This is a genomic window from Nocardioides sp. Z40_12, assembly GCF_058215795.1.
Map to the genome: position 1 here is coordinate 221,653 of NZ_JBZAJA010000005.1, position 55,899 is coordinate 277,551.

The 55,899-nt window shown below is 68.9% G+C and carries 54 protein-coding genes and 1 pseudogene (2 of these 55 cut by a window edge); 23 read left to right on the plus strand and 32 right to left on the minus strand.

What is annotated here, in order from left to right; all coding sequences use genetic code 11:
- On the plus strand, positions 1-276 hold the 3' portion of the coding sequence (locus AC4BG9_RS11715; protein WP_490571275.1) for a sulfite exporter TauE/SafE family protein. 753 nt of this gene lie to the left of the window's left edge; only the last 276 of its 1,029 coding nucleotides appear in the window; the start codon falls outside the window, past its left edge; it ends in the stop codon at positions 274-276.
- 36 nt (positions 277-312) lie between these two features.
- On the plus strand, positions 313-1,725 hold the full coding sequence (locus AC4BG9_RS11720) for a tyrosine-protein kinase domain-containing protein (RefSeq protein ID WP_490571276.1): 1,413 nt from the start codon (positions 313-315) through the stop codon (positions 1,723-1,725).
- 19 nt (positions 1,726-1,744) lie between these two features.
- Here the strand turns inward: AC4BG9_RS11720 and AC4BG9_RS11725 are convergent, their stop codons facing one another.
- Both AC4BG9_RS11725 and AC4BG9_RS11730 read right to left on the minus strand, forming a co-directional pair.
- Entirely contained in the window at positions 1,745-3,478 is a 1,734-nt protein-coding gene (locus AC4BG9_RS11725) for a DUF4012 domain-containing protein (protein WP_490571277.1), read from the minus strand.
- A gap of 106 nt (positions 3,479-3,584) precedes the next feature.
- Complete coding sequence (locus AC4BG9_RS11730; protein ID WP_490571278.1) at positions 3,585-3,989, minus strand: hypothetical protein; 405 nt, start codon at positions 3,987-3,989, stop codon at positions 3,585-3,587.
- Positions 3,990-4,209: 220 nt separating this feature from the next.
- On the opposite strand from AC4BG9_RS11730, the gene cysD reads away from it, so the two are divergent.
- Together cysD and AC4BG9_RS11740 are read left to right on the plus strand one after the other, a co-directional pair.
- On the plus strand, positions 4,210-5,124 hold the full coding sequence (cysD, locus tag AC4BG9_RS11735) for a sulfate adenylyltransferase subunit CysD (protein ID WP_490571279.1): 915 nt from the start codon (positions 4,210-4,212) through the stop codon (positions 5,122-5,124).
- Positions 5,124-6,425: a sulfate adenylyltransferase subunit 1 gene (locus tag AC4BG9_RS11740; protein ID WP_490571280.1), complete on the plus strand. Its 1,302-nt coding sequence runs from the start codon at positions 5,124-5,126 to the stop codon at positions 6,423-6,425. Before cysD ends, AC4BG9_RS11740 begins: the two co-directional genes overlap by 1 nt.
- Positions 6,426-6,495: 70 nt before the next feature.
- Here the strand turns inward: AC4BG9_RS11740 and AC4BG9_RS11745 are convergent, their stop codons facing one another.
- The 3 genes from AC4BG9_RS11745 to AC4BG9_RS11755 are packed head-to-tail and all read right to left on the minus strand — an operon-like array spanning position 6,496 to position 10,047.
- Entirely contained in the window at positions 6,496-7,488 is a 993-nt protein-coding gene (locus tag AC4BG9_RS11745) for a GDP-L-fucose synthase family protein (protein WP_490571281.1), read from the minus strand.
- Positions 7,473-8,507 (minus strand): GDP-mannose 4,6-dehydratase, encoded by a 1,035-nt coding sequence (gene gmd, locus AC4BG9_RS11750; RefSeq protein ID WP_490571371.1) that lies wholly within the window; start codon positions 8,505-8,507, stop codon positions 7,473-7,475. Before gmd ends, AC4BG9_RS11745 begins: the two co-directional genes overlap by 16 nt.
- Before the next feature lie 4 nt (positions 8,508-8,511).
- Complete coding sequence (locus AC4BG9_RS11755; RefSeq protein WP_490571282.1) at positions 8,512-10,047, minus strand: glycosyltransferase family 4 protein; 1,536 nt, start codon at positions 10,045-10,047, stop codon at positions 8,512-8,514.
- On the opposite strand from AC4BG9_RS11755, the gene AC4BG9_RS11760 reads away from it, so the two are divergent.
- The 3 genes from AC4BG9_RS11760 (at position 10,048) to AC4BG9_RS11770 (ending at position 12,805) form a co-directional block, all read left to right on the plus strand.
- Positions 10,048-10,593: an LbetaH domain-containing protein gene (locus AC4BG9_RS11760; protein WP_490571283.1), complete on the plus strand. Its 546-nt coding sequence runs from the start codon at positions 10,048-10,050 to the stop codon at positions 10,591-10,593.
- Positions 10,593-11,705 (plus strand): glycosyltransferase, encoded by a 1,113-nt coding sequence (locus tag AC4BG9_RS11765; RefSeq protein WP_490571284.1) that lies wholly within the window; start codon positions 10,593-10,595, stop codon positions 11,703-11,705. Before AC4BG9_RS11760 ends, AC4BG9_RS11765 begins: the two co-directional genes overlap by 1 nt.
- A 464-nt stretch (positions 11,706-12,169) precedes the next feature.
- Entirely contained in the window at positions 12,170-12,805 is a 636-nt protein-coding gene (locus AC4BG9_RS11770; RefSeq protein WP_490571285.1) for a glycosyltransferase, read from the plus strand.
- A 25-nt stretch (positions 12,806-12,830) separates the two neighbouring features.
- On the opposite strand, the gene AC4BG9_RS11775 is transcribed toward AC4BG9_RS11770, so the two are convergent.
- Positions 12,831-13,415, minus strand: coding sequence for a glycosyltransferase (locus tag AC4BG9_RS11775; RefSeq protein ID WP_490571286.1), 585 nt, complete (start codon positions 13,413-13,415; stop codon positions 12,831-12,833).
- Between the two features lie 1,054 nt (positions 13,416-14,469).
- Here AC4BG9_RS11775 and AC4BG9_RS11780 point away from each other — a divergent pair.
- Together AC4BG9_RS11780 and AC4BG9_RS11785 are read left to right on the plus strand one after the other, a co-directional pair.
- Positions 14,470-14,592 (plus strand): annotated as a pseudogene (locus tag AC4BG9_RS11780) (hypothetical protein); the annotation flags it as partial.
- 194 nt (positions 14,593-14,786) lie between these two features.
- Positions 14,787-15,536, plus strand: coding sequence for an IS30 family transposase (locus AC4BG9_RS11785; RefSeq protein ID WP_490571287.1), 750 nt, complete (start codon positions 14,787-14,789; stop codon positions 15,534-15,536).
- A gap of 656 nt (positions 15,537-16,192) precedes the next feature.
- Here AC4BG9_RS11785 and AC4BG9_RS11790 read toward each other — a convergent pair.
- Entirely contained in the window at positions 16,193-17,746 is a 1,554-nt protein-coding gene (locus AC4BG9_RS11790) for a hypothetical protein (RefSeq protein WP_490571288.1), read from the minus strand.
- Between the two features lie 572 nt (positions 17,747-18,318).
- Here AC4BG9_RS11790 and AC4BG9_RS11795 point away from each other — a divergent pair.
- From AC4BG9_RS11795 to AC4BG9_RS11810, 4 genes are all read left to right on the plus strand, one after another.
- A complete protein-coding gene (locus AC4BG9_RS11795; protein ID WP_490571372.1) occupies positions 18,319-18,879 on the plus strand; it encodes an alpha-1,2-fucosyltransferase in 561 nt (186 codons plus the stop codon).
- A 627-nt stretch (positions 18,880-19,506) separates the two neighbouring features.
- Entirely contained in the window at positions 19,507-20,223 is a 717-nt protein-coding gene (locus AC4BG9_RS11800) for a polysaccharide biosynthesis protein (RefSeq protein WP_490571289.1), read from the plus strand.
- A gap of 447 nt (positions 20,224-20,670) precedes the next feature.
- Positions 20,671-21,231, plus strand: coding sequence for a Dps family protein (locus tag AC4BG9_RS11805; RefSeq protein ID WP_490571290.1), 561 nt, complete (start codon positions 20,671-20,673; stop codon positions 21,229-21,231).
- 155 nt (positions 21,232-21,386) lie between these two features.
- Complete coding sequence (locus AC4BG9_RS11810; RefSeq protein ID WP_490571291.1) at positions 21,387-21,905, plus strand: hypothetical protein; 519 nt, start codon at positions 21,387-21,389, stop codon at positions 21,903-21,905.
- A 3-nt stretch (positions 21,906-21,908) separates the two neighbouring features.
- Here AC4BG9_RS11810 and AC4BG9_RS11815 read toward each other — a convergent pair whose 3' ends face one another.
- Genes AC4BG9_RS11815 through AC4BG9_RS11835 form a run of 5 tightly spaced genes read right to left on the minus strand, consistent with a single transcriptional unit; the run spans position 21,909 to position 26,565 of the window.
- Positions 21,909-22,424, minus strand: coding sequence for a hypothetical protein (locus AC4BG9_RS11815; protein WP_490571292.1), 516 nt, complete (start codon positions 22,422-22,424; stop codon positions 21,909-21,911).
- On the minus strand, positions 22,424-24,211 hold the full coding sequence (locus tag AC4BG9_RS11820) for an alpha/beta hydrolase (protein ID WP_490571293.1): 1,788 nt from the start codon (positions 24,209-24,211) through the stop codon (positions 22,424-22,426). Before AC4BG9_RS11820 ends, AC4BG9_RS11815 begins: the two co-directional genes overlap by 1 nt.
- Positions 24,208-24,516 (minus strand): hypothetical protein, encoded by a 309-nt coding sequence (locus AC4BG9_RS11825; RefSeq protein WP_490571294.1) that lies wholly within the window; start codon positions 24,514-24,516, stop codon positions 24,208-24,210. The genes AC4BG9_RS11820 and AC4BG9_RS11825 overlap by 4 nt, the downstream gene beginning before the upstream one ends.
- Positions 24,513-25,094, minus strand: coding sequence for a hypothetical protein (locus AC4BG9_RS11830; RefSeq protein WP_490571295.1), 582 nt, complete (start codon positions 25,092-25,094; stop codon positions 24,513-24,515). The genes AC4BG9_RS11825 and AC4BG9_RS11830 overlap by 4 nt, the downstream gene beginning before the upstream one ends.
- A 1-nt stretch (position 25,095) precedes the next feature.
- Positions 25,096-26,565: a hypothetical protein gene (locus AC4BG9_RS11835; protein ID WP_490571296.1), complete on the minus strand. Its 1,470-nt coding sequence runs from the start codon at positions 26,563-26,565 to the stop codon at positions 25,096-25,098.
- A gap of 105 nt (positions 26,566-26,670) precedes the next feature.
- Here AC4BG9_RS11835 and AC4BG9_RS11840 point away from each other — a divergent pair, with 105 nt between their 5' ends.
- Positions 26,671-28,236 carry a sulfatase family protein gene (locus tag AC4BG9_RS11840; RefSeq protein ID WP_490571297.1) on the plus strand — a complete coding sequence of 522 codons (1,566 nt, stop codon included), beginning with the start codon at positions 26,671-26,673 and terminating at the stop codon, positions 28,234-28,236.
- Between the two features lie 68 nt (positions 28,237-28,304).
- Here the strand turns inward: AC4BG9_RS11840 and AC4BG9_RS11845 are convergent, their stop codons facing one another.
- From AC4BG9_RS11845 to AC4BG9_RS11900, 12 genes are all read right to left on the minus strand, one after another.
- Positions 28,305-29,252 carry a hypothetical protein gene (locus AC4BG9_RS11845; RefSeq protein ID WP_490571298.1) on the minus strand — a complete coding sequence of 316 codons (948 nt, stop codon included), beginning with the start codon at positions 29,250-29,252 and terminating at the stop codon, positions 28,305-28,307.
- 111 nt (positions 29,253-29,363) lie between these two features.
- Positions 29,364-30,275, minus strand: a complete 912-nt coding sequence (locus AC4BG9_RS11850; protein WP_490571299.1) for a hypothetical protein — start codon at positions 30,273-30,275, stop codon at positions 29,364-29,366.
- Positions 30,272-30,649, minus strand: a complete 378-nt coding sequence (locus tag AC4BG9_RS11855; RefSeq protein WP_490571300.1) for a hypothetical protein — start codon at positions 30,647-30,649, stop codon at positions 30,272-30,274. The genes AC4BG9_RS11850 and AC4BG9_RS11855 overlap by 4 nt, the downstream gene beginning before the upstream one ends.
- 134 nt (positions 30,650-30,783) lie before the next feature.
- Positions 30,784-31,893, minus strand: coding sequence for a homoserine O-acetyltransferase MetX (gene metX, locus AC4BG9_RS11860; RefSeq protein WP_490571301.1), 1,110 nt, complete (start codon positions 31,891-31,893; stop codon positions 30,784-30,786).
- A 167-nt stretch (positions 31,894-32,060) separates the two neighbouring features.
- The gene (locus AC4BG9_RS11865; protein ID WP_490571302.1) at positions 32,061-33,512 is read right to left on the minus strand and encodes a hypothetical protein; all 1,452 of its coding nucleotides are present in this window, start codon (positions 33,510-33,512) and stop codon (positions 32,061-32,063) included.
- 241 nt (positions 33,513-33,753) lie between these two features.
- The gene (locus AC4BG9_RS11870; RefSeq protein WP_490571303.1) at positions 33,754-35,040 is read right to left on the minus strand and encodes an O-acetylhomoserine aminocarboxypropyltransferase/cysteine synthase family protein; all 1,287 of its coding nucleotides are present in this window, start codon (positions 35,038-35,040) and stop codon (positions 33,754-33,756) included.
- 198 nt (positions 35,041-35,238) lie between these two features.
- Complete coding sequence (locus tag AC4BG9_RS11875; RefSeq protein ID WP_490571304.1) at positions 35,239-35,535, minus strand: DUF1416 domain-containing protein; 297 nt, start codon at positions 35,533-35,535, stop codon at positions 35,239-35,241.
- 1 nt (position 35,536) lies between these two features.
- The gene (locus AC4BG9_RS11880) at positions 35,537-36,385 is read right to left on the minus strand and encodes a sulfurtransferase (RefSeq protein ID WP_490571305.1); all 849 of its coding nucleotides are present in this window, start codon (positions 36,383-36,385) and stop codon (positions 35,537-35,539) included.
- Between the two features lie 64 nt (positions 36,386-36,449).
- Positions 36,450-36,899, minus strand: a complete 450-nt coding sequence (locus AC4BG9_RS11885; protein WP_490571306.1) for a DUF4395 domain-containing protein — start codon at positions 36,897-36,899, stop codon at positions 36,450-36,452.
- A 330-nt stretch (positions 36,900-37,229) separates the two neighbouring features.
- Complete coding sequence (locus AC4BG9_RS11890; RefSeq protein WP_490571307.1) at positions 37,230-37,745, minus strand: TlpA family protein disulfide reductase; 516 nt, start codon at positions 37,743-37,745, stop codon at positions 37,230-37,232.
- 122 nt (positions 37,746-37,867) lie between these two features.
- Complete coding sequence (locus AC4BG9_RS11895; RefSeq protein ID WP_490571308.1) at positions 37,868-40,129, minus strand: carboxypeptidase-like regulatory domain-containing protein; 2,262 nt, start codon at positions 40,127-40,129, stop codon at positions 37,868-37,870.
- A gap of 163 nt (positions 40,130-40,292) precedes the next feature.
- Positions 40,293-40,607 (minus strand): MoaD/ThiS family protein, encoded by a 315-nt coding sequence (locus tag AC4BG9_RS11900; protein ID WP_490571309.1) that lies wholly within the window; start codon positions 40,605-40,607, stop codon positions 40,293-40,295.
- Positions 40,608-40,649: 42 nt separating this feature from the next.
- Between AC4BG9_RS11900 and AC4BG9_RS11905 the strand changes: the two genes are divergently transcribed.
- Together AC4BG9_RS11905 and mshD are read left to right on the plus strand one after the other, a co-directional pair.
- The gene (locus AC4BG9_RS11905; RefSeq protein WP_490571310.1) at positions 40,650-41,378 is read left to right on the plus strand and encodes a response regulator transcription factor; all 729 of its coding nucleotides are present in this window, start codon (positions 40,650-40,652) and stop codon (positions 41,376-41,378) included.
- Positions 41,379-41,401: 23 nt separating this feature from the next.
- Positions 41,402-42,205 (plus strand): mycothiol synthase, encoded by an 804-nt coding sequence (mshD, locus tag AC4BG9_RS11910; protein ID WP_490571311.1) that lies wholly within the window; start codon positions 41,402-41,404, stop codon positions 42,203-42,205.
- A 49-nt stretch (positions 42,206-42,254) separates the two neighbouring features.
- Here the strand turns inward: mshD and ygfZ are convergent, their stop codons facing one another.
- From ygfZ to AC4BG9_RS11925, 3 genes are read right to left on the minus strand one after another with little or no spacing between them, the layout of a single operon-like run.
- Positions 42,255-43,202, minus strand: coding sequence for a CAF17-like 4Fe-4S cluster assembly/insertion protein YgfZ (ygfZ, locus tag AC4BG9_RS11915; RefSeq protein WP_490571312.1), 948 nt, complete (start codon positions 43,200-43,202; stop codon positions 42,255-42,257).
- On the minus strand, positions 43,171-43,608 hold the full coding sequence (locus AC4BG9_RS11920; protein ID WP_490571313.1) for a Fur family transcriptional regulator: 438 nt from the start codon (positions 43,606-43,608) through the stop codon (positions 43,171-43,173). The genes ygfZ and AC4BG9_RS11920 overlap by 32 nt, the downstream gene beginning before the upstream one ends.
- 7 nt (positions 43,609-43,615) lie before the next feature.
- Entirely contained in the window at positions 43,616-44,110 is a 495-nt protein-coding gene (locus tag AC4BG9_RS11925; RefSeq protein ID WP_490571314.1) for a heme-binding beta-barrel domain-containing protein, read from the minus strand.
- A gap of 68 nt (positions 44,111-44,178) precedes the next feature.
- Between AC4BG9_RS11925 and AC4BG9_RS11930 the strand changes: the two genes are divergently transcribed.
- A complete protein-coding gene (locus tag AC4BG9_RS11930) occupies positions 44,179-44,814 on the plus strand; it encodes a hypothetical protein (RefSeq protein WP_490571315.1) in 636 nt (211 codons plus the stop codon).
- A 43-nt stretch (positions 44,815-44,857) separates the two neighbouring features.
- Positions 44,858-45,220, plus strand: a complete 363-nt coding sequence (locus tag AC4BG9_RS11935; RefSeq protein WP_490571316.1) for a DsrE family protein — start codon at positions 44,858-44,860, stop codon at positions 45,218-45,220.
- A 225-nt stretch (positions 45,221-45,445) separates the two neighbouring features.
- On the opposite strand, the gene AC4BG9_RS11940 is transcribed toward AC4BG9_RS11935, so the two are convergent.
- Complete coding sequence (locus AC4BG9_RS11940) at positions 45,446-46,276, minus strand: beta-keto acid cleavage family enzyme (protein WP_490571317.1); 831 nt, start codon at positions 46,274-46,276, stop codon at positions 45,446-45,448.
- 60 nt (positions 46,277-46,336) lie between these two features.
- On the opposite strand from AC4BG9_RS11940, the gene dtd reads away from it, so the two are divergent.
- A complete protein-coding gene (dtd, locus tag AC4BG9_RS11945) occupies positions 46,337-46,762 on the plus strand; it encodes a D-aminoacyl-tRNA deacylase (RefSeq protein WP_490571318.1) in 426 nt (141 codons plus the stop codon).
- Between the two features lie 52 nt (positions 46,763-46,814).
- Here dtd and AC4BG9_RS11950 read toward each other — a convergent pair whose 3' ends face one another.
- The gene (locus AC4BG9_RS11950; RefSeq protein WP_490571319.1) at positions 46,815-48,014 is read right to left on the minus strand and encodes an oxygenase MpaB family protein; all 1,200 of its coding nucleotides are present in this window, start codon (positions 48,012-48,014) and stop codon (positions 46,815-46,817) included.
- Between the two features lie 70 nt (positions 48,015-48,084).
- Here AC4BG9_RS11950 and AC4BG9_RS11955 point away from each other — a divergent pair, with 70 nt between their 5' ends.
- The 4 genes from AC4BG9_RS11955 (at position 48,085) to AC4BG9_RS11970 (ending at position 52,765) form a co-directional block, all read left to right on the plus strand.
- Complete coding sequence (locus tag AC4BG9_RS11955) at positions 48,085-50,259, plus strand: RNA degradosome polyphosphate kinase (RefSeq protein ID WP_490571320.1); 2,175 nt, start codon at positions 48,085-48,087, stop codon at positions 50,257-50,259.
- Positions 50,260-50,345: 86 nt separating this feature from the next.
- Entirely contained in the window at positions 50,346-50,963 is a 618-nt protein-coding gene (locus AC4BG9_RS11960) for a DUF47 domain-containing protein (protein ID WP_490571321.1), read from the plus strand.
- A gap of 4 nt (positions 50,964-50,967) precedes the next feature.
- Positions 50,968-51,963, plus strand: coding sequence for an inorganic phosphate transporter (locus tag AC4BG9_RS11965; protein ID WP_490571322.1), 996 nt, complete (start codon positions 50,968-50,970; stop codon positions 51,961-51,963).
- 34 nt (positions 51,964-51,997) lie between these two features.
- Positions 51,998-52,765: a CDP-alcohol phosphatidyltransferase family protein gene (locus tag AC4BG9_RS11970; protein WP_490571323.1), complete on the plus strand. Its 768-nt coding sequence runs from the start codon at positions 51,998-52,000 to the stop codon at positions 52,763-52,765.
- 60 nt (positions 52,766-52,825) lie between these two features.
- Here AC4BG9_RS11970 and AC4BG9_RS11975 read toward each other — a convergent pair whose 3' ends face one another.
- The 3 genes from AC4BG9_RS11975 to pstA form a co-directional block, all read right to left on the minus strand.
- Positions 52,826-53,815 (minus strand): hypothetical protein, encoded by a 990-nt coding sequence (locus tag AC4BG9_RS11975; protein ID WP_490571324.1) that lies wholly within the window; start codon positions 53,813-53,815, stop codon positions 52,826-52,828.
- Between the two features lie 272 nt (positions 53,816-54,087).
- On the minus strand, positions 54,088-54,867 hold the full coding sequence (pstB, locus tag AC4BG9_RS11980) for a phosphate ABC transporter ATP-binding protein PstB (protein WP_490571325.1): 780 nt from the start codon (positions 54,865-54,867) through the stop codon (positions 54,088-54,090).
- Between the two features lie 42 nt (positions 54,868-54,909).
- Positions 54,910-55,899, minus strand: the 3' portion of a protein-coding gene (gene pstA / locus AC4BG9_RS11985; protein ID WP_490571326.1) for a phosphate ABC transporter permease PstA. It continues 144 nt past the right edge of the window; the window shows 990 of its 1,134 coding nt (coding positions 145-1,134); its start codon lies beyond the right edge, outside the window — the gene reads right to left on this strand; its stop codon occupies positions 54,910-54,912.

Genomic DNA, 55,899 nt, shown 5'->3' on the forward strand with positions numbered 1-55,899 from the left:
CTGATCCGCCGCGCCATCGTGGTGGTGCTGACCATGTCGGGCGTCGCGCTGCTCGACAAGGCCGGGTGGGCGCCACTGGGGGCCGGGGAGGACGAGACCTCACCGATGCTGGTCGCCGCGGCCGGGCTGGTCATGGTGGTGCTGGTGCCGCTGGTGTGGGGTCTCATCCGCAGGACCACGGGGTTGCCGATGTTCGGCTCGCCGACGGTGGCCCAGCTGGAGGACCCGTCGTACCGTCCCGGGCTGGTTGGCATGAAAAAGGACCCCGGCAGTTAGGCTGTCCCCTCCGGTCGGCTGACACTAAGGGGAAGTGTGGAACTCCGCGACTACTGGCGCATCGTCCAACGCCGCTGGATGTTCATCCTCGGAACCGTGGCCGTCTGTCTGGGAGTCGCCGCCCTCCTGACGCTCAACGCGACCCCGCAGTATTCGTCAAGTGCCCGACTCTTCGTCTCCACCAGCCAGTCGGACACCTCCCAGGCCTACCAGGGCAACCTCTTCGCCACCCAGCGGGTCGCCTCCTACGCCGACCTGGTCGGCGGTCGCGAGCTCGCCGAGGTCGTCGGCCAGCGCCTCGACCTGGACGAGGACGAGATCAGTGGGCTTCCCGAGCGGGTGAGCGCCAGCGTGGTGCCGGAGACGGTGATCCTGTCGATCACCGCCACGGATCCTGATCCTCGCGCAGCGCAGAACCTGGCTCAGGCCTATGTGGAAGAGCTCCAAGACCTCATCCGGGAGCTGGAGACACCCTCCGGCGAGGACATGGCGGCGCCGATCAAGGCCACCGTGGTCGACGACGCGTCGTTCGACGACACCCCCGTCTCTCCGCAGCCGCTCCGCAACTACGGCCTCGCCGGCGTCCTCGGCCTCCTCCTCGGGCTCGGGATCGCCGTGCTCCGCGAGGTGCTCGACAACACCGTGAAGACGAGCGAGCAGGCCACCGCCGCGGGCAACGCGCCGGTCCTCGGCTCCATCACCTTCGACAGTGCCGCCCCCAAGCGGCCCTTGATCACCTCGCTCGAGCCGCACGCGCCTCGGGTGGAGGCCTTCCGGGTGCTGCGCACCAACATGCAGTTCGTCGACGTCGACCAGGACGGCGGCCGCGTCTACGTGGTCTCCAGCTCCGTCCCCGGCGAAGGAAAGACCACTACCTCGGCCAACCTCGCCCTGGCCATGGGCCAGACCGGCTCCAAGGTCGTGGTGGTCGAGGCGGATCTCCGCCGCCCGCGTCTCGCGTTGGCGCTCGGCCTCGACAACACGATCGGGCTGACCACCGCCCTGGTCGGCAAGGTCTCACTCGACGACGCCCTCCAGGAGCACGAGTCGGGCATCACCGTCCTCCCCAGCGGCGCGATCCCCCCGAACCCGTCGGAGCTCCTCCAGTCGCACGCGATGGCGGAGCTGCTGGCCTCCCTGCGCTCCCGCTTCGATCTGGTGATCCTGGACGCGCCGCCCCTGCTGCCCGTCACCGACGCGGCGCTGATCGCCGCTCAGGCGGACGGCGCCCTGCTCGTCGCCCGGCACGGCAAGACCACCAAGGATCAGCTGGCCCATGCCGTCGAGCGCCTGGACGCTGTCGGTGCCCGGACCGTGGGCCTAGTGCTCAACATGGTCCCGCGCCGAAAGGGACTGGGCAGCTACGGCTACGGGTATGGCTACGGCTACGCACCCGACGTCGAAGTGCAGCCCAAGCAGGGACGGAAGACCGCCAAGGCTTCCGCCTGACGAAGGCGTCCGCCCCGGCTCAGCAGGCCGAGTCGAAGGCGGTGTCGGCGTCTCCGGAGACGATGCTCGGCGTCACTCCCACGACCCCGCCTCGCGTCTGTCCGTCACCCGTGGACATCCGCCAGGTGACGTCGACGTTGTCGGTCGGGGTGAGGAGGGCGACCAACGACGCCACCGGACGCCCGTTGAGCTCGACCGTCTCCACGTCGACCGGCTCCCCATCGAACTTGACGTCCGAGATCTCGCCACCGACGGGCCCATAGATCCGCGTCAGCACAAGCTGGGACCCGGGGTCGGTGCCGTAGATCCCCCCGCCCGAGATGTAGGCGGGAAGGTCCTCCACCTCGGCCCGCGAGATCGTGGACCCGAGTCGCAGCGACCCGGCGAGCCGCTGGCGGCCCGCAGCACAGGACTCCGCGCGGACCTTCACACCGTGGCGCAGGTAGTAGGACATCTTGGAGCCGGTGGCGTCGTCCAGGGTCACGTCGACGAACGGGGTCTCCGACTGCTCGGACTCCAGCTCGCCAGCCACGGCAGTCCCGGCCAGCTTCTCCTGATCGGCTGCCACGAACGAGTGCATGAGGAAACGCCCCTCGCGGCCGGCCCGACCGAACCCGGCCGCCAGGTCCATCGGCGACTCGGGCTCCCCCGTGACCGCGTCGAAGATCGCGACCGCCATCGCCTGGAACCGTGCGTCCTGGGCGGCTGGGTCCTCCAGGTCGCGGTAGGTCTGGTGGAGCAGCTCGTCGACCGCGTTGTCCGCGTCGATGGTCACTCCACCAGCGGAGACCGGACCCGTCCCCTTGAGCAGGTAGGAGAGCGCGACGGTGTCGAGGCTGAGGACGCCGTCGAGCTCGATGTCGCGGCCATCCTCGAAGTGCGCGCGCCACAGGTCGGCAGCGCGCGGGAAGTGCGGGGTGAAGTTGGCGTCGTGCCAGTAGGTGCCGAGCTGCACCTCGTAGATCTCCCGCTCCCCCGGGGTGAGCGGCAGCACGGGAGCGGCCCGTTCGGGGAAGTCGGAGGTGGAGCCCTGCTCGACCATCGCGATGCGACCACCATCTGTCCGCAGATGCGCCCAAGCACCCGGCAGCCCTCCTCCGGCGCGGATCTCGGCGTTGTTCTGGAATACCACCAAGTAGTCCCGCGAGCCTGACCCGCCGAGCATGCCCGGCAGGAGCTCGGTCGCGGTGGTCGCGGCACCGAAGCCGCGGTCGGCACTTGTCACCAGGTCGGCGTACTCCTCGAAGGGATCACGCAGCGCCGAGACGAAGCCATCGCTGTCGACGCCGGAGACGTCGTCTGCCGCGTCCGCGAGGGCGGTAGCCGCCCCCTGGACCGGGGCCCCGAGCGCGCTCACTGCCGACAGGCTCACCCCGTTGCCGCCGCTCACCTCCCGCAAGAGCTCCGAGGTCTTGAGGAGGGGAGGCACTGCATCAACCGCGAGGGTCTCGAGCGAACGCGCCAACGCACGCACACCGCGTGCGTCGTCGCCGACGACCGGAAGATATCCAGCGACACTCCAGACGACACCGTCGGCTCGCCTCCGGGCCGCGGAGCTCGACTCCTCGAGGTCGCTCGCAGCTGACTCAGCGTCCTCGCGGTCGTCAGCCTGGATCGCGGCCTGCAGCCCGCGCGCGTCACCTTCGGCCGCCTCGAGGTCCCCCTTGAGCTGCCACCCGACCCAGGCGGCGTACCCCACGGTCAGCAGGAGCACGACAAGGAGCAGTCCCAGGGCACGGCGCAGGGTGAACACTCACAGTTCCTTCATCGGTGGTTGGTGAAGTGGGCTCAGCGTAGACAGAAGGCCCCGCCTCCCGAGGGAGACGAGGCCTTCTGGGTCGCTCGTGAGGAGCGATCGATCAGCGGGCGCCGACCTTGAAGTTCACGGTCTCGCGCGAGTTCTTGAACACCGAGTTCTTGGCGGACTTGAACTTGACGGCGACCTTGTAGTTGCCGCGCGGGAGCTTGCCGATGCCGAAGTTGCCCGAGCCGGAGTACTTGCGGGTGATCGTCTTGACCTTCTTGCCGTTGGGCTTGCGGACCACGAAGGTGATCTTGCCCTTGGCCTCGGCGTTGCCGATGGTGGCGATGTTGATCTTGAACCGCACCGGCTTGCCGGGGGTGATCACGTTGGGGACCTTGGGCTTCACGACGGTCTCGACGCTGGGCGGGTAGGGCGCGGCGGTGGCGGTGGTCGCGGCGCCGACAAGGCCGGCGGCGGTCAGGAGGCCAGCGGTTGCGGCACCGGCGATGAGTTTCTTCATGTGTACGTCCCCCATGTGAAAGGCGTCAGAGTTTATTGATATTGGAAGGTCTGCGCCTGACCCTACGTGACGGGATTGGATCGTGCACATCACTCGCGCTATCTGGACACAATGTCACCCAGAGTTAACAACTGGCCCACCCTCGGGCCGGGATGTCCGGGTCCTCCGGGGGCGGGGCTAGCATGTGGGCTGCTGTTCCGACGAGAGGCGCTAGTCAGTCATGACCCACACCCACGCCGACTACCAGCTGAGTCAGCTCGACCAGCTGGAGGCGGAGTCGATCCACATCTTCCGCGAGGTCGCCGCAGAGTTCGAGAGGCCGGTGCTGATGTTCTCCGGCGGCAAGGACTCCATCGTGATGATGCGGCTGGCAGAGAAGGCCTTCTTCCCCGCGAAGATCCCCTTCCCCGTCCTCCAGGTCGACACCGGCCTGGACTTCGACGAGGTGCTCTCCACCCGCGACAACTGGGTCAACCGCCTCGGCGTGCGACTCATCGTGGCGAGCGTCGACGAGGCCATCGCGAGCGGCGTCGTCGTCGACGACGGCAAGACCTCACGCAACCGCCTCCAGATCGGCACCCTGCTGCACGCCATCGAGGAGGGCGGCTTCACCGCCGCCTTCGGCGGCGGCCGGCGCGACGAGGAGAAGGCCCGCGCCAAGGAGCGCGTCTACTCCCACCGCGACGAGTTCGGCCAGTGGGACCCCAAGATGCAGCGCCCCGAGCTGTGGAGCCTCTACAACGGGCGCATCCACCCGGGTGAGCACATGCGCATCTTCCCGATCTCCAACTGGACCGAGCTCGACGTCTGGCACTACATCGACCGTGAGGGCATCGAGATCCCGTCGATCTACTTCGCCCACGAGCGCGAGGTCATCAAGCGCGACGGCATGTGGCTGAGCCTCTCCGACGCCGTGCAGCCCAAGGGCAACGAGACGGTGGAGAAGAAGATGGTCCGCTTCCGCACGGTGGGCGACAAGTCCCAGACCGGCTGCGTGGAGTCGACCGCGTCCACCACAGCGGAGATCATCGACGAGATCGCGATCGCCCGGGTCACCGAGCGCGGCGCGACCCGCGGTGACGACCGATTCTCCGAGGCGGCCATGGAAGACCGCAAGAAGGAAGGCTACTTCTGATGAGCCCCGAGATCTCTCCCGTCGCCGAGAAGCACGAGGGACGGGCCCCGATGGACCTGCTCCGCTTCGCCACCGCCGGCTCGGTCGACGACGGCAAGTCGACGCTGATCGGGCGCCTGCTGCTCGACTCGAAGTCGATCTTCGAAGACCAGCTCGAGGCCGTCGAGGCGTCGTCGCAGTCCAAGGGCTACGACTACACCGATCTGGCGCTGCTGACCGACGGTCTCCGCTCGGAGCGCGAGCAGGGCATCACCATCGACGTGGCCTACCGCTACTTCGCCACCCCGAGCCGCAAGTTCATCATCGCGGACACGCCGGGCCACATCCAGTACACCCGCAACATGGTGACCGGCGCCTCCACCGCCGACCTGGGTCTCGTGCTGGTCGACGCCCGTCACGGGCTGACCGAGCAGTCGCGTCGCCACGCGGTGCTGCTGTCGCTGCTGCGGGTGCCGCACCTCGTGCTCGCCGTCAACAAGATGGACCTCGTCGACTGGGACGAGGCCGTCTACGAGCGCATCCACAACGAGTTCACGACGTTCGCCACCAAGCTCAACATCCCGGACCTCGAGGTCATCCCGATCTCGGCGCTCAACGGCGACAACGTGGTGACCCGCAGCGCGAACACGCCCTGGTATCACGGGCCCACGCTGATGCACCACCTCGAGCACGTGCACGTGGCCTCCGACCGCGACCTCGTCGACGTCCGCTTCCCCGTGCAGTACGTCGTGCGCCCGAAGTCGGACGCCTTCCACGACTACCGCGGCTACGGCGGCATGGTCGCCGGCGGCGTGCTGAAGAAGGGCGACGAGGTCATCGTGCTGCCCAGCGGCATGACTTCGACCATCGAGGCGATCGACCTCTTCGACAAGGAGATCGACCAGGCCTTCCCGCCGATGTCGGTCACCATCCGTCTGGCCGACGACGTGGACGTGAGCCGCGGCGACATGATCGCCCGCGTCAACAACGCGCCCAAGCCCAGCCAGGACATCGACGCGATGATCTGCTGGATGACCAACGAGCCGCTGCGGCCGCGTCAGAAGTTGGCCATCAAGCACACGACCCGCAACGGGCGGGCGATGGTGAAGGACATCCAGTACCGCTTGGACGTCAACAGCCTGCACCGGGACCAGGACACCAAGGAGCTCGGGCTCAACGAGATCGGGCGCGTGCAGCTGCGCACGACGGTGCCGCTGCTGTGCGACCCGTACGCGAAGAACCGAACGACTGGGTCGTTCATCCTGATTGACGAGGCGACCGGCGTGACGGTCGGAGCGGGGATGATCAACACCGGCTCCTGACTTCGCAGAACATGACAGAAGCCCCGGGCCTCGGCCCGGGGCTTCTGTCGTCTTGGGAGCGTGATCGAGCTCAGCCAGCCTCGCGGAGCGACTCCCTGTTCTCTCGATACCAGTCGACCGTTGCTTGAATGCCTTCGCGCAAGCCGATCTGCGCCATCCAGCCCGCTGCCTGCAGCTTGGTCACGTCCAGGAGCTTCTGCGGGGTGCCGTCGGGCTTGGAGGTGTCCCACTCGGTCTCGCCCTGATAGCCGACTGCCTCAGCCACGAATCCGGCGATCTCCTTGATGGTGGCGTCCCGGCCCGTGCCAACGTTGACCTGCTGGGGTCCGTCGTAGTGCTCCATCAGGTGGACGCAGGCCGCTGCCATGTCATCGACATGGAGGAACTCGCGGCGAGGCGATCCGCTCCCCCAGTTGGTGACCACTCCGGCGCCCGACTCCCGTGCCTCGTCGTAGCGTCGGATCAACGCGGGCAGGACGTGACTCCCCGTGGGGGAGAAGTTGTCACCCGGGCCGTACAGGTTGGTGGGCATGGCGGAGATCCACGGTCGCCCATACTGACGGCGTACCGCCTGAACACCGAGGATCCCGGCGATCTTGGCGATCGCATAGGCATCGTTGGTCGGCTCCAGGTGCCCCGTCAGGAGTGAATCCTCACGGATCGGTTGCTCGGCCAGACGCGGATAGATGCAAGAGGAGCCCAGGAACAGCAGACGCTCCGTCCCGTGCGCCAGAGCGGCGTCCATCACGTTGGTCTGGATACGGAGGTTCTCGCTCAAGAAGTCCACCGGGTAGGTGTCGTTGGCCAGGATGCCGCCCACCTTCGCCGCCGCCAGCACCACGTAGCGGGGCCGCGTCTCCGCGAAGAAGTCGAAGACGTCCGCCCGCTCCTTGAGGTCCAGCTCGCTCGAGGATCTCCCGACCAGGTTGGTGTGCCCTCGACCCTCCAACTGTCGCCAGATCCCGGAGCCGACCATCCCGCGATGTCCGGCGATATAAGTCGTCGCGTTGCGGTCGAGCGCACCCGGCACGAAGTCGATGTCCCGCATCAGAACTTCGGCCACCCCTCGAGCGTCGGCTGGTCGATCCAGTGCCGCCCTTCGTGCTGTAGTGCCTCGATGTCCGCGTCGACCATGATCCGGGCCAGCTCGTCAGTCTGCACCGTCGCCTTCCAGCCCAGGTTGCGCTCAGCTTTACTCGCATCCCCGACGAGAGCATCCACCTCCGTGGGGCGGAGGTACCGCTCATCGAACTTCACGTGCTTCTCCCAGTCGAGGCCCACGTGCTCAAAGGCGGTCACCACGAAGTCCCGCACGGTGAAGTTGCCGCCGGTGGCAAGGACGTAGTCATCGGGCTCGTCGGCCTGAAGCATGCGCCACATGCCTTCGACGTACTCCGGGGCGTAACCCCAGTCGCGGATGGAGTCGAGGTTGCCGAGATAGACGTGCTCGTCCAGGCCGGCCCTGATGCGGGCGACCGCCCGGGTGATCTTGCGGGTCACGAAGGTCTCGCCACGACGGGGAGACTCGTGGTTGAACAGAATGCCGTTCGTCGCGAAGAGGCCGTAGCCCTCCCGGTAGTTCTTGGTCACCCAGTAGGCGTAAACCTTTGCCGCCCCGTAGGGGGAGCGGGGGTAGAACGGGGTCTCCTCGTTCTGCGGGGGCGGCGTCGCCCCGAACATCTCCGAACTCGACGCCTGGTAGTAGCGGCACTTTACGCCCGCCACGCGGACAGCTTCGAGCAGGCGCATCGCACCGATACCGGTGGTGTCCCCGGTGTGCTCGGGTTCGTCGAAGCTCACGCGGACGTGCGACTGCGCGGCGAGGTTGTAGACCTCGTCGGGATCAATCTCCCCCAGGAGCGTGACGAGGCGAGCACCGTCTGAAAGATCACCGTAGTGGAGGAAGAGTTTGGCTTCCGGGTCGTGCGGGTCGACGTAGAGGTGGTCGATTCGAGATGTGTTGAATGTCGAGGCGCGACGGATTAGACCGTGCACCTCGTACCCTTTACCCAGGAGCAACTCAGCCAGATAGGAGCCGTCCTGTCCGGTTATGCCAGTAATAAAGGCCCGTTTTGCCGTCATTATCTCACTCACCCCAGTGGTGGATCGTGTGTAGGTGCCTGACCCATGCGTCGTACGCATCGAGTGCGGCGGATTCCGAGAGAACACTTTCACAGTAAGCAGGGCCCCGCGCTCCCAGCGCCCCCGCGTGGGCCTTGTTCGTGCCCAGCTCTAGACTCTTGACGAGGAGTTCGGCTGGGTTTCCGGGGTCCAGGCGTAGCCCCGCACCCGACGCAGCTATTTCGTCCGCCGTGGTGCTACGGGCCTCCGTTGCGGCAAGCACTGGGACCCCAGTGCTGAAGTAGGACGTCAGTTTGCTGGGGACAGCCATCTCAACGACGCCTGGCTTCTCGTTCACGAGCAACACGTCTGCCGCCTGCATCGCCCGTCCGTACGCCTCGCCCGGCAGGGGATCCATGAACTGGACAGATCTCAGACCCTCTGCCTGCCTTTCCAGAGCTGCGCGTTGGCCACCGTCCCCCAGAAGTATGAAGCGCACCTCACTGCCCTGCTGCTCGGCAAGCCGTGCCGCCTCTACGACTGTCCCGAGTCCCTGCTTCTCACCCATGGCCCCAGCGTGGAGCACGATTGCTTCGTCTTCCCGCCAGCCGAGTTGACGACGGAACGCCTGGCGATCGAAGGGCGCGACCTCGGGCACATGCGTCCAGTTGCGGATGACTGTCACCTTGTGGGGACTGACATTGAGCCCTTCCACGATCTGCTGCTTCAAGCGTTCGTGAATCGCTGATACCCCGTCGACGCGCCGAACCACGCGGGACTCGAGGCGCTTTAGTCCATTCGCGAGCATTCCGCGGCGATCGGTCGTCTCTGTCAACCCAGCCGAGTACAGGTCCTGGACGATCACCCCCAGAGCGGGACGTCTCCAACCCCAAAGCCCGCGCGTCACGGCCATGGCCGTGCTAAGAAGCGCGGGACTCTTACAAATCACTACATCTGGGTGTCCCCACTGACTCGCAATGAGGCGCCCCCCGAAAGTAATCTCAGACCACGCGCGGCTCAAGCCGGTAGTCCGCGTTGGGAGCAAGTGACGGAGACGGGTCACAGGGACTCCGTCGATTACTTCGTGCTTCGTGAATCCCGAGTAGTCCTCGTGGATCGTCCACTGCGGGTAGTGCGGAAAGGCGGTCACCACCTTCACCGCGTGGCCTCGCTCAGACAGACCGGACGCAATGCGCGTGGTGTACGGCGCAATCCCGGTCGGCTCAGGGGCATAGTTAACACCCAGTATCAGCACACGTAAGCCGCCCGCATCCACTGCTCGCCCCTCCCAGTGCCCGACCCCTGTCTTGAGGAACCCTACAATCGGAGACACGTCGGGGCGGGCTCGACCCCGAGAAGGAACAGATCTCGAGTATGCATTTGAGCACTCAGGCGGCAGGAAGCGCTCACGCGAACGCTCTGAAAGACCGTTCGAACGAAGCGGGACGCCTGACTGGGCCAACGGCGGGCCGGAAGCAGCTTGTGCGTTCGGATCGCTTGAATGACTGCCACGGGATCTAGCGCCGTCGGGTCCACCGTTCACAACTCGTACACTCGCCACATGGAGTCACCAACTCGCGATCTCGCCGGCTTCACCGGCGCCGGCTACGAGATCGGCCGGGGGAAGCTGACACAAGTGATGTGGCTGCTCATCTCAGGCACGGTATTCATGCGTTGGTGGTTTCCCGCCGCCTCGCGGGTTCGCATCCTGCGCGCGTTCGGCGCGACAATCGACGAAAACGTTCTGATCCGCCATCGCGTGAGAATCCACTGGCCGTGGAAACTGCATATTGGCGAGGGGAGTTGGATCGGCGAAGGGTCATGGCTTCTCAACTTGGAACACATCAGCATAGGGTCAAATGTTTGTGTCTCGCAAGACGTCCTCCTTTGCACAGGGAGCCATGATCGCCACTCGCCCACCTTCGAGTTTGACAATCTGCCCGTTGTGATCGAGGAGGGCGCGTGGATAGCGGCACGGGCCACAGTCCTGAGAGGTGTTACTGTCGGTGCCCGAGCAACTGTCGGCGCCGCCTGCTTAATCACCGACGACGTGCCGCCGGACAGTCTGGTCCTCGCCCCCCGAGCTACGAACATCGCGGCGAACTGATGCGAATCCTCCAGGTCGCTACCTTGGTAAGTCCTGATGGGGCATACGGGGGGCCAATCCGAGTTGCAGTGAACCAATGTGTCGCATTGCAAGAACGGGGTCACTCTGTCGCTCTCGCCGCAGGGTTCCGCGGGTTCCAGTCTCCTCCAACCGAGATTGAGTCCGTGCCCGCGCACCTTTTCCCCGCTCGCAGGGTCATTCCGCGCGCTGGCTTCGCTGGCCTTGCGTCACCGGGTCTACAGGGATGGTTCAAAAAGTGCAAGGAACAGTTCGATGTTGTTCATGTCCATTTGGCACGTGACCTCGTCACGCTGCCCTTGGCCGCCTCGGCATTGCGCGCGGGCCTGCCCGTACTCGTGCAGACGCATGGAATGATTGACGCAAGCCGCAACCCCCTGGCGCGTCCACTAGACGCGTTCTTGACCCGCCCGACTCTGCGAAGGGCCGCAGCCGCGCTGTTTCTCACTGAAAAGGAGCGCCGTGATGTAGCAGTCGTAGCTGGGAAACTGCAGAATCAGCGACTTCTAGAAAATGGTGTTCCCTTAGCCGCGGTCCGCAAGACCCATAAGTCTGGAGTCCTCTTTCTCGCGAGGCTCCACAAGAGAAAACGACCTACGGACTTCGTGCGCGCAGCAATCGCTCTCCAAGACAAGTATCCGGACACCTCTTGGACAATGGTCGGCCCGGATGAAGGGGAGGGACCGGCCATCGACGCATTGATCAAAGCCTCGAAGCCTACGCAGGTTGTGCGAGAAGACGCGATCGCGCCTGAGGACACGCTGCATCGATTGGCGGAGTCGGCCATCTACTGCTTGCCTTCCGTCGACGAGCCTTACCCGATGAGCGTGCTTGAGGCGATGTCAGTTGGCACCCCCGTAGTGATCACCGACACTTGTGGTCTGGCGGGAGCGATCCATGCCTCTGGCGCAGGATTGGTTACCGACGGTTCGGTTAATTCTCTTGTCAGTGCGCTCGACACGATGCTGCGGAATCCCATCGATACGGCGTTGATGGGTGAGCGCGCTGCCGAACTGGCCCGCACACGGTTCGGCATAGATGCCATCGCTACGCAACTTGAGTCCCTCTACGTCGAGGCGATCACACCATCATGAAATTGCTAATCGTCCAGCCATATCTTCCCTCGTACAGGGTCCCGTTCTTCGATTCACTCTTCAACCTTTTGAGCGATGACGGCGTAACTGGCATAGTCGCCGCGCCTAGGGCAACTGGAACCCAGGCTAAACGCCAAGACGGAAGCGAAGGACACGATTGGCACAAAGAGACGCAGCAGCGGAGCATCACGACACCGTTCGGCACCTTTACCTACTACGGTGCCACGAGTCTAATGAGACAGGTCGACGGAGTCATCGTGCCAGCTGCTGGCTCGTGCCTAGACACCCATATTGCAATCGCCCGTCAAATGAACGGTCTCAAGGTAGGACTCTGGGGCCACATCTCCGACTACGTCAAGCAAGCAAACAAGTTGGACACCCTTGTAGAGAGGTGGCTACTTCAGCGCGCTAATCACATTTTCGCGTACACGGACGCAGGCACTAGGGACGCCAAACTCCGGAAAGTGCCTCGCGCGCACATCACGTCCGTAGGCAACACAATCGACACGACTGAGCTGCAGTTCGCGCGAGCAGGGGTCACCTCGGATGATGTGCGGGAATTTAGGAATCGACACGGTCTGACCAGTGGAGCCGTGGGCCTCTACTTAGGTGGCCTAGATTCGAACAAGCGGGTCGACGTTCTTGCTAAGTCGCTCGACCGCCTGTGGGTCACCAATGACGCCTTCAAGTTGATCGTGTGTGGCCTAGGACTGGAAGCTGATCGCTTGAAGCGGGCAGCCGATCGAGGCCAAGTCATTCTCATGGGATATGCGGACGCTCATCGGAAAGCACTCGCTGCTGCAGCCTCGTCGGTGATCGTGAACCCCGGACGCATCGGGCTGATTGCAGTTGACGCGTTGGTTTTGAGACTTCCCTTGGTAACGACGGACTGGCCATTCCACGCACCCGAAGTTGACTACCTGACCAAGGACCTCGACCTGTTTTCCACAACCTCCGATCCGGATGCTTTCGCAGATCTCATCTTGGAAGTATGTGCGGCGGAACCGCAGACCTTGTCCCAGGCGCCAACCATGGAACAGATGGTTGCCTCGTTCAGGAACGGCGCACTAGCGATGATGGGGCGGCCGGCGCAGAACTAGCCGGGCCTGGATCTCCGTGAGCGCGTCAATTCGCGGCGATGGCCTCACAGACGATGGAGGCGAACCGAGCAGGAGTGTGCTGCAGAATCTCCGGGTGCGCGATCAGTCCCTCGAAACCCGCTCGGGACGCCGACAATGCATCTGGGAGGTCCGCCAAGCTCCCGCTTACTGGGTATACGCCAACCATATCCTTAACTGAAGGGAGGACACCGCAGCGTTCGCTGACCACCACGTGTAATCCGGTCGCCAAGGCCTCATTCACGACCATCCCCCAGACTTCCTCCTCCGACGCCAAGATCAAACTGTCGTGCTGAGCCAAGATTTCAGGGATTAGTGCGTTCTCAATCTCGCCCAACATCACGACTTGATCACCCACTCCGAGGCGCTCCACTAGGCGAAGCAGTTCATCCTCCTGCGGGCCGCTCCCGACTAGCGTCAAGGTGTCCATACTGTGGCCGATCGCGGCGAATGCGTGAACCATCTCAATAACACGCTTACGTGGAATAAGTTGACCCACGTAGATGTACGCGTGACCTAGGCGTCCGGCCGCAGCGCGGACAGATGCCGCAGCATGAAATCGCTCCGTCTCGACCGCGTTGAAGGCGATCACAATCCGATCCTGCGCGACCCCCATGGCCGTAACGGCAGCTGCTGCCGCCGGACCCGGAACAATGACTCGATTCAGTGATCGGAAGAAGAGCCGACGCGCGAGCGCGATCGGCCCGCGCCTCCAACGCTGGGACTGCAAGGTGCTTTCATAGAATCCAATTGTCTGGGCGCCCCTGACAATCGCCGCAACGCGCGCTTGAAAGTATGAAGGGGACTCCCAGCCGCCGAGAACGACTACCCCCCGCTTCGGCACCCACGAGACTCCAAGAAGCCGACGGGTGACGTAGTAGCGGTGCTCACCCCTAACGATGTGCAACGTCGGGATCTCACGGTACAACAGACCGTGGCTAGGGGCGTGGGCCCAGTCCTGAGGACGGCCTGCCTCACCTTTAAACAAGGCCTTGTTTGATTCTAGGAGACCTATGGACAGGTCATGCGTCTTTGCGACTTGCTGCCATACCGGGATTCGGTATGGAGCGGCGAAGTTCGTGATCCACACCACTTCTCGACGCTGGCGGTTTGAATTAGCACCTGACTCGGTCAATTTGTGTCCCACATGACGTGCTCGCTTCCCCCACGAACCCCGTTGCTTGAGGATCAGCTCCATGATGCCCTACTCGCGGGTATCTCGCGTGACAACGTTCCGACCACGCTAAGAGGCACCATGGGGCGTGTGCCACGCCGCCGGGTCACCGTGAGAGCTCGTTGCGGGGTTGTGCGCGTCCCGCGCGAGACACAAAGCACGGGGGCAACCAGCCGACGTGGAGTGCGCCTCGCCGGCATCGTCGTGAACGGTGTCGACGATGCTCGAAAATGAGGCCATAGCGACGGGGGGTTTCCAGTAACCATCGCAACGAGAGCCGGTTCCGAGGAGGCCTTGTTGTCAGCGCGGCGTGTTCGGAAAGGGCCGGGAAGGCCGCCAGAGTCAGAGGCTCGGCGCAGGTTCGTGGAACTGATGGCGCAGGGGTGGTTCCTACGCGCTGCATGTGTGGAGGCCGGCGTGTCCCGCTCTGCTGCGCAGCGGTGGAAGAACGGCGCCCGGGTACGGCGCCCGGATGGCACGGTGCTCGTCGCCTCCCCTCGAGCCCCTCGCTGTTCGTCAGATCTCAACGCGGTTCTTGCCCGAGGACGAGCGGGTGAAGATCGCCGACCTCGCCAGTCGCGGACTCGGGCCGACGGCCAGCGGCCGCGAGTTGGGCCGCGCACCATCGACGATCAGCCGCGAGTTGCGACGCAACCGGCACCACTCGCGGCTGTACCGCCCGTTCCACGCCCACAGCGCGGCCGCGGTCCGGCGGCGGCGAGATCGCCCGGTGAAGATCACCGAGAACCGGGCGTTGTTCGCCTTCGTCGTCGCCAAGCTCGCGCTTCGTTGGAGCCTCAGGAGACCAGCCGGACACTGCGCCGTGAGCACCCCCAGGACCCGAAGATGTGGTCGTCGACCGAGAGCATCTACCAGGCGCTGTACCGCCACCAGACCGGCCTGCTGCGTTGCGTGAGGACGGCATCCGCTGCGATGTCGCCCTTGCGGACCGGGCGTGACCACCGTCGCGGCCACACTCGGGTGGTCCGGGCTGGCCGACGCTTTGCTCAGCCGATGCTCTCGAACCACGACCGGGGCTTCGAGCCGACCGACAGGACTGCGGCCGGGCACTGGGAAGGAGATCCCAGCGTCGGTCCGCACCACCGCTCAGCCATCGCGACCCTCATCGAACGTCAGACCCGATACTTGAAGCTGGTCCACCTGCCCGCTCAGGACTCCACAACGCTGCGACCCCAACTCGGCGCCACTCTGGAGGGCCTGCCCGCGGGGCTACGTCAGAGCCTGACCTGGGATCAAGGCACTGAGATGGCCCGCCACCTCGAGATCACCGCCATGACCGGGGTGAGGATCTACTTCTGCGACGCAGCCAGTCCAGCAGCGCGGGTCAATGAGAACGCCATCGGGCTGCTGCGTCAGTACTTCCCGAAGTCGACGGGCCTCTCCATCGACACCCCGCGTGACCTTGTGAGGGTCGAAGGGGAGTTCAACGGCCGTCCTCGATTGACCCTGGGCGACCGTGCGCCGGCGGAACTGTTCAGCGCACCGCTAACGTCCGCGTCCATCCAGAGATTGCGATGACTACTGGAAACCAAGCCAGCGGATCGGCCCCAGATTCGAGCGTTGCCGACAAACGGGTGGCGCAGGTTGGTGGAGCACACGCTCGTTCATGCTGCCATCGCTGCTCGGCTCATCGTGATCCATGTTGAACGCTCAGCGGAACAGGACCCAATCGCTGCCCGGGGGTCCGCACTGTTGCCGGGTTGGATGCGCTGATTCCAACGCGAGCGCACGACATTGCGTCCGCGGGCAAGTCGTCAACGAGCGAAATCCGGAAGGCTTGCTGTCCGGCCCGGTGCAGTCGGAGGATTGGATGCGCGTGGCACGCCACCTGTCGCTCGCGTGGCCTCTCCTTCTGACGTGCTGATGGATATCGGCATCGAGCCGTGAGGCACGCGGGGTTCACGACGACGGGTGGCTCTACGCCGTCCAGCGGCGCCAGCTTGCAGCGGCGCCAGTTTGAAGCGGGGCAACCGAACACATCGCTCGTTCGAGGCGTCCAGAATTGCGTTCCTCGTGCGCCACCCTCGACTTCACAAACCATTCGTCACGTGTCCGGCGCCCCTCAAAGTGCGGTCAGCCCTCTATCTAACGGTTGACGGCCCAATTATTTCTCGACCGCCCAGTTCTATCGGTGCACCAGCGGCGCCCCCGGAATGCTCAGGCAGGCCCCGCGCTCAGTGCCCCATCAATCCCCGCCTAGTGGCTCCCTGAAAGTCAGCTGCTTCGCGCCCCGCTTGGCCTATCTCTGGGCGGGGTGAACCGTTCGAGGATCTATTCGACGGCAGCCTTGTCGAGCGACGAACACTCACGAACCACGCCGACAGCACGATGAGAAAGAAGACGAGAGCTGCCTGCAGAAGGCTTCCTCGCATAAGAATAATAGAATAGAACGGTATTATGTAGTTCAGGACGGGAAGTGGCAGGGACCTCTGGCGCAACATTACGGCAGTATCATCGAAACGCTGCACAAATCGCCCAAATCCCCAGGCTCCCACTATTAGCAATAGCCATCCACCATTAATGTACAGTTCTGCCCAGATTGGCGCAGATAGGTTCGTAAACTCGTATCCTTTGAATTCAGCCAGCAGCACGCCCGTGTCCCGAGGTTTGTCAACCCAGATGGCCCTTGGAACCCAGAACGTCAGGACCCCCAAGCCCTGACGGCCATACTCCAGACCGTTCGCTGATACGTACGCGAAGGTGTTAGATAGTTGCGAGAACGCGTCGAAGTCGCCCGAGAGAAACGCTTCGCTGGGACGGAAGCTCAGCGTCTTCCCACCCACACGGCGAAAGAAATCGGCCAAGGGGAACAGGTATATCAGGCCTAGCAAGAAGCCCGAGAGAAATATTCGTACTCTCGTGGGCGTGGCACAGCCCCCGTGAACCGCAATGAAGGTTAGAAGAATAGTCCCTGCGTAATACCTAGGGCTGCTAATCGGATTAGTGGCGAAGAGTGTGGCGGCCCCCGTTGTGATGAGAAGCAGGGTCCAAGGCTTGAGCCCCTCAGCACGCCGTTGCGCGCTGATCCTGTAGCCCGCCACATGAGCTACTAGGACGGGAAATGTGCAAATCCCCACGATAAGAACCGCGGCACTAGAATCCGTCCATATCGCCGCCTTGATGGCGCTGAGTTCATCGCGTGTTAGGAGAAGAGATCTTGGACCCACAGTCACTACGTAGTACACGGTGGCGAGCAAGGAAGCCACAGCGAGGAGAATCACGCGCGTGGAGGACAGCGAGCCGTCTGGCATCCCCGTTTGGAACTGCACCGGGCAGATCCCTAATGATAGCCGTTTGGGGCCGCTAGTGGTTTCCGACAGGAGGAAGGCCGCCATCGCCAGAACAATCGCCAGAGCGGCCATGAACTGAGATCCCGGCGAGACGTAGGGCGTAGTGCTGGGCAGAACACCCGATCTCAACTGCACTATCGGCGCGATACCCATGAATACATAGGTGAATATCCAAATGGACGCACTCAGAAGCCGCGGCTCACCCTTCGCGATCAACCACGCCAACCTTGCTCCAGCAAGCACCATCCCCCCCAGTAGCAGCGCTAGAACCGGGGTCATGTCGGTCGCCGGTGCCGCGCCCGTGAAGGACTGGTACGACAGCGTGGGGCCTACGAAGACAAGAGGCGTGAGGAGCAGTGTGAACGCGGAAGCATTGAAGATCTGGCTCTCCCGTCGTGACCGCACTGGTGTCTCGCCAGTCTCAGGTGTGCCCTTCATTCGTGCAGTGTACGCAGCAAGGCCATTGCGTGGTGGCTGCCTCCCTGCGGCGGTGGACACTCCGCGGCGCCCTTCCGCGATGCGGGCCCCGAGGTCGTGTCAGACCCTCAGCGCTTGTCCAGTTATCCGTCGAGACGGGCGCTGTTGTGACCCTTCCGCCAGTCGGGGGCAATCCCCTTGTATATTCAGCCGGTGACGGGACGTGCATACCGATCCTGAGGAGGACCCCCATGTTTCGAGGACCTACTCAAGGGAGCGACGGGCGCGGCCCAGTGAACGAGTCCGTCTTCCTTTATCCGAAACTCGGTCGCGCTGGGCTAGGTAACGAGCTCTTCCCCCTCATGCGGGCCTTTGACCGCCACCAAGAGGTTGCAAACTCACTATTGCTACCCCCCAAATGGTTGCAAATTCGTGTTGGCCCTACTTTGCGTCGGGAGCGGGACAAGCGCCAGTACTGGCGCCTCTTTCGAGCGCCTAGTATGCGCATGCTAATCACCCGTGCGTGGCGGACGGGTACTCTAGGTAGATTCGGCCCCAGAAGCACCCGTGGCCGTGTTGTCGTTTTTGAAGGCATGGGTAACTACTTTGCCGAACTCCACCAGAACCCAGGCGCATACCGGCAGTTCCTCGAGCAAATCGCAAGGCCCTCGGTCCTAGCTGGGGTGCCAGAACACTCTTATGTGGGTGTTCACATCAGACTGGGAGATTTCTCACGGCCGACCCACGAACGTGACCTTCCCTCGAGTAATAACGCAAGCATTCCACTGCAATGGTACCAAGACCAGATCGTACACTTCCGAACACGGGAGCCTTCGCGGCCAGTGATTGTCTGCTCCGACGGCACGGACGATGAGTTAGCCTCGATCCTAGCGCTGCCAGGGGTGTACCGGAGCGGGGCCTCGAATGCACTCGCGGATATCATGATCCTTGCCAACTCGGCGGGGATAATAGGAAGTCGAAGCACATTCAGCGCTTGGGGCGCATTCCTGGGCGCGACTCCCCTCCTTCTCACACCCGGCGCAGATGTCTATAAACCCCACCTAAAGGTTTGGGAGTCAGACGGATCCAACCCTCCTGACGGTTGGCTCGAAGCGGTATGTCCCGATCCGATGAGCAGTCCGCTCAGTGACTGATCAAGAACAGGCGTCGTCACCGTGGCGTGACCTGTCTCGCTGGCCCGGGAGAGCCCGATGATCTCCCTGTTAGCACGGGCATCTAATGCACTCCGTGGACATGGCTTGATGGACGGCTTATGGACCCTTGCTACAACTCTCGGTTCTAAACTTCAGATCTTAGTCGCAATGGCTGTGGCCGGACGAGCGTCTGGGCTTGACGGAGTTGGTGCGATCGTTCTGGCCCTGGCGTTGGCAACCCTCTGCTACGCATTGGTAGATGCAGGGCTTTCTTCTCAAGCCGTTAGAACGTACGCCAGTGGGGATGTTTCTGATCCAAAAGCTCTACTACGCCCCCTTCTGTTTCGGATGGGAGTCGCGGCTCCCGTCTCTCTGGGACTTTGGCTGAGTTCATCATTGAGTGGGGAGTCCCTAGTTGGAGCACCCACGTGGGCCCTTGTCGTGTTCTTGTATGCGGTGGCATACCAAGGCAGCATGGTGACTTCGCAGGCCGCCCTTGGCAGGAAATTGTTTCGACGAACATCATCAATCAATGGCGTAGTTCGCGGGGGGACGACCCCTATGTTGATGCTTGCGGGGACTTTTGGAAGTCCGGCAAGTATCGTAGGAATCCTCGCCGCGGGGGAGGTGCTCATCACTGCGCTGCAGTATCGGTCTCTTAGACGCGATCACACAGGTGCGGGCTCGAGCGACGGTGAGCAACTCAAGGTGCGCCACACCTGGGGTCTTGGGCTTGGCTCGCTGTTAAATGTGGTCGCGAACAAGAGCGACACAGCGGTGGTTGCCCTCGCCGCGACCGTGTCGACCGTGTCGGCCTATGGCCTGGCGAGCCAGTTGCAGAATGCGCTCACTACCGCTGCTCTTGTGCCCGCCGGCGCCGTTGTAGCACGGGCGGCAGCATCACGTGACCGAGCCGGTCTTCGTTCTCAGCGCATCGTGATCTCCGGCGTTGTCGCCGTGACGTACACAGGCATTGCATTGCCGTTCCTCATCGTCCCGGGCCCGCTCGTCTCTCTCCTGTTTGGTGCAGAACTAGAAAGTTCGACGCCCCTTCGACTCTGCGTCGTTGCGGGACTCTTCTCGTGCCTTGGTGGCGTAGCCATCATGCAAATGGTGGGTCGCGGGGGTCAGCACCAGGTTGCGCGGTTCTGGCTAGTCGCCGCGGCGATCTCTCTACCAACGATGATGCTGGGCGCTCATTACGCCGGTGCCGTCGGAGCTGCCTCGGGGGCACTGATCAGAGATCTGCTCGTCTTCTCCCTTGCTTGGTTCTTCGTGGGGCGACTAGATCACGACCCGCACCACAAGCTGCCGAACCCGGACTCGACGAAGTCGCCTGCTTAGAACGTTTGCCTCCGACCGCCCACAATGGCTGGACGCACGGGTGCTCTTCCGCGCCCGCTCAGGTCTGCCACACGGACAGGGGACACCTTGACCTGCCTGCCGTTTGGGATCCAGTTGCGGTAACAAGCGGGCTGCGGGGATGCGTCGTTGGGAGAGAAGTCCGTGCTCGATCGTTGGGCATCACACCTATACGCGGAGCCCGCTTGACGGGCCGCACCAAACACTATTGGTTTCGCCGTAGGTTGTATTTCGCCGCACCGTCCTTGGCTCTGAACGCCAAGAGGACCCCCAGCAACGCCCCGCGAGGAAGACGACGTACCCGGCGAGGAGCAGGAGGAGCGGGCGTCGTGGCACCGCCCCAGTGTGGCGGGTGCGTGGGGATGCCTGTTCAGCAATCCCCCCGACTGGGTACAGGCCGACTCGAACCAACCCACAGGAGGAATTCAGATGGCCACCGGTTACAACGTGCCCGGCATGACCGCCAAGGACAGCGAGACCGTCGTCAAGGCGCTGCAGGACAGGCTCTACGCCTACAACGACCTGCACCTGACCCTCAAGCACGTGCACTGGAACGTCGTCGGTCCCAACTTCATCGGCGTCCACGAGATGATCGACCCGCAGGTCGAGGCCGTGCGCAACTTCGCCGACGACACCGCGGAGCGGATCGCCACTATGGGTGGCGTGCCGATCGGCACCCCCGGCGCGCTGGTCAAGGCGCGCTCCTGGGACGAGTACTCCATCGGCCGCGACACCGCCCAGGCCCACCTCGGCGCGCTCGACCTGGTCTACGTCGGCATCATCAAGGACAACCGCAAGGCGATCGAGGAGGCCGGCGAGCTCGACCCGATCACCGAGGACCTGCTCATCTCCCAGACCTCCGAGCTCGAGCAGTTCCACTGGTTCGTCCGCGCCCACCTGGAGAACGCCGCCGGTCAGCTGAGCACCGCCGGTGCCGCGACCGAGAAGCAGGCGGCCTCCAAGGCCAAGGGCGGCAGCAAGAAGAAGTAGTCTCCGCTCCTCGCTACGACTCCGCAGCTCCGGCCCCGAGTAGGGGTTCGGAGCTGCGGTCGTCTCCTGCTCTTCTCCGGTGCGACGCCCGCCCCGGGCGGACCCTTCACTCCCCGGTCACCGTCCGTTCACCCGCGCCGGGGACCCTCCTCGCCATGAAGACGACACTCGCCGCCCTTGCCACCCTCCCCCTCCTCGCCGCCGGAGGCGTCCTGGTCGCCGCCCCGGCGTACGCCGACGACGTCAGCTGCCGCGGCACCCTGGGCGCCACCACCCTCGACGACAACCTCGTTGTCCCGCGCAACGTCACCTGCCGGCTCAACGGCACCCGGATCGAGGGCAACATCGAGGTCGAGAGCGGCGGGACGCTGGTCGCCAGCGGCATCCGCGTCGACGGCGACATCCAGGGCGAGGGGTTCCAGCGCGTCGTGGTGAAGCCGCGCAACGGCGACCGCTCCCGCGTCGGGGGCAACATCCAGCTCGAGGACGGCGGCAAGGGCCGGATCGTGCGCACCGTCGTCGACGGCGACATCCAGCTCGAGGACAACGGACGCTTCGTCGTCCGCCGCAACGTGGTCGACGGCAACCTGCAGTGCGAGGACAACAGCCCCCGCCCGGCCGGTGCCGGCAACCGGGTCGCCGGGGACAAGGAAGGCCAGTGCCAGAGGCTCTGAGCCTCAGAGCAGGTCGAACTTCTGCCCCAGCCGCTCGGAGTCCTCGCTCCCGGACTCCACGCACGCCCCGCTGATCCCGAGGCTGACCCGGCCGGCCTCGAACTTCGACTCCTGCACGTTCAGCCGGACCTTCTCCTCGCCCTCGCCGTCGACCAGGATCGCGTAGGGGCGGGGGGTGTCGGCGGCGTTCTCGACCTCCCAGCCGTCGGCCACCAGGGCGTCGGAGGCCGCGGCCACCCGGGCCGCGGCCTCACCCTCGCCACCGGTCAGGATGCCGCCGCCCAGCACCTGCATCGAGCTCTTCGGCTCGACCCCGCAGACCCGCCACTCCGCGTCGGCCTCGGAGACCTCGAAGCCCGCCTGCCCGAGCACCTCGACGGCGTCGCGGAACCGGCTCTCCACCAGCTCCTGCGCCTGGGAGAGCGCCGCCCGGGACTCCTCGGGGTCGGGCTCGCCGCCGCACGCACCCAGCATGAGCACCAGCATGGCACCGCCGACCAGGGTCCGCACCCCGCCCATCAGTCGTCCTCCCTCGTCTGCGACTTGCCGGGCACGCCCTGGGTGGGCTCCCGGTCGACCTCCGGATCCACCGGAGAGCCGAAGAACGGGTCGTAGGAGTGCTCCGCCTCGTTGACCTGGTCGCCGTGGCCGTCGACGATGAGGCCGATGTTGTAGAGCGACTCGGTGTTCACCGACAGGTAGTTGGAGTGGGCGTCGCCCCAGTTGCGGATGTCCTCACGGTCCACCCGCTCCGCCTCGAACCGGGTGGCGCCGAAGTCGTCCTCCGACGGGTCCCTGCCCAGGCCCAGCCCAGCCTTGCCGGCCCAGCCCTCGTCACCCAGGACCGCGACGATGTCGCGGCTGTCGCGGCCCACGTAGACGTGGTCGCGCCCCACGCTGAAGTCGTCGGCGTGCTCGGCCGGACCCGCCCCGGGGCTGCCGACCAGCACCACGTCGTCGGCGTCGAGGTCGAACTTGCCCGTCGCGTACGACGTCGTGGTCGAGCCGTAGCTGTGCCCCACGGCGGTCAGGTGCGCCCGGTCGTCGGGGTCGTCGCCCCGGCTGGCCCGCAGGCCGTCGATGGCGTCGGCCAGCCGTCGGCCGCCGTCCTCGGCGCGGCCCTCGGTCAGGGTGGCCATGTCGACGGGGCTGTCGGGTGCGTCGTACCCCAGCCAGAACATCGTCGCCACGCTCGACCCGTCGCCGTTGTAGCGCGTCGCCTCGTAGAGGTTATACATCTCGCTGGTGTAGTCGTCGACCTTGCCCATGTCGGTGGTGATGCCGGGGGTGAAGACCGCGACGTCGTCGGCGGTGTCGAGGTCGCCGATCGCGACCGCGACCCGCCCGTCCCCCTCGAAGGCGGTCGGGTCGTAGAGCCACAGCTGCGCCCCCGGCCTGCCGCCGCCCGGCAGCGGGTCGTCATAGCCCTCCGCGCTCTTCAGCGCGCTCTGGGTCGCCCGGGCGTTCGCCAGCGCCTTGCGCTCCAGCGGGGTCAGGGTGCCGTCGTCCTCCTTCGCCGCCAGCCGGGCCAGGTCGCCGTCGAGCAGCACCCGGTTGGCGTCGTCGCGGGCCCCGGCCGGCAGCCCGTCGGCGGCGCCGATCACCTCCGGGTAGGCCGAGGTGACCGCCTCCCGCTCCGCGTCGGTGAGCCCTTCCCACCAGTCGTGGACCTGCTCCGGGCTCGAGCTGGGGCCGGGCGCGCCGGGCTTGGCCATCGCGTCCCTGGCGGCGTCGCTGACCCCGCCCAGGTCGGAGAGCGCGTCGCCCAGGTCGGTGGCCGCCTCGAAGGAGCGCCGCAGCAGGTCCTCGGCGGCCTGCACCTGGGCGAGGAGCACGTCACGGTCGGTGACCAGGTCGTCGACCGCCCGGGTGAGGTCTCGCGCCCGGCTCTTCAGCTCCGCGATCTGCGCCGGGGTCGCCTCGGTGGTGGCCGCGATGTCGGCCACCAGCACGTCGCGCCGCGAGTTGAGCGTCGTACGACGGTCCTGGAGCTGCTCGTGGGTGCGCAGCAGGTCGCGCAGGGTGTCGGCGTAGGAGGTGACCGCGTGGCCGATCCGCTTGACCGTCGCGGCCATCGAGGCGTGCTCCCCCGACGCCTTGCCTGCGGCCTCCCGGTAGGCGACGTAGGCCTCACCCCACCAGCCGTCCTCCATGCTCTGCAACGAGGCGGCGGAGTCGCCGAACTCCTCGTAGCGCCCGGCCGCGGCGTAGAGCGCCTCGGCCAGCGAGTCGGCACTGCCCGGGTTGCCGCCGGGCCGCCGGATCGCCGCGACCTCCGCCGGGACCAGGATCGTCACCGTGCTCATCGCTGCGGCCCCAGGCGCCCGTCGAGCTGGCTGTAGTCGGAGGCCTGGCCGGAGTCGGTGCCGACCACGTCGGCCACCGAGGCGCGCAGCGCGCCGGTGAACCCCACCGCGATCGCCTGGCTCTCCTTGGCGTAGCCCGTCCACGCCGACAGGAACGCCGACGCCGCCCCCTGGACGCTCGGCGCGACCCCGCCCGTCGGCGCGGAGCCGAGCTCCTCGGCGGCTTCGGTCATCAGCGTCTCCAGCTCCTCCCACCGGCCGATGCCGCGCTGGATGGCCGCCATCTCCCACTCCATGTGGGTCATGAGGCCACCGCCAGCTCGCGTGCCGTCGCCTCGCCCACCGGGTGGTCGGCGCTGCGCACCCGCAGCACCAGCCGCCCGGCCTCGGGGACCAGCACCAGCGAGAGCTCGGAGCGGCCCAGCTCGCCGTCGCGCCCGGCCATCACCCGCGGGAAGCCGGTCGGCGGCACCAGCACCTGCCACCCGTCCTCGCGCAGGGTCTGCGCCGCGGTCTCCAGCCGGGCGGCGACCGTCACGGGGTCGGCCCGGTCGACCGTCAGGGTGATCTCGCGGCGCACCCGGTCCGACGCCCCGCCCGGCACCCAGCGCGCCCGCCAGTCCGCGTGGACGTCGCCCAGGTCGCCCACCAGCCGCACCCACGCCCGGCGTACGTCGTGGTCCTCACGCGCCGCGACCTCCGTGGGGTCCGCCGCCGGCGCCCCCGGCGGGGTCTCGACCCGCGCCTCGGTCGGCAGGACCACGATGTCGACGTCGGGGTGCCGTCGTCGCACCACCGACCAGAACGGGTCGGCGGTGACCACCCGGGCGGCCGCCCGGCCGTGGTGACCCGGTGAGGGGCGCTGGTCGTCGCTGTCGCTCATCTCATTCCTCCGCGTCGAGACCCGAGAGCTCGCGGACGCGCTCGGCCAGCAGGTCGGTCGCCGTCTGGTACTGCTCCGCGGTGTGCGGCTTGTAGTCGAGGAGGCCCTTCTTCCCCTGGGGTCCGAGCCCGGTGAGCGCCACCTCGTAGGGCCCGACGGTGAAGTAGGCCTTCCGGGTGTCGCCCTTGAGCTTGCTGTCGTCGAAGAGGTAGGCCACGTCGGCGGCCGTCCCGTCGAGCTGATTCACCAGGCCGATCACCCTGGCCTGGTCGATCGTCACCTCGTCCCACAGATGCTGCGGGTACGTCGTCCGCACGAAGTGGGCCGCGAGCACCTCCAGGGCCTCCACGGCGTCCTGGGCGAAGCGGATCTCCACGGTCAGGTCTGCGGTGTAGCCGATGTCCCCCCGGGCGTTCCTCTCGCTGACCTGGCGGGTGCACGAGCTGGACGACACCTGGGTGAACGGCTCCGACCCGATCGCGCGGCGCTCCTCGGGGGAGCGCGGCAGCGACATCACCTCGGGCTGGTCGGTCTCCGCCTTGCCGAAGACCTCCTCGAAGATCTCGGGCGTGAGCACCTCGCACGGCTCCAGCCAGGCGATCCCCTCGGGCGACTCCGTCGAGCCGTCGAGGCTGGTGGGCAGCGGCTGCCCGGCGATCGCCGGGTCGGCGATGCGCTCCGCGATCGTGGCGAAGAGCTGCTTCATCACCGGCACCTGCTGGCGGTACTCCTTCGGCGTCAGCGGCGGGGGCGTGAAGGTGCTGATGTCGGAGGTCCCCAGCGAGACCGAGACCATCGCGTGGCCGTGCCCGACCACGAACTTGCGGCCGCCCTTCACGTGGAGCACCCCGTCGAGCCCCTTGACCGGCACGCCGCCGGACCGCTTGGCGCTGTCGATCTCGAGGTCGATGATCCACTGCTCGGCGTTGGTGCGCCGCAGGTAGGCCAGCTCCTTGCCGGTCCCCGACCGCTCAGTGCGGCGCATCTTCTTCGCCACGGTCTCGGCGTCGGCGAAGTTGCGCACGTCCACCTGGAGCAGCGTGGAGTTCTTGCGCTTCGGGTCGAGGTCGTGGTCGTTGTAGAGGTAGCGGCAGCTGGTGTCCACGCTCTCACCGACCGTCCGGGAGATCCGCTTCACCTCCTGCTTCGACACCGGGACCGACTGGATCCGCTGGGTGACGTAGCCGCGGGGCGACATCGGCTTGGTCGCCGCCTCGACCACCTCCACCGGCAGCAGCGCGCACGCCTGGACGGCCGGGTTGTCGCCGATCATCACCGGCTCGGGGGCCGGGGTCTCCTCGATGGGCTGCGCGGTCGTCGCGCCGCCGCCCTCGCCGGCCCCGGCCTCGTCGTCGGACCCGCTCCCCCGACTGGTGATCGAGACCGCCAGCGCCGCCACGATCACCGCCACCACCACGAAGACGACGGCTCCGAGCGCCACCTTGCTCCCCGTCGTACGACCTTGCTCCATGTCTCTCCCGCATCCGTTCCGCGCACGCTCGTCCCTGCGCGCCCCTCCTGCCCCGTTGCACACCTCGGGAAACCCTCTGACCACCGCGATGGCAGGATCGCCCGTATGCATCTGGCTCGGCGACTGCGACAGACGATGGCGGTGTCGCTCGGTGCGACGCTGCTCCTCCAGGGGCTCGCCGGCTGCGCCGGCGCCGCCGAGCCGAGCGACCCGGAGCCGACCGCGGGGTCATCGGCCCGCGAGGCCGGCGACCTGTTGCCCTACGCCACCATCGACTCCTCCCGGCTCGAGGCCGGTGACGGCAGCGACGACCGCCCCAACATCGTCATGGTCCTCACCGACGACATGCGCGCCGACGAGCTCGACGAGATGCCCAAGACCCAGGCGCTGATGCGCGAGCGCGGCCTGGCCTTCACCGACGCCATCTCCCCGCACCCGCTCTGCTGCCCGGCCCGCGCCGAGCTGCTGACCGGGCAGTACGCGCAGAACAACGGCGTACGCCACAACGAGTCGAAGTACGGCGGCTACGGCCGCATCAAGACCAGGAACACCATCGGCACCTGGTTCGCCGAGCAGGGCTACAACACCGCCTTCATCGGCAAGCACGCCAACGGCTACGAGCACGACAGCCCCCGCGACCCCGGCTGGCACGTGTGGGAGCCGATCACCGGCAACCCCACCGACTACTACCGCTTCCGCTTCTTCGGCAACGAGCAGTGGCGCGACGACTACGTCACCGACCGGATCGCGGAGAAGACCGACGACGCGGTGCGCAAGATGGCGGCCGCCGACAAGCCGTTCCTGCTGCTCTCCAACCACATCGGGCCGCACGAGCGCCAGCAGTACGGCCCCGGCGGGCTGGTCGACCCACCCCCCGCCAAGCGGCACGCCGACTACCCCGTCAACAAGGTGGCGCCCCCCATCAAGGCGCCCTCCTTCAACCGCAAGGTCGAGGGCGGCCTGCCCCGCAAGATCGCGGTCAAGCAGCGGATCAACACCCGCAAGGTCCAGAAGCGCTGGGAGGCGCGGGTGCGCTCGCTGCAGTCGGTCGACGACGCCGTGGCCAGCCTCTTCGCCCGGCTCGACGAAGCCGGCGAGGCCGACAACACCTACGTCATCTTCACCTCCGACAACGGCTTCAGCCTCGGCGAGCGGCGCCTGCACAAGAAGAACAACCTGGTCCAGGAGGCGCTGCTGGTCCCGCTGGTGGCCACCGGCCCCGGCGTCCCGGCCGGCGCCACCTCCGACCTCCAGGTCACCCTCGTCGACCTGGTCGCCACCATGGCCGACCTCGGCTCGGTCAAGCCGCGCCTCGACGTCGACGGGGTCTCCTTCAAGCGCACCCTGCTCGGTGGCACCCAGCCGTGGCGCGACACCACGCTGATCCAGACCGGCGACAAGTACAAGCCGCGCAAGCACCGCAACCTGCGCTGGAAGGGCTGGGGCCTGCGCGGCGTCCGCACCGACCGCTACGCCTACGCCCGCGACGTCAACACCGGCGAGCGGCTGCTCTTCGACCACGCCCGGGACCCCTGGGAGATGCGCAACGTCGCCCGCGCGCCGAAGTACCGGCGTACGGTCGCCGCGCTCGACAAGCGGGCCACCCGGCTGATGCGCTGCGCCGGCGCGGCCTGCAACCGGACCTTCGGGAAGGTGCCCGGCCCGCGCTGACCTCAGCCCAGCCGTGGCGGGAAGCGTAAGCACCGTCGGCAGCGCCGACATGGTGCTTTTGCTTCCCCTCACCGCTCCACCACCCGCCAGCGCCGGGCCTGGGACGACGACCTGGCCCGCTCCACGGCGGCCAGCATCCGGCGCACCTGGACCTGGGTGCTGTCCCCCGCCACCACGGTGAAGGTCTCCAGCCCGACGGCGCGGAAGCGCTCCGCCCGGTCGACGTCGGACCGGTGACGGGAGCGGGAGCGGTGCAGGGCGCCGTCGTACTCCCCCGCGACCCCGAGCTCGGGGGCCAGGAGGTCGGCGACGCCCACCAGCCGCCCCGCCGGGTCGACCACCCGCGCGTTGAGCAGCGGCTCCCCCAGCCCGGCGTCCAGCTGCCAGACCAGTCTCATCGCGGTCTCCCGGGGAGAGGCGCTGCCCTCCCGGGCCAGCCCCAGGGCCCATCTGGCCCGGCGGGTGCCACGTCGGCGTACGTCGTCGTCGAGGCGGGCGCGCACCCGGGCCGAGCTGGTCAGGCCAGCCGCCAGGACCATGTCCATCACCACCACGGCCGCCCGGTCGTGCGGGGCGAGCATCATCTCGTCGAGCACCGCCGTCTCCACGTCGCTGCACGGGATCGACTGCCGCCGGCACCCGGGAGCGGGGGCCGTCGTACGGATCGTCCTGGCCCCGGGCACTGCCCGGCGGTATGCGTGCGGGATGCGGATCGGCACCGGCAGCCACGAAGAGCCGTCGGCGGAGAGTCCGTCGAAGAATCCGCCGCCGGCGAGCCTCAGGCTCGCCCAGCCCGTGACCAGCCCACCGGGCGGCAGTGCCGGCGCCACCTCGGCGGCTCGTTGCTCCGGGGTCCGGGGCACCTCGGCCGGCACGTAGAAGCCGCCGCCCACCCTCCGCCACTTCCTGCCTCGCGCCTGCCCGCGGGTCGGGCCGTGGACGCCTGAGGGGTCCAGTGGCACCGGCGGCGCGACCGTGGCCGGCCGGCAGACCGGGCGCCAATCGTCTCGTTCCATGACAGGAGCGTCATGGAGAGCAGAGGGGATCGCGCGGTCTGCCGCCGCCCACCTGTGCACGACCCACGTGGCGGGAAGCCGGAGCACCGGCTGGGGAGACCGGGTGGTGCCTCAGCGTCCCGCCGCGCGAGACTCGGCCTGCTCCCGCGACTCCCGGGCGGCCTCGCGCTCGAGCCTGGCCAGCCGCTCGACCTCGTCCTGGCCGACGGTGCCGTCAGCGGTCTTCGCCGCCAGCCGGGTGGTGACCGACTCGTCGCGGATCCGGTCGGCCCGCTCCCGCACCTCGGGAGGCAGCCCCTCCGCGCCGGCGACCAGGTGGGAGTACGACGCCACCACGGCGCGGCGCTCGTCGGCGGAGAGCCCGCGCCACCACTCCCGGACTTCCGCCGGGGAGGTGTCTTCGCCCGGGGCGCCCTTCTTGGCCATCGCGCGCTGGGCGATCTCGGGACGGCCGCCGTCGACCGCGGTCACGTCGTCGCGGTCGGTGGCGGAGTCGAGGGTGTCGACCAGGAGCTCTTCGTTGCTGGTCGCCAGCTCGGCCAGGGCACGGTCGTCCTCGACCAGGGCCTGGTACATGCGGTCGAGCTCCTCGGCGCGAGCCTGGAACGCCTGGACCTGCTCGGGGGTGACCGTCCCGGCACCGTTGATCTCGGCGGCGAGCGCGGCGACCCGGTCGTCGAGCCGCCTCTTGCGCTCCACGTGCTGGTCGTAGGTGCGCTGGTGGTTGCGCAGCCGGTCGGCGCAGGCGATCAGCACCCGCCCGCTCCGCTTGAGGGTGTTGCGCATCCGGCCGGCCCGGACCGCGACGCGCTTGGACTTGCGCACGTACTCGGCGCTGCTGTCGCCGCCCCACCCGCGCATCCGCCCGAACTGCGCGGACTCATCCGAGAACTCGTCGAACCGGCCGGCCGCCTCCAGCACGACCCCGGCGAGGGCGTCGATGCCGGCCGGGTCGCCCTCGGGCTTGAAGAGCGGGTCGGGCCGGGAGACGGGCATCGCGATCTCGACGCTCGCGGTGGTCACGGCAGCGGGCCCAGTCGTGAGGCGAGGCCGGGCGAGGCCGGCATCGCCGGCGGCTCCGGCGGGGTGGGCGGCTCGCCCGGGCAGGCGACGGCGAGCTGGGTGAAGGTCTGCGCGAGGTGGCCGTCGGTGGTGTCGAAGTCGCGCAGCGTCTCCTCGAGCGCCGTGACGATGTCGCCCGCGTCGTCGGCGGCCTCCTTGGCGTAGACCGCCCAGGCCGCGGCGAACTCCTGCCCGACGGCCTGCACGCGGGGCGGTAGCGCCCCGGTGTTCGCGGACCCGAAGTCGCCCGACGTCTCGGTCATCAGGGCGACGACGTGCTGCCAGTCCCGCACCTCCCGGACCACGTCGTTGCGCCCGATCAGGATCTCCCGCATGTTGCCCCCCCCGTTCCCTCCCCCAGGCGGCCGGAACGCGCCGCCGAGCGGAAGATGACCCCCGCAGCGTCGTCCCAAACCCGGCTCCTGACACATCTCAACCGCTGGAACGAGGAGGCGAGGGGCGGGGCGGCTCAGGCCAGGAAGGCCGCCACCCGCTCGTGGTAGCCCGGCGGCTGCAGCAGGAAGGAGTCGTGCCCGTGCGGCGAGGCGATCTCCGCGAAGTCGACGTCGACCCCGCAGGCCCGCAGCCGCTCGACCATCCGCACCGACTGCGCGGTGTCGAAGCGCCAGTCGGAGTCGAACGACGTCACCTGGAACCGCGCGGTCGTCCGGGCCAGCGCCTCGGCCGTCGCCGGGTCGCCGAAGGGGTCGAAGTAGTCGAGCAGCCGGGTCAGGTAGAGGTAGCTCAGGGCGTCGAACCGGTCCAGGAACGTCTCCCCCTGGTGCTGCAGGTAGTGCTCGACGGCGAAGTCGGGAGCCAGCGTCCAGTCATCGCCGGTGCGGTCGCGCCGGTGGCCGAACTTGCGCTCCAGCGACTGCCCCGAGACGTAGGTGATGTGCGCCATCATCCGTGCCACCTTCTGCCCGCGCCGCGGGGTGACGCCGTGCTCGGCGTACCGCCCGCCGTGGAAGTCGGGGTCGCCCATGATCGCCTCCCGCGCCACCGCGGAGAAGGCGATGTTCTCGGGGGTGAGCCGGGAGGAGGCGGCGACCACGACCGCCCGGTCGAGCTCGTCGGGTGCGTCGATCGCCCACTGCAGCACCTGCATGCCGCCGAGCGAGCCGCCCACCCCGGCGTACAGCCTGGTCACCCCCAGGTGGCGCAGCAGCCGGCGGTGCACCTGGACCAGGTCGCTCATGTGCAGCAGCGGGAAGTCCAGGAAGTACGGCGACCCGGTCGCCGGGTCGATCGACAGCGGCCCGGTCGTCCCCGAGCAGCCGCCCAGCAGGTTGGGGCTGACCACGAAGAAGCGGTCGGTGTCGACCGGCTTGCCGGGCCCGATCAGGTTGTCCCACCAGCCGCGCTTCTTCGCGCCCACGTGCATCCCGGCGGCGTTGGCGTCACCGGTCAGGGCGTGACAGACGAAGACCACGTTGTCGCGGGCCGGCGACAGCTCGCCGTAGGTCTCGTAGGCGACCTCGACGTGGTCGAGCCGGCCGCCGCCACGCAGGTGCAGCGGGTCGGTCTCGGAGGCCACGACGGCGCGCTGGGTCTCCACGTAGCCAAGGGTGCCGCTCACGCGGCGACCCTACTTGCTCAGCCGATCAGCACCCCGGCTGGTCAGGGGTGCGACCCCTCAGCGCACCGCCGCGACGTCCTGCCGGAACACGTTGAGCCTCGCCGGTGACGGTGCCGACGACCACCCCGGCGGTGGGCGGGTCCTCAGGGCAGCGAGGAGCGGGGACGTCATCGCACCCGCACCCCGCGACTGGTCACGACGGACGGCTGCTGGCCCGCTCGTGAGTACGTGACGCGGAACGAGAGCGTCGTGCCCCGGTCCGCCTTGCGCACGACGTGGAGCGTGCCGGTCGCTCCGGGGACGGGCTTCCCGTCCCGGAGCCACTGGCGGGCGACCGTCCACCCCGGACGGGGCCACGGCAGGCCCACCAGCACCCCGCCCACCCTGGGGATCCCCAGGACGAAGGGGAGCGGACCGTCGACGGGCGACGGCGTCGGGTCGAACGTCGGGCTCGGACCCGCCGTCGGGCTCGGGTCGGTGCTGGGACTCGGGTCGGTGCTGGGACTCGGACTGGGGCTGGGGCTGGGGTCGATGCTGGGGCTGGGCGACGACCCCACGCGCCGCGGCTCGATCTCCACGAAGGCGGCGCGGTCCTCGTCGACGAGCACGCCGACCCCGTCGTACCCCTCGCCGCAGGGACGGTAGGGCAGGCCACCGGGCATCGTCGCCTCGAAGGGCCCGTCCGGATAGAGGGGGCGGGAGCTGGCGAAGTACGTTCCTGCCCGGAGTCCCACCACCGAGAACTGGCCCTCCGTGCGGAGCGGCAGCACCCCGGCCTCGACGCACGACGTCGGCCCCGGGCCGGGCCCCCAGGTCTCGAGCAGCACGTCGGCGACGCGGCTCACCCCGTCCTCGGCGACCTGTCCCTGGAGCACCCCTCCCCGGAGGTCGAGGTCGACCTGCGTCAGGTCCTGCGTGGACACCTCGACGGTGGTGCGCGTCCCGGCGGTCCCCAGCCACACCGGGTCGGCCGCGGGGAGCTGCTGCCCGAAGCGCACCTGGTAGCGCCCGGAGTCCACCCGGACCGACCACGCGCCGTCCTCGTCGGTGACCGTGCTCGAGCTGTAGACCAGCGAGCCGTCGTCCCGCACCTGCGAGACCACCGCGTCCGTGACCCGCACCGGCTCCCCGCGCACCGTGAGACGCCCACCCAGCACGCGGGCGCCGCGCCGCAGCTCGGGGTGGACGTTGTAGATGCCGGGACCGGTCAGGACGATGTCCTGCGCGTCCTCGACCGTGACCGCGTCGGGGTGGAACTCGGAGATCCAGCCCTCCGCCCGCACCTCGAGGCGGTAGGTCCCCGGCTCCAGGGGATCGCTGTGGAAGAGCCCGTCGTTGTAGCTGCGCAGCTCGTGACGCGGCTGCCACGGGCCGGTGCCGCCCTCCCTGGCCCACAGCGTCAGGGAGGGGTTGTCGACGTAGGGGCTCCATCCTCCGTCCCCCGCCTTCACCCAGCCCTGGAGGTAGATCGGCCCCTCGCTGGGCGTGGGGTCGCTGGGCGTCGGGACCGTGGTCGCCCCGGCACCCGAGGTCGCCGTGAGGTGGAGCATCCCGGAGACCAGGGCCACCAGGGCGACCGCGATCAGAGGGCGGACGTACCTGAGGACGCGTGCGCTCATGGCGGGGCCCTTCCCAAGACCAGCGCCGTCCCTGCCAAGACGGCGCCCCTTCACCCTAGAGGCGCAACCTACGGTTCGGTAGGCCCAGAACTGGGGACGCGTGAGCGATCCGAAACATCCGGGGAACGACGACGGGCCGCCCCCAGGAGGTGGGGACGGCCCGTGGTCTCGACGAGCTCGACCGGCGCAGGGTCAGCCGGACCGGCGCAGGGTCAGCCGGACCGGCGCAGGTCGGCAGTGCTCACTTGGCAGCAGCCAGCGCCTGCTCCAGGTCGGCGATGAGGTCCTCGACGTTCTCGATGCCGATCGAGAGGCGCACCATGTCCTCCGGCACGCCGGCGGCCTCGAGCTCTTCGGGCGTCAGCTGGCTGTGGGTGGTGGTGGCGTTGTGGATCGCCAGCGACTTGGCGTCGCCGATGTTGGCCAGGTGGCTGAAGAGCCCCAGCGACTCGATGAACGTCTTGCCGCCCTCGCGCCCCGACTTGAGGCCGAAGCTCAGCAGGCCGCCGTACCCCTTGCCGGTGAAGGTGCGGTCCGCGATCTCCTTGTAGGCGCTGGACTCCAGGCCCGGGTAGCTCACCCAGGAGACCGCGTCGTGGCCCTCGAGGAACTGTGCGACCTTGAGCGCGTTGTCGCTGTGCCGCTCCATCCGCAGGTGCAGCGTCTCGAGACCCTGGAGGAAGAGCCAGGAGTTCATCGGGGTGATCGCGGCGCCGGTGTTGCGCAGCAGCACCGTGCGGGCCCGGATGATGTAGGCCGCCGGTCCGGCGGCCTCGGTCCAGACCGCACCGTGGTAGGCCGGGTCCGGCTTGGTCAGCCCCGGGAACCGGTCGGAGTGCGCTGCCCAGTCGAACTTCCCGGCGTCGACGATGACGCCGCCGATGGAGGTGCCGTGGCCGCCGATGTACTTGGTGGCCGAGTGCACCACCACGTCGGCGCCCTGCTCGAGCGCGCGCACCAGGTAGGGAGTCGGCGCGGTGTTGTCGATGATCAGCGGCAGGCCCGCGGCGTGTGCCGCCTCGGACCACGCCGGGATGTCGATGACGTTGATCTTGGGGTTGCCGACGGTCTCGCCGAAGACCAGCTTGGTCTTCTCGTCGACGTGCTTGGCCAGCTCCTCGGGCTTCTCCGGGTCGACGAAGCGCACCTCGATGCCGAACTGCGGCAGGGTGTGGGCGAAGAGCGCGTAGGTGCCGCCGTAGAGGGTGGAGAGCGCCACGATGTTGTCGCCGGCGTAGGTCAGGTTGAGCACCGCGTACGTCGTGGCCGCCGAGCCGCTGGCCGTCGCGAGCGCCCCGACGCCGCCCTCGAGCTGGTTGATCCGGTCCTCGAAGACCGACTGGGTCGGGTTCATGATCCGGGTGTAGATGTTGCCAGGCTCGGCGAGGGAGAACAGGTTGGCCGCGTGCTCGGTGTCGTTGAAGACGTAGGAGGTCGTCTGGTAGATCGGCACGGCCCGGGCGTTGGTCGTCGGGTCGGCCTCCTCCTGTCCGGCGTGCACGGCGAGGGTCTCGGGGCGGTAGGTCATGTGGTGCTCCTGTCGGGTGCTGCGTGGGTGCTCGTGACTGCTGCTCAAACTAGAGCAGAACAGTAGACATTTGGGGCTGCCGGGGCGCCGGCCGTCCACGGATCGGGTGACGTCGCGAGCCCCCGGCCCACCCGCCGGCGGCGGCGAGGGGCTCGGGGGCTCGCGTGACGCCTCCCCGAGAAGGGGCGTCGTCGAGGGTCAGACGGCGATGGCGATCTCGGCCACCTCGCCGATCTGGGCGCGGACCGTGCGGTCCACCGGGTCGGCCTTGGGGGCCAGCGTGCGCAGCGTCCAGTCGCCGTCCTTGGCGAAGAACCGGAAGTGGCCGCTGGCCGAGGTCGGGACCTCGGCGGTGAACTCGCCGGTGGCGTCGAGCAGGCGCACGTAGGCCGAGCCGACCGGCTCGCCGCCGCGGGTGACCTGCCCCTGGATCACGGCCTCCTTGGCGACGTTGACGCCGTCCAGGGAGAGGCCGCCCTCAGTCGCTCCGCACATCTCAGGCCTCCCCGGGCTGGTCGCCGAGAGCGATCGGCACGCCGACGAGGGAGCCGTACTCGGTCCAGGAGCCGTCGTAGTTCTTGACGTTCTTGAAGCCGAGCAGCTCCTGGAGGACGAACCAGGTCAGCGAGGAGCGCTCACCGATGCGGCACAGCGCGATGGTGTCCAAGGAGTCGTCGATGCCGACCTCGTCGTAGAGCTTGCGCAGGTCCTCGTCGGACTTGAAGGTGCCGTCGTCGTTGCAGTTCTTGCTCCACGGCACGTTGAGGCTGGTCGGGATGTGGCCGGCGCGCTGGGACTGCTCCTGCGGCAGGTGGGCCGGGGCGAGCAGGCGGCCGGCGTACTCGTCGGGGCTGCGCACGTCGATCAGGTTCTGCACGCCGATCGCGGCGACCGCGTCGTCGCGGAAGGCCCGGATCGACCGGTCCTGCTCGGTGGCGGTGTAGGTGGTCTGCGCCCGGGTCGGGACCTCCTGGACCAGCTCGCGGGAGTCGAGCTCCCACTTCTTGCGGCCGCCGTCCATCAGCTTGACGTCGCGGTGGCCGTAGAGCTTGAAGTACCAGTAGGCGTAGGCCGCGAACCAGTTGTTGTTGCCGCCGTAGAGCACCACGGTGTCGTCGTTGCTGACGCCACGCTCGGAGAGCAGCTTCTCGAAGCCCGCCTTGTCGACGAAGTCGCGACGCACCTGGTCCTGCAGGTCGGTGGTCCAGTCGAGCTTGATCGCGTTGCGGATGTGGCCCTTGTCGTAGGCGGAGGTGTCCTCGTCGACCTCGATCAGGACGATGCCGGGGGTGTCGAGGTTGTCCTCGACCCACTGCACGGTGACGAGGGAGTCTTCGCGGCTCATGGGTTGCTTCTCTCTTTCGGTGGGGTGTGCTTCTCGACGTGCTGGTGGAGCGTGGGGACGGGGGTCAGGAGGGGTGGGGGGCGCCGGAGCCGAGGCCCAGCCGGCGGCCGACCAGGTAGAGCTCGCAGCCCAGGCAGAACCCGACGACCGCGTTGAGCAGCGCCGCGGCCAGCGCGAAGCCGGTGGCGACCAGGCCCAGGACGGTGAGGCCGGAGAGCAGCCCGACCAGGCCGACCACGGCGAACGCGAGACCGACGGTCTGGGCGAAGCGCGGGGGCGCGGCGTCCTCGAGGTGAGCCGGAGCGGCGAGCCGCGGCCGGACCAGGCTGCCGAAGAGCCAGGCGTACGGCGTGTGCTGGACGCCGCGCAGCGCCCCGACCGCGAAGACCAGGGCCTGGACGGCGAGCAGCGCGGTGGCCACCGGCCCGGGCGCCGTCAGCAGCACCGCGGCCAGGACGACCGTGGTGAGCGCGGCGGCGAAGCGCGGGCCGCGCGGATCGATCTGGGTGCTCATGGGGTGGTCCTGTCCTGCTCGACTGAGCCTGGTCACTGCCTTGTCACTGCATGGCTGCACGCCGGCCGGATCTCTCACGGCAGACGGGCCGGAGCCGCGGAGCGGCGCACGGCGCGGGGGCGACGGACTGCGGGAGCGGCCGGACGGCCGGGCGCAGCGAGTGTGGGGTCGGCCCCTCAGGACATTCGACAGAGGGACGAGCGCATGCGGCAGTGATCCACTGCGCGCCGCTTCGTCAACCAGGTCGAGCTCATGGTGACGAGACTAGGTGCAGGCGGCGCGGAGCAGAAATGCGCATCTCACCATGCGGAATGGGCGTCCACATATTGGTCAGGCCGGCTCGCGGGGACCGCTCGGCCCGAGCCGTGCGAGCACGCCCCGTACCTGCTCCCGGGTCGGCACGCCGGCGGCCCTGGCCACCTCGCGCCCCTGGCCGTCCAGGACCAGCGTGGTGGGCGTGCGCATCACCTTGACGCGGCGCACCAGCTCCAGGTGGGACTCGGCGTCGACCTCGACGTGGGCGACGTCGCTCATCGACTCGGCGACCTCGGCCAGGGTACGGCGGGTCGCCCGGCAGGGGGCGCAGAAGGCGCTGGAGAACTGGAGCAGCGTGGCGCGCTCCCCCAGCGCGTCGGTGAGGTCGGTGCCGGCGAGCAGGGAGACGGCCTGCTCCTCCGAGGACTCCGGCACCGTCCCGGACTCCCGGCGTGCCGCCCGGGGCGCCTCGTCGTCCGCGTCTCGGGGGGCCGGGGCCTGGCGCCAGCGGCCGTCGCTCCAGGCGCGCCACCCGGCGAACGCCGCCGCGGCGGCCACGGCGATGAGCAGCACCCACTGTCCGGTCGTCACGTCGGCGTCAACACCGCCACCCGGGCCGACCATTCCCCGCCCGTCCGGGCCCCGGCCCGGCGGAAATGCCAGAAGGCCCCGCCCCGGCAACGCCGGGACAGGGCCTCCTGAGGATCAGAAGGTCACTTCTTGCCCTTCTTGCCCTTCTTCTTCTTGTTCTTCTTGCCCTTGTTGCCCTTGTTGCCGGCCTTGCCCTTGTTGGCCTTCTCGAGCTTCTGCTTCGAGACGGTGGACTTGGACTCGACGAAGTTCTTGCCGTTGAAGACGAAGGCGACCTTGGCCTTCTTCGCCTTCTTGCCCTTCAGCTTCTTCATGGCCTTCTTGAACTTCTTGGAGCTGAGGACCTTGGCGATCTTGACGTTGGCCTTGCCGTTCTTCACCTTGGCGGAGCCGACGTTGACCATCTTCTTCTTGTTGATGACCAGCTTGATGGCCACCTTGCCGTCGACGGCCGAGGCAGCGATGGACGGCGCCGAGACCTTGACCGCGACCTTGCCCTTCTTGGCCTTGGCCTTGGTGGAGGTCCCGGACTTGACGGCCACGGTGGAGTCGCTGACCGCGATACCGGAGTAGACCTTGTCGTAGGCCTCGACGCGGTTGCCCACGCGGACGGCGATGGTCTTGCCGAAGTGCGCAGCGGTCAGGGCCAGGCTCGGACCCGAGGCCACGGCGACGCCGTCGGCCAGCCACTCGTAGCTGAACTTGGCGCGGCCCATGGCGTTCCACACGCCCGGGTCGGCGGTGAGGGTCGAGCCCACCAGCGCGTCACCGGCGATGGTCGGCCGGTCGATGGCGACCAGCGACTTGGTCAGCGAGGCGTCGATGCCGCCCACGCGCGTGGCCGAGGGCACGACGACCTTGGTCGCCTTGCTGCGGACGGTGCCGTTCCAGAACTCGCCCACGTGGTCCTCGCCCCAGAAGGAGACCGTGTAGGTGCCCGGGCGCAGGCTGGAGATCTTGTAGGTGCCGTCGGACTCGATCGAGACGCCCTCGACAGAGTCGCCGTCCTCGTCGTAGAAGGTGACGCCGGCGCCCATGAGGGGCTCTCCGGTCTCGGAGGTCACGGTGCCGGTGACGCCGCCCGTGCGGACGAGCTGGATGTTGGCCGTGGAGGGGAAACCGGCCGTCGGGATCGCGGTGGCGTTCTCGAACGACTCGGTGCCGCCGTACCAGGCGCCGAGGGCGCCGAAGCCGTCGATGCCCGTGGAGTTCTTCTCGCGGACGTCGAAGCCGTTGGCGGCGACCTTGATGGCGTCGTCCGGGATCCCGTCCAGCTCGGTGAACTGGTAGACACCGCTGCGGTTGGTGTAGGTGCTCTGGGTGACGCTGTCGTCGAAGTCCGCCGGGGTGCTGCTGACGGAGACGCTGACGCCGACGAGCGGGGTGCCGTTCTGGTCGGTGACCAGGCCGGAGAGGTCGACGCCGGTGACCGGCTCGACGACCCGCGGGGTGAGGGCGAAGTTGATGCCCGTCACGGCCTGGTCCTTGGCAGCGGGGACGAGGTTGGGAGCGTTGCCCGACGGCACGTTGTTGTAGGACTCGCCCTCGTACTCACCGATCTCGTTGTCCGAGACGGAGATCTCGTAGGAGCCGGCCGAGAGGCCCTCGAGCAGGTAGAGACCCGCGGCGTCGGTGTAGTCGGAGAAGTAGGCGCCGGTCGCGGAGTTGACGCCCGTGACCCGGATGCGGTCGAGGGGGGCGCCGGCGTCGCTGGTCACTGCACCGGAGATGGTGGCGCCCTTGGTCAGCGCGATGTTGCCCACGTTGGCGCCGCCGGCGCCGTTGACGGGGGTGGCGGTGGCCAGGGAGACCTGGTCGTTGAACCACTCGGACGCGAAGCCGGGCGCGCTGATCTGCAGCTTGACGTCGGTCTCGCCGGTGGCCACCTCGAAGACACCACCCTTGCGGGTGTACTCCTCGCGGAGGTAGTTGCCGGTGGAGGCCTCGTAGACCTCCACGCTGGCGCCGACGAGCGGCCGGCCGGCGGCGTCGGTGACCGCGCCCGTGACGTACGGGGCGTAGTCGATCGTCCACGGCGACATCTGGACCACGCCGGTGGTCACGGCGATCGGGGTGGCCGCGGCCTCGGTGGTCTGGTCGAGGTAGTACTCGCTGCGCAGGCGGGCGTCGTAGGAGTCGAAAGAGACCTTGTAGGTGCCGTTGGCCGGCACGGTGGTCGACAGGCGGCCGAAGTCGACGTAGTCGCTGGTGACGTAGTCGCCGTCGGCGGTGTAGACCTCGATGTACCCGTCGACCGGGTTGCCCTTCGGGTCGACCAAGGTTCCGCGGAGGTTGTCCTCAGCGGCGTAAGCAGGGACGCCTCCCATCGAGAGAGCCCCCATGACCAGGGCCCCCGCGGCCCCAGCAGACACCAGTCGGCGCATGGCGCCACTGATTTGCGTTCCCATCTTGTGCCTTTCTACCCGCGGTCAGCCGAATGCCGACCTGGCGAGCACGCTAACCGTTTTTACTTTCGCGGGGGCCGGGATCCTGCACCCACGGCGTAAAGTGATCTCGAGCACTAGAGTTTGCGCGGGTTCGGGCTCGTCAGCCGCCTGCGAAGGGCGGCAGGAACTCCACGGTCGACCCCGGCGCGACCAGCACGCTGTGCGGGGCGGACCGGCCCACCGGCCGGTCGTCGACCACCGCCGAGCACACGCCCAGCACGCCTGCCAGCCGGTCGGACTCGGGGTGCAGGGCGATCGCGCGGGCCACCAGCGCCTCGAGGGTGAGGGGCTCGGAGGCGGGCACGACGTCGCTGGCCACCCCGGCCGCGTGCCGGGCACCGGCCCAGTAGCGCAGCGTGATGCCGCCCTCACCGTGACCAGCCGATGGACCGATGTCGCCCGTCTGCACGTCCATGACCGATATCATCCACCAAGTCGCGAGAGTGGGGAGGTGGTCATGGGCACGCTGCTGCTGCTCACCAGCGCCCTCCAGCCTTCGGCCGAGGTGCTGCCGGGGCTGACCCTGCTCCCCCACTCGGTGAAGATCCTGCCCGCGGAGGGGAGCGCGCTCCTCGAGGCTCCCGACGCCGACCTGGTCCTGGTCGACGGACGCCAGGACCTCGCCCAGGCCCGCGACCTGTGCCGGTTGATCCGCACCACCGGCGCAGACGTGCCGGTGCTGCTCGTCGTCACCGAGGGTGGTCTGGCCGTCGTCGCCCACGACTGGGGCATGGACGACGTCGTGCTCCACACCTGTGGGCCGGCCGAGCTGGAGGCCCGGATCCGGATGGCCACCGGCCGCCTCGCGGCCCTCCGCGCCGCCGCCGACCCCGACGCCCACGTCATCCGCTCCGGCGAGGTCGTGGTCGACGACGCCTCCTACACCGCCCGGATCGGCGGTCGGCCCCTCGACCTGACCTTCAAGGAGTTCGAGCTCCTCAAGTACCTGGCCCAGCACCCCGGCCGGGTGTTCAGCCGCCAGCAGCTGCTCCAGGAGGTGTGGGGCTACGACTACTTCGGCGGCACCCGCACCGTCGACGTCCACGTGCGGCGACTGCGCGCCAAGCTGGGCCCCGAGCACGAGACGCTGATCGGGACGGTGCGCAACGTCGGCTACCGCTTCGTGCTGCCCAGCCGCGGCGACGGCCTGGTGGGCTCCACGGAGCCGGAGACCGCCGACTCCTGAGCGCCTTCGCCTAGGCTCGGGCCATGCCCACCCTCGAGGCCCTGATCTCCCGCGCCGAGGCGGCGGACGGCGTCGCCCCCTTCGACGAGGCCACCCTGATGGCGTTGCGCACCGGCCGGGTCAGGTCGCTGCGCCGCGACGACGGCCTCGCCCTGGTCCGCGACCACGAGCTGGCCCTCCTCGTCGACCCCCCGGCCCGCGGGCACGGCGTGGGCGGCGACCTGGTCGTCCAGGCCCTCGCCGAGCATCCCGAGGTCTCCCGCGCCTGGAGCCACGGCAACCACCCCGCCGCCGCCCGGCTCGCGGCCCGTCACGGCTGGGAGCGGGTCCGCGACCTGTGGGTGATGCGCCGCAGCGCCGAGGAGCTGCCCCCGCTGGACCAGCCGGCCGACGTGGTGGTGCGCAGCTGGCGCGACGACGACCGCGACGAGCTGCTGCGCGTCAACGCGGCCGCCTTCGCCCACCACCCCGAGCAGGGGGCGATGGACGCCGACAACCTCGCGCTGCGGATGGCCGAGCCGTGGTTCGACCCCGAGGGGCTGATCGTCGCCACCGATCCCCAGGGGCGGATGCTCGGCTTCCACTGGACCAAGCAGCACTCGCCCCAGCAGGGCGAGGTCTACGTGGTCGCGATCGACCCCGCCGCCCAGGGCCGCGGGCTGGGCCGGCTGCTCACCCACACCGGGCTCGCCCACCTGGCCAGGCGCGGCGTCTCGGAGGTCATCCTCTACGTCGAGGCCGACAACACCGCCGCCGTGGCGACCTACACCGGGCTCGGCTTCCGGCACGCCGACGCGGACACGCACGTCATGTACGCCCGCCCCTGAGCTCCCTGCTCGTCGAGGGGTCGCTGAGCTCACTGCTCGGCGAGGGCGGTCAGCGCAGCTTGGGCCGCACGTGCAGCCCGACCTCCGGGTCGACCACGACCTCCTGGGTCGCCGGCATCTCGGCCACGCTCAGCTGGGCGTCGACAGGGACGTTGCGCTTGACCACGGCCAGCGCGATCGGTCCCAGCTCGTGGTGCCGGGCGCTGGAGCCGACGAAGCCCACGACCCTGTCACCCTCGCGCACCTCCGCGCCCGCCTCGGGCAGCCTGTTCTCGGTGCCGTCGAGGTGGAGCAGGGTCAGCCGGCGCGGCGGACGGCCCAGGGTGTGCACCCGGGCGACCGTCTCCTGGCCGCGGTAGCAGCCCTTGTCCAGGTGCACCGCGGAGCCGATCCAGCCCACCTCGTTGGGGATCGTGCGGTGGTCGGTGTCGACGCCGAACCGGGGCTCACCACGCTCGATGCGCAACGCGTCGTAGGCCCACAGGCCGCACGCCGGGCCCGCCGCCTCGGCGTACGCCGTGAGCTGGTCGCGGGGCACCAGGTCGAAGGTGCCACCCCCGGCCGGGCGCCACATCACCGCGAGGTCGTCGGCGAGCGTCACCTCGACCCGCATCATGAAGCGCATCCGGTCCAGCCACTGCACCAGCGCCTCGCCGGCGCCCGGCTCGGTGTGGCCGACGAAGGTCTCGCCGTCGTCGACCCCGTGGAAGTGGTGCTCGACGTGCCCCTGCGGGCTCAGCACCAGCGCCTGCGTCGGGGTGCGCGGGGGCAGCACCTCGAGGTACTGGGTGGTCAGCGAGTGGAGCCAGGTCAGCCGGTCCGGGCCGGTGACCCGGAAGACGTCGCGGTGGGAGAGGTCCACGAACCCGTCGCCGGAGGCCAGGGTGCGCTGCTCGACGTTGAAGGAGCCGTAGTGCGCCGCCACGGGAGCGTCGACACCATCGCCGCTCACCGCCCCGGGCAGGTCAAGGAACGGGCTGGTCGTCGCCGTGCTCATCACAGTCCTCACATCGTCCGAAGATCGCCAGGTGTCCGACGTCGGTCACGAAACCGTGCCGGGCCCGCAGCAGGCCGAGGAACTCCTCGGCCTCCCCCGGGTCAACCGAGGTGACCTTGCGGCAATTCCGGCACACCAGGTGGATGTGCTCGGACTCCCGGGCGGAGTGGTAGGTGGGCGCCCGGTCGCTGAGGTGCGTGTGCCGGACCAGGCCGAGCTGCTCGAGCACGTCGAGCGCGCGGTAGACGGTGGAGAGGTTGGCCGCCCCGCCGACCTGGTCGCGGATCTCGTCGGGGGTGGCGTGGCCGAGCTCCTCGACGGCCTCCAGCACCAGCCGGCGCTGCGGGGTCAGCCGCAGGCCGCTGCCGCGCAGCGCCTCGGCGAGGTGGTCGGAGCCCGCCGTCATCGCCCGCTCACGCCCGCTTCAGGCGCGCCCACAGGTGAGGCTGCAGCGCCTGGCCCACCGCGGCCATGTCGTAGGCGTAGAGCAGGTCGCCCTCGACGTTGCCGTAGAGCCGCTTGCCCGCGGTGACCTCCTTGGCCGACTCGGTGCGGACCACGGCGTCGGTGGTCAGGTCGAGCTTGCCGCCGCTGGCCTCGCCGTACCAGACCTCGACGAACCCGGTGTTGTGCGCGAGCAGGAACTCGACCTTGCCGGGCTCGGGGCAGCGCAGGAAGCCGGTCTCGATGGCACCGTCACGGACCTTCTCGCCGTTCTCGTCGAGGACCCACGCGCGGGACATGTAGTGGAAGAACGGCCGGCCGTCGTGGGTGAAGATCAGCTCCTGGCCGAACTGGAACTTCTCGATCGTCGGGTAGTCGCCGTGGCCGTTGCCGCGCCAGGTGCCGAGCAGCCAGGCGACCGGGCCGCAGTTGGGGTGCAGGTTGTCGGGGAGCTCGAACGGCATACCGCCACTGTAGTGCGGCGCCGGGCCGCCCGGTTTGGCAGACGGCCCGCGGGGGGATGGACCCGGGCATGGGACTGAAGCCGACGCACCGCCCGTCCCGCCCCCGGCGGCGCACCGGCGCCCTCTGGCTCGCCGCGTGCACCCTGCTGCTGGCAGGGCTGCTGGCAGGGTGCCAGGGGCAGGCGACCGAGGAGGCGCCCAGCCCGGCCCCCGATCCGGCCTCCCCCGCTGCGACCGAGACGCCGTCCGAGGATGGTGCCGCGCCTGACGCGGCGCAGTGCCTGCTCTCCGCGGACCAGCTCGCCCGGATCACCGGGGTGACGCAGGCCGCCATCGAGCCGCGCAAGCCCCGGGAGACCCTGGTCTGCGAGCCCGAGTCGCCCGACGAGCGCGGCGTGTGGATCTGGTGGTACCTCGAGGAGAGGGCCGGTGCGTCTTCCCCGACCTTCGCGGAGCTGAAGGACGAGGTGGAGCTGCCCGGCGGGGAGATCGCGCGCGCCACGCTCGACGACGGGAGCGAGGCCTGGCTGGTCCAGGGCGGGTCGCAGGCCCAGCCCGCCCTCCAGGTGATCGCCGCCGTCGACGCCACCGTCGTCCAGGTCTTCGCCTCGACGATGCCCTCGCCGCAGGACCCGTTTCCCCGGCAGCGGCTCACCGACGAAGCGCTCGCCACCGCCGCCGCGCTGCTCTCGGCCCTGGGCTGAGCAGCCGGGCGACGCCGGACGGGCCCCGACCTAGAGTGGCCCCATGAGTCGCGCACTGGTCGTCAAGGTCACCTGCGGAGCCGAGGACGCCGAGCGCCTCAACCAGGCGTTCACCGTCGCGGCGGCGGCGACCGCCGCCGGTGCGGACGTCTCCCTCTGGCTCACCGGCGACGCCGCCTGGATGGGGGTGCCGGGGCGCGCCGAGGAGTTCGACCTGCCGCTGGCCACGCCGCTGTCCCAGTTGCGCGACGCCGTGCTCGGCGCCGGCCGGCTGACCGTCTGCTCCCAGTGCGCCGCCCGACGCGGGCTCGTCGAGGCCGACATGGTGCCCGGCGTACGGGTGGCCGGCGCGGCGCTCTTCGCCGAGGAGGTCCTCGGCGACGGCGTCCAGGCGCTGGTCTACTGACCCCCCCCCCCCCCGCCGCGGACGTCATCACCAGCGGTCGACGGGGGCACCGCTCGCGATGACGTCCGGCGGGAGCGCGCGGGACGTCATCACCAGCGGTCACCGGGGGCACCGCTCGCGATGACCTCAGGCAGGCCCGCGCGGGACGTCATCACCAGCGGTCGCCGGGGGCACCGCTCGCGATGACGTCCGGCGGGAGCGGGGGCGGGCGGGCGGGCGGGGGCGTCAGGCGGGGCGCACGCCGAGCAGCTCGCGCGCCGCGGCGGGAGTCATCGGCTCGCGCTGGGCCAGCTCGCCGGCCGCGACCGCGCGGCGTACCAGCTGGGCGTTGGACTCCACCGGTACGCCGCGGCTGATCGTCAGCACGTCCTCCATCCCGACCCGCAGGTGACCGCCCTTGCTGAGCGAGGCCAGCATCACCGGCAGCGTGGAGCGGCCGATGCCGGTCGCCGACCAGGAGGTGACCTGCGGCGGCAGGTCGCGGACGGCGGCGACCATGGCGTCCGCGGTGCCGTCCATCCCACCCGGCACCCCCATCACCAGGTCGACGTGGACCCTGCCGCCGGCCGGCAGCCCGAAGCGGTTCAGCAGCCGGGTCAACGCGTGCACCTGCCCGAGGTCGAAGAGCTCGAACTCCGGCACCACCGCCCGCTCCTGGGCCAGCTGGTAGAGCTCGACCACGAAGGGCCACGGGTTGAGGAAGACGTCGTCGCCGAAGTTGGTGGTGCCCATGGTGAGGCTGCAGGAGTCGGGCTCCGCGTCGAGCACCTTGAGCCGCTCGGCGAGCGGGTCGTGGACCGATCCGCCGGTCGAGAGCTGCACCACCAGGTCCGTGCTCTCGCGCAGCGCGGCGACCGTCTCGCGCAGCCGGCCGCCGTCCAGGGTGGGCCGGTGCTCGGCGTCGCGGACGTGCACGTGGATCATCGCCGCCCCGGCGGCCTCGCACTCCCGCGCGGTGGCGACCAGCTCCTCCAGCGTGGTGGGCAGCTGGGGGCAGTCGGCCTTGGAGGTCTCGGCGCCGGTCGGGGCGACGGTGATGAGCAGGGGGCCTGGCATGAACCCATGCTGGCAGACTCGGACTCAACTGCCCCAGCATCGAACAGGAGGATGTTCTTCGTGCGCGCCGTGGTTCAGCGAGTGATGTCGGCTTCGGTCTCTGTGGACGGAAGAGTTGTGGGGCAGCTGCACGGGCCGGGACTGTTGGTCTATCTCGGGGTCACCCACGAAGACGGCCCGGACGAGATCACCTGGATGGCGCGGAAGGTGTGGAGCCTGCGGGTGCTGCCCGAGGAGCGCTCGGCCAGCGAGGTGGACGCGCCGATCCTGGTGGTCAGCCAGTTCACCCTCTACGGCGACGCGGTGAAGGGGCGGCGACCCACCTGGGCGGCCGTCGCGCCGGGGCCGGTCAGCGAGCCGGTGTACGACGAGTTCTGCGGCGAGCTGCAGGCGCTGGGAGCGCGGGTGGAGAAGGGGATCTTCGGCGCCGACATGCAGGTGGAGTCGGTCAACGACGGTCCGTTCACGCTGCTCCTCGAGCGCTGAGCCGGCGCCCACCGCGGGACCGCCGGGACCGCTGTCCGCCCGGCCCGCCCCGTCAGACCCCGCTGGTGTCCTGCTCCAGCCGCTGAAGCTCGCGCCGGATCGAGGCGTTGCCGAGCCGCAGCCGCATCTGGGCCGTCCCCGGGAGCCGGCCGACGCCGTGGGTCAGGGGCACGTTGACCGCCATCCGCCAGGCGTTGAACCAGGGCGGGCGGACCGGGAGGCCCAGGTCGCGCATCGCGCCGAGGCCGAGGAGTCCGGTGGCGGTGCTCAACGTCCGCTCACGCTCCCAGCAGGCGGCCAGGCGGCCGCGCTCGACGGAGTCGATCGACGCGATCAGGGCGCGGGCGAGGTCGCGGCTGTTCTGGTCGGGCGGCGGGTCGCCGGCGAGGAACCGGTAGAGCAGCCGGCGACCGATCCGCTCGGTGCGCGGCAGCCACTCCTCCTCCACCCCCATCAGCCACCCGACGTAGGACCACAGGTGCATGACCGCGTCGCCGTCGCGGCGGGAGACGCGGTGGCCGAGCAGCCTCGCGTGCAGCAGGAAGCTGGTGCTGAAGACCCCCAGCGTGCTGGCCTGGTCGTACTGGTTGATCGGGGTGCCGCGCAGCTCCCAGTCCCAGTCGTCGGCGCGCTCGAGCTGGTCGTTGATCATCGCGTGCACCAGCCTCACGTGGACGGCCGCGCGCCACCCGGGCGCCCGGGGCGCGAGCCCGCCGGGGGCGGTGATCGCCAGCCACCACGCGGTGGTCTCGGCCAGCCGCCGCCCGGCGTCGGAGCCCAGCAGCCGCCCGGTCCGCACCAGCGGCTCCAGCGCCGCAGCGGTGCGGTAGCCCCCCAGCAGCGACCCCAGGCCCAGCACCCGCAGCCCGTCGACCCCGAACCGGCGGCAGGCCAGCGCCCCCCGCTCCAGCAGCTCGTCGTCGACCCAGCCGGGGCGCGGCTCCAGGGTGGCCGCGAAGGCGCGCAGCGCCGGGGGCGTGTCGTCGTCGACGCCGCGCTCGAGGGCGTGCGTCACCTGCCCCATGGTGACGCTGCGGTCGCGGCGGATCGCGCCGGCCAGCGCCGCCCCGGGCTCGTCGCGGCGCAGCAACGCCTCCTGGAGCCGGGCCACGTCGGCGGACGTGGGCCGGGCGCCCGGGCCGGCGACCAGCCGCAGCGGCGCCGCGGCCCGCTCGGACCAGCGCGGGTCGAGCCGGTAGCGGCGCGGGACGGCACGCGCGCGGTGGTCCGAGAGCATCGTGTTGCCTGGCATTCCAGGAACCCTAGGGACCCCCTCCCACCGTGTCACCCCCGCGTTCACCGAGCAGTGCCACACTGACAACATGTCCTCCCCTCTCCCCCTCCACCTCGGCGCGAGCAGTGCGGAGGGGCCGGTCGAGGCCGCGCCTTTCGCCCACGCGCCCGACACCTTCGACGTCGAGCCGCCCTACGTCCCAGACGCCGAGACCGTCGCCGCGGTGGAGCAGTACGACGACCGCTTCCTGGACCGCGAGCTCTCCTGGCTGCGCTTCAACGAGCGGGTCCTGGAGCTGGCAGAGGACCCCTCCGTGCCGCTGCTGGAGCGCGCCCGCTTCCTGGCGATCTTCACCAGCAACCTCGACGAGTTCTTCATGGTCCGGGTCGCCGGGCTCAAGCGACGGATCGCGGCCGGGGTCGCCGTCCGGGCCGCCTCCGGGCTGCTGCCCCGGGAGATCCTGGAGCACATCTCGCGCCATGCCGGCGAGCTGATGCAGCGCCAGGCCAGGCTCTTCCTCGACGAGGTCATCCCGGCGCTGCGCGACGAGGGCATCGAGCTGGTCCGCTGGGACCAGCTGACCCGCGAGGAGCAGAAGTACTGCAAGCGGATCTTCAAGGAGCGGGTCTTCCCCGTGCTCACCCCGCTCGCGGTCGACCCCGCCCACCCCTTCCCCTACATCTCCGGCCTCTCGCTCAACCTGGCCGTGATCGTGCGCGACCCCGAGGCCGGCACCGAGCACTTCGCGCGGGTCAAGGTGCCCCAGATCTTCAGCCGCTTCGTGCCCCTGGGCAACCAGCGGTTCGTGCCGCTCGAGGACGTCATCCGCGAGCACCTCAAGCGGCTCTTCCCGGGGATGGAGGTCGTCCGCTCCCACACCTTCCGGGTCACCCGCAACGAGGACCTCGAGGTCGAGGAGGACGACGCCGAGAACCTCCTCAAGGCCCTGGAGAAGGAGCTGCTGCGCCGCAAGTTCGGCCCTCCGGTGCGCCTGGAGGTCGAGGACTCCATGAGCAACCGGATGCGCGACCTGCTCGTCTCCGAGCTGGGCGTCCAGCCCGACGAGGTCTTCGCCCTGCCGGGGCCGCTGGACCTGCGCGGGCTGCACGGCATCGCCGACCTGCCCCGCGAGGACCTGCAGTACCCGGCGTTCGTGCCCACCACCCACCCCCTGCTGGCCGAGGTCGAGTCCGCCTCGCCGGTCGACGTCTTCGAGGCCCTACGCCGTCACGACGTGCTGCTGCACCACCCCTACGACTCCTTCGCGACCTCGGTGCAGCGCTTCCTCGAGCAGGCGGCCGCCGACCCGCACGTGCTGGCCATCAAGCAGACCCTCTACCGGACATCGGGCGACTCCCCGATCATCGACGCCCTCGTCGACGCCGCCGAGGCCGGCAAGCAGGTGCTGGTGATCGTGGAGATCAAGGCCCGGTTCGACGAGCAGGCCAACATCCGCTGGGCGCGCAAGCTCGAGCAGGCCGGGTGTCACGTGGTCTACGGCCTGGTGGGCCTCAAGACCCACTGCAAGCTGGCGATGGTGGTCCGCGAGGACCCCGACGGGATCCGTCGCTACACCCACATCGGGACGGGCAACTACAACCCCAAGACCGCCCGCACCTACGAGGACCTCGGGCTGCTGACCTGCAACGACGCCATCGGTGAGGACGTCGCCCACCTCTTCAACAACCTCTCGGGGATCTCGCGCGACGCCACCTACGACACCCTCCTGGTGGCCCCCTCGACCGTCCGGAGCGGGCTGATCGACCAGATCCACGCCGAGGTGGCCCACCACCTGGCCGGCCGCCCCGCGCGGATCCGGATCAAGGCCAACTCGGTGGTCGACGAGGCCGTCATCGACTCGCTGTACCTCGCCTCCCAGGCGGGCGTGCCGGTGCAGCTGCTGGTCCGCGGCATCTGTGCCCTGCGCCCCGGCGTGCCCGGACTCTCGGAGACCGTGCAGGTGCGCTCGGTGCTGGGCCGGTTCCTGGAGCACAGCCGGATCTTCTGGTTCGAGAACGGCGGCGAGCCGACCGCCTGGATCGGCTCCGCCGACATGATGCACCGCAACCTCGACCGCCGGGTCGAGGTCCTGGTGCGGCTGCCCGACGACGCCAACCGCGACCGGCTCGGCGCGGTCCTCGACCTCGCCTTCGACCCCGGGACCCGCGCCTGGGAGCTCGGAGCCGACGGCGAGTGGCGCCGCCACCAGGGTGACGTGCACCTCCAGTCGGCGCTCATCGAGCGCCAGCGCCGGCGTCGCTGAGTCCGGAGGGAGGCCCTGACTTGCGTTCCGACGTCGTCGTGCCCGTAAAGTGAAGTCGTTCCCGTCCTGCTCACCAGGAGTTGTCCGTGGGTTTCAGGTTCCGCCCCGTCGAGTCTTCCTTCTACGACCTCTTCAGTGAGTTCGGCACCCACCTCGTGAGGGGCGCCGACATCCTCGCCGAGATGCTGTCGGACGAGTCCGACCGTGACGACGTCGCCCGGCGCATGCGCGAGGCCGAGCACGCCGCCGACGAGACGACCCACGCGATCATCCGCCGGGTCAACTCCACCTTCGTCACGCCGTTCGACCGCGAGGACATCTACGACCTCGCCTCGGGCCTCGACGACATCATGGACATGATGGAGGAGGCGGTCGACCTCATCCTGCTCTACGAGGTGCGCAACCTGCCCTCCGAGCTGTCCAACCAGGTCGAGGTCATCCAGCGCTGCGCCGAGCTGACCGCCAAGGCGATGCCGCGGCTGAAGTCGATGGCCGACCTCAACGACTACTGGATCGAGATCAACCGTCTCGAGAACAGCGGCGACAAGAGCTACCGGCGCATCCTGGCCAGCCTCTTCAGCGGCAAGTACGAGGCGCTGGAGGTGCTCAAGCTCAAGGACGTCGTCGAGTCCCTCGAGGGCGCCATCGACGCCTTCGAGAAGGTCGCCAACACGGTGGAGCAGATCGCGGTCAAGGAGTCCTGACCCGATGGAGCTCGCGATCGTCATCGCGGTGGTCGTCGTCGCCCTCGTCTTCGACTACACCAACGGCTTCCACGACGCCGCCAACGCGATCGCCACCTCGGTCTCGACCCGGGCACTGACGCCGCGGGTCGCGCTCGGGATGGCGGCCGTCATGAACTTCGTCGGGGCCTTCCTCGGCCAGAAGGTGGCCCACACGGTCTCCGACGTCATCGATCCGGGGCTGGGCAGCCATGCCCTGACCATCGTGATGGCGGGCCTGCTGGGCGCCATCGCGTGGAACATGATCACCTGGTACTTCGGTCTCCCCTCCTCCTCCTCGCACGCCCTGATCGGCGGCCTGGTGGGCGCCGCGCTGGCCGCGGGGGTCTTCGTCAAGTGGGACACCGTGGTCGCCAAGGTCGCGATCCCGATGATCCTCTCGCCGCTGGTCGCCTTCACGCTCGGCTTCGTGGTCATGCTCGGCATCATGTGGGCGGCCCGCCGGGCCAACCCCTCCAAGGCCAACCGGGGCTTCAAGATCGCCCAGACCATCTCCGCCGCCGCGATGGCGCTCGGTCACGGCCTCCAGGACGCGCAGAAGACGATGGGCGTCATCTTCCTCGCCCTGCTGGCCGGCGGCCACGTCTCCGAGGGCGACGGGCTGCCCCTGTGGGTGATCATCGCCGCGGCCACCGCGATCTCGCTCGGCACCTGGTCCGGCGGCTGGCGGATCATGCGCACCCTGGGCCGCCGGATCATCCACCTCGACCCGCCCCGCGGCTTCGCCGCCGAGTCGGTGGCGGCCTCGGTGCTCTACACCACCGCCTACGTGTGGGAGGCGCCGATCTCCACCACCCACACCATCACCTCCGCGGTGATGGGCGTGGGCGCCACCAAGCGCCTCTCCGCGGTGCGCTGGGGCGTGGCGAAGTCGATCCTCGCCGCCTGGATCCTCACCTTCCCGGCGGCCGGTCTGGTGGCCGCGATCTGCTACTGGATCGCCCACCTCTGGCTGCCGTGATCCTTCCGGGACCTTCGACCCCTATCCTTCTGCCATGATCTCGTCGACCGGCGGGCCCACGCCGGTCCAGCGGATCACCGCCACGGCCGTGCACGCCTACACCGCGGTCGGCTCCGTGCTGGCCCTGCTGATGGTGCACTTCTCCTACGAGGGCCGGGTCGAGCTGGTGCTCTGGCTCTTCCTCGTCGCGATGGTGATCGACGGCACCGACGGGATGCTGGCCCGGCGACTGCGGGTCAAGGAGGTGCTGCCGGGCTTCGACGGCGCACTGCTCGACAACATCGTCGACTACATCACCTACGTCTTCGCCCCGATGGTGCTGCTGTGGGCCAACGGCTACCTGCCGGAGGGGTGGCTGGGCGGCGTCTGCGCGGCCGTCCCGCTGCTGGCCTCCTGCTACCAGTTCTGCCGCACCGACGCCAAGACCGACGACCACTTCTTCCTGGGCTTCCCCAGCTACTGGAACATCGTCGCGTTCTACGCCGTCGTCCTCGGCCTCAGCGAGACCGTCACGGCCGCGCTGATCCTGGTGCTCGCCGTCCTGGTCTTCGTGCCGGTCAAGTACGTCTACCCCTCCCGCACCCCCGCGCTGTGGGCGGTCAACATGACGCTGGCGTCGCTCTGGCTCGTCCTCTTCGGTCTCATCACCGCCGACCTGCCCGACCCCCCCGACCTGCTGGTCGCCCTCTCGCTGGTCTACGTCGCCTACTACGTCGCGGTCAGCCTGTGGCTCACCGCCCGCAGCGCGGGTCGGACCGTGGTGGCGCACCGCGACGCCCGGCGCGAGCGCCAGCTCGTCTGACGCACTCCCCCGCGCCCGCCCGCCGTACGCCCGCCGCGCCCGCCCGCCCGCCGTACGTCATCACAACTGGTCGCCCGAGGCACCGCTGACGATGACGTCCCGCGGGAGGGGGCAGCCCCGCGAGGCGAGGGCCCGGGCGACCTGGCGGAAGAAGTCGTCGGGGGCCACGCGCAGGCCGAGCAGCGGCAGTCGCAGCACCAGCGCTCCGCGCATGATCATCTCGTTCTGGCGAAGCGCATCGGGCACCACCACCGAGGCCCACTGGTGGTGCGCGCCGTCGACCTCGACGACGACACCCCACTCCTCCCACATGACGTCGAGGAAGTGCGTGCCGTGGGCACTTCTGCGACGCACCTGCCGGGTGGGCTCCGGCAAGCCACGGCTCCGGCACTCGCGCGCGAAATCGAGCTCACCGAGGGCGCGCACGCCGTCGAGCAGGTCGAGCAGCAGCCCGTGGATGAACACCCTGCGCTTGTCGCGTCGTACGGCGAGCATGGCGACGCCCAGCAGCTCCGGGGTGGTCAGCCCCTGCTGGACGGCCATGGTGAGGATGAGCGCAGCCTGCCGCCGAGTCCGCGCCCAGAGCGCGGCACGGATCGCAGCCACGTGGGGCTGCGTCCTCGGCACGCCCTGCGGCACGACGTCAGCCGCGTTCCACCTCCGGGTCTGCCGCATGTCGACACCCGGTACCCGGGTGACCAGGGCACCGCGCGGCAGCGAGACGCGGATGCTGTCGGCATCGAACCCCTTGAGGCCTGCCGCGACGAGTGCGGAGCCGCCGTCGAGGCAGGCACGTGGTCCGGCCTCCAGCACCGCCACCCACTCCCTCGCCCGGTCGTCGAGAGGACCCGTGTGGACGGCGAGCGTCTGCCGCCCGGTCCGCCGCCAGCGCTCCGCGCGGACCTGGGCGCGGACCTCCGCCCGGGTGACGCCGGCGGCGTACAGCTGGCGACGGGACACGATGCCGGCCTGGGGCGCGGCCAGCGCGGCCGCCCGGCGGCGACGCGCGTGACGGAGCTCGATGGCGGGGCGCGGTCCCTGCGGTGACATGGTGACGAACCTGCCTGAGCAGGCACGGCGCTGCTCGCGCGAGCGCGCAGCCCTGTGGAGGAGTACGTCGTCCCCAGGCCGCCGCCGTCCCCGCGCCCTCTTCGGGCGTCATCGGGGGCGGCTCCCCCGACGACCGCTCGTGATGACGTCCCGCGGAGGCGGGCGGGAGGGCGGCTGCCGACGCCCGGACGTCATCGGGAAGGGCTGCCCCGACGACCGCTCGTGATGACGTCCCGCGGGAGGGGGCGGGGGGCGGGAGGGGGCGGGGCGGGTCAGCCGAAGCGGCCGGAGATGTAGGCCTCGGTGGAGGGGTCGTCGGGGTTGGCGAACATCTTCTGGGTCGAGTTGAACTCGACCAGGTGGCCCGGCTCGCCGGTGGCCTTGAGGTTGAAGAAGCCGGTCTCGTCGGAGACCCGGGCCGCCTGCTGCATGTTGTGGGTCACGATCACGATCGTGTAGTCGCTCTTGAGCTCGTGGATGAGGTCCTCGATGGCGGCGGTCGAGATCGGGTCGAGCGCCGAGCAGGGCTCGTCCATCAGCAGCACCTGGGGCTCGACCGCGATCGCGCGGGCGATGCAGAGCCGCTGCTGCTGGCCCCCCGAGAGGCCCATCCCGGGCTTGCCGAGCCGGTCCTTGACCTCGTTCCACAGGTTGGCGCCGCGCAGCGACCGCTCCACGATCTCGTCGGCCTCGGCCTTCTTCATCTTGCGCGCGTTGAGCCGGTTGCCGGCCAGCACGTTCTCGTAGATCGACATGGTGGGGAAGGGGTTGGGGCGCTGGAAGACCATCCCGATCTGGCGCCGCACCTCCACCGGGTCGACCCCGGGGTCGTAGAGCGACTGGCCGTCGACCACCACCTTGCCCTCGACCCGCGCGCCCGGGATCACCTCGTGCATCCGGTTGAGCGAGCGCAGGAAGGTCGACTTCCCGCAGCCCGACGGGCCGATGAACGCGGTCACCGACCGCGAGCGGATCGTCATGGTGACACCCTGGACGGCGAGGAAGTCGCCGTAGTAGATGTCGAGGTCGGAGATGTCGATGCTCTTGGCCATCGGTTCGTCGTTCTCTCTCTGGTGCTTCGTCGGGAAGGCGGGTCAGCGGCCGGTCTTGGGGGCGAAGCGCCGGCCGATCGCACGGGCCAGCAGGTTGAGCGTCATCACGATCGCGATGAGCACCAACGCGGCGCCCCAGGCCCGCTCCCGGCCGAACTCGGGCGGGATCCCCGGCTGCATGTAGGAGTAGTAGATGAAGACCGGCAGGGTCGCCATCCGCTCGGCGAACGCGTTGAGGTTCACCGAGTCGGTGTCGCCGGCGATGATGAGCAGCGGCGCGGTCTCGCCGGCGACCCGGGCCACGGCCAGCATCACCCCGGTGACGATGCCGGCCATCGAGGTCGGCAGCACCACCTTGGTCACGGTGCGCCACTTGGCCACGCCCAGGGCGTACGACGCCTCGCGCAGCTCGTCGGGCACCAGCTTGAGCATCTCCTCGGTGGAGCGGACCACGATCGGGATCATCAGCACCGCCAGCGCCACCGACCCACCGAACCCCATCCGGACCCCGGGGCCGAAGAAGAGCACGAAGAGCGCGTAGGCGAAGAGACCGGCCACGATCGAGGGGATGCCGGTCATCACGTCGACCAGGAAGGTGATCACCCGGGCGGTGCGGGTGCCGGCGCCGTACTCGACGAGGTAGATCGCCGCCATCACGCCGATCGGCACCGAGATCGCCGCCGCCCAGGCGGTGATGATCAGGGTGCCCAGGATGGCGTGGTAGATCCCGCCGCCCTCGCCGACGACGTTGCGCATCGAGAAGGTGAAGAACTCGCGCGACAGCGCCGGGACCCCGTTGCCGATCACCTGCCACAGCAGGCTGATCAGCGGCACCATGGCCAGCCCGAAGGCGCCCCACATCAGGGAGGTGGCCAACCGGTCGCGGGCCTTGCGCGAGCCCTCCACGGCGCCGGACCAGACCGGTAGCGCGACCAGGTGGGTGAGGGCCGCGACCAGCACGCCGGCGACCGGCCCCCAGCCGAGGACGACCATCGGCAGCGCTCCGACGGCGACAGCCAGGGCGAGGACCAG

Bases quoted from the DNA above. Each gene is read 5' to 3' on its own strand.
- AC4BG9_RS11955 (WP_490571320.1), top strand. From the start codon at position 48,085: ATGTCCTCCCCTCTCCCCCTCCACCTCGGCGCGAGCAGTGCGGAGGGG.
- pstB (WP_490571325.1), bottom strand. From the start codon at position 54,867: ATGGCCAAGAGCATCGACATCTCCGACCTCGACATCTACTACGGCGAC.
- AC4BG9_RS11855 (WP_490571300.1), bottom strand. From the start codon at position 30,649: ATGCGGGAGATCCTGATCGGGCGCAACGACGTGGTCCGGGAGGTGCGG.
- AC4BG9_RS11900 (WP_490571309.1), bottom strand. From the start codon at position 40,607: ATGGACGTGCAGACGGGCGACATCGGTCCATCGGCTGGTCACGGTGAG.
- AC4BG9_RS11815 (WP_490571292.1), bottom strand. From the start codon at position 22,424: ATGGGCGGGGTGCGGACCCTGGTCGGCGGTGCCATGCTGGTGCTCATG.
- AC4BG9_RS11835 (WP_490571296.1), bottom strand. From the start codon at position 26,565: ATGGAGCAAGGTCGTACGACGGGGAGCAAGGTGGCGCTCGGAGCCGTC.
- AC4BG9_RS11790 (WP_490571288.1), bottom strand. From the start codon at position 17,746: ATGAAGGGCACACCTGAGACTGGCGAGACACCAGTGCGGTCACGACGG.
- gmd (WP_490571371.1), bottom strand. From the start codon at position 8,507: ATGACGGCAAAACGGGCCTTTATTACTGGCATAACCGGACAGGACGGC.
- AC4BG9_RS11920 (WP_490571313.1), bottom strand. From the start codon at position 43,608: ATGACGGCGGGCTCCGACCACCTCGCCGAGGCGCTGCGCGGCAGCGGC.
- AC4BG9_RS11805 (WP_490571290.1), top strand. From the start codon at position 20,671: ATGGCCACCGGTTACAACGTGCCCGGCATGACCGCCAAGGACAGCGAG.
- AC4BG9_RS11820 (WP_490571293.1), bottom strand. From the start codon at position 24,211: ATGAGCACGGTGACGATCCTGGTCCCGGCGGAGGTCGCGGCGATCCGG.
- AC4BG9_RS11970 (WP_490571323.1), top strand. From the start codon at position 51,998: ATGATCTCGTCGACCGGCGGGCCCACGCCGGTCCAGCGGATCACCGCC.
- cysD (WP_490571279.1), top strand. From the start codon at position 4,210: ATGACCCACACCCACGCCGACTACCAGCTGAGTCAGCTCGACCAGCTG.
- AC4BG9_RS11950 (WP_490571319.1), bottom strand. From the start codon at position 48,014: ATGCCAGGCAACACGATGCTCTCGGACCACCGCGCGCGTGCCGTCCCG.
- AC4BG9_RS11810 (WP_490571291.1), top strand. From the start codon at position 21,387: ATGAAGACGACACTCGCCGCCCTTGCCACCCTCCCCCTCCTCGCCGCC.
- ygfZ (WP_490571312.1), bottom strand. From the start codon at position 43,202: ATGAGCACGGCGACGACCAGCCCGTTCCTTGACCTGCCCGGGGCGGTG.
- AC4BG9_RS11880 (WP_490571305.1), bottom strand. From the start codon at position 36,385: ATGAGCCGCGAAGACTCCCTCGTCACCGTGCAGTGGGTCGAGGACAAC.
- AC4BG9_RS11975 (WP_490571324.1), bottom strand. From the start codon at position 53,815: ATGTCACCGCAGGGACCGCGCCCCGCCATCGAGCTCCGTCACGCGCGT.
- AC4BG9_RS11865 (WP_490571302.1), bottom strand. From the start codon at position 33,512: ATGAGCGCACGCGTCCTCAGGTACGTCCGCCCTCTGATCGCGGTCGCC.
- AC4BG9_RS11740 (WP_490571280.1), top strand. From the start codon at position 5,124: ATGAGCCCCGAGATCTCTCCCGTCGCCGAGAAGCACGAGGGACGGGCC.
- AC4BG9_RS11925 (WP_490571314.1), bottom strand. From the start codon at position 44,110: ATGCCGTTCGAGCTCCCCGACAACCTGCACCCCAACTGCGGCCCGGTC.
- AC4BG9_RS11965 (WP_490571322.1), top strand. From the start codon at position 50,968: ATGGAGCTCGCGATCGTCATCGCGGTGGTCGTCGTCGCCCTCGTCTTC.
- AC4BG9_RS11875 (WP_490571304.1), bottom strand. From the start codon at position 35,535: ATGTGCGGAGCGACTGAGGGCGGCCTCTCCCTGGACGGCGTCAACGTC.
- AC4BG9_RS11935 (WP_490571316.1), top strand. From the start codon at position 44,858: ATGAGTCGCGCACTGGTCGTCAAGGTCACCTGCGGAGCCGAGGACGCC.
- AC4BG9_RS11730 (WP_490571278.1), bottom strand. From the start codon at position 3,989: ATGAAGAAACTCATCGCCGGTGCCGCAACCGCTGGCCTCCTGACCGCC.
- AC4BG9_RS11885 (WP_490571306.1), bottom strand. From the start codon at position 36,899: ATGAGCACCCAGATCGATCCGCGCGGCCCGCGCTTCGCCGCCGCGCTC.
- AC4BG9_RS11905 (WP_490571310.1), top strand. From the start codon at position 40,650: ATGGGCACGCTGCTGCTGCTCACCAGCGCCCTCCAGCCTTCGGCCGAG.
- AC4BG9_RS11760 (WP_490571283.1), top strand. From the start codon at position 10,048: ATGGAGTCACCAACTCGCGATCTCGCCGGCTTCACCGGCGCCGGCTAC.
- AC4BG9_RS11870 (WP_490571303.1), bottom strand. From the start codon at position 35,040: ATGACCTACCGCCCCGAGACCCTCGCCGTGCACGCCGGACAGGAGGAG.
- AC4BG9_RS11895 (WP_490571308.1), bottom strand. From the start codon at position 40,129: ATGCGCCGACTGGTGTCTGCTGGGGCCGCGGGGGCCCTGGTCATGGGG.
- mshD (WP_490571311.1), top strand. From the start codon at position 41,402: ATGCCCACCCTCGAGGCCCTGATCTCCCGCGCCGAGGCGGCGGACGGC.
- AC4BG9_RS11765 (WP_490571284.1), top strand. From the start codon at position 10,593: ATGCGAATCCTCCAGGTCGCTACCTTGGTAAGTCCTGATGGGGCATAC.
- AC4BG9_RS11940 (WP_490571317.1), bottom strand. From the start codon at position 46,276: ATGCCAGGCCCCCTGCTCATCACCGTCGCCCCGACCGGCGCCGAGACC.
- AC4BG9_RS11845 (WP_490571298.1), bottom strand. From the start codon at position 29,252: ATGGAACGAGACGATTGGCGCCCGGTCTGCCGGCCGGCCACGGTCGCG.
- AC4BG9_RS11840 (WP_490571297.1), top strand. From the start codon at position 26,671: ATGCATCTGGCTCGGCGACTGCGACAGACGATGGCGGTGTCGCTCGGT.
- AC4BG9_RS11795 (WP_490571372.1), top strand. From the start codon at position 18,319: ATGGGTAACTACTTTGCCGAACTCCACCAGAACCCAGGCGCATACCGG.
- AC4BG9_RS11830 (WP_490571295.1), bottom strand. From the start codon at position 25,094: ATGAGCGACAGCGACGACCAGCGCCCCTCACCGGGTCACCACGGCCGG.
- AC4BG9_RS11825 (WP_490571294.1), bottom strand. From the start codon at position 24,516: ATGACCCACATGGAGTGGGAGATGGCGGCCATCCAGCGCGGCATCGGC.
- AC4BG9_RS11930 (WP_490571315.1), top strand. From the start codon at position 44,179: ATGGGACTGAAGCCGACGCACCGCCCGTCCCGCCCCCGGCGGCGCACC.